This is a genomic window from Methylobacterium sp. J-092 (assembly GCF_022829325.1).
GTDB lineage: Bacteria > Pseudomonadota > Alphaproteobacteria > Rhizobiales > Beijerinckiaceae > Methylobacterium.
In genome coordinates, this window is sequence record NZ_JAKSXU010000108.1 from 1 (window position 1) to 57671 (window position 57671).

Genomic DNA, 57671 nt, shown 5'->3' on the forward strand with positions numbered 1-57671 from the left:
AGCTTCGGCTGGATCGCCCGCTGCCGCAGGTTGGCTCGCGACCACGAGGCTACCCCGTCCTCTGCGCTCGCCTTCTTCGTCCTCGCCGCAGCCATGATCCTCGTCAGACGGATCGCCCGAGCTTTATGAAACAGGGTCTGATACGAACCATGATAAGCGAGTGCTATTTTCTGTTCGTCTCGACTTACAGCACATACATCAGTGAGAAAACGCCCCTGATTTACATCATAGTTTAACGCCGTCATGATCACCGCATCATCGACATCCTGATATTCATTGATGCCGTGCGGCGTGTGACCAACATTGAAACCGTTCGCCATTGACGCAAAATTACTACTATTCTCATACTCCTTGTTATCTTGCCAACAAAATTCCGATGAACCGAACGACGCCGTTGCTGCATCCACGAACATCGGCCGCAATTCAGGCACTTCTACCTGTGATGATTTTGACCAATTCCTTTCCGACGCATAGTAAAAGTCGATGAGATACCCGTTTTCATGGCATCCATAGCGCATCGCATTCATAAGGGATTGGTCCAGAACGAATTTCACGCCCTTCTGATCAAACCACTTGAATAGTATGGTATCTTCCATCTTCGCGCCAAGAATCGTCACAGATTGAAATCCTTGGAAGACCGAAGGATTCAGCATCGAGAAGCTCACAAGCTCACGGTCGTCTTTGCTTCCGTTTAGGAGTCCGCAATAGCTCCTTCTATCAACGTACGTGGTGTATTTTCGATCGTAGATACGCTTAGCAAGAGGATTAATCATATTGTAGAAAGCGTCTCCCTTCACGTTGTCGGCAATCTTACGAATCACCGATAAGTTGCTCGCTTTCAATTGAGCGTAGATCGATCCAATATCATCAACCATGAGGGCATCAGTGAACTCATGGTGCGTTTGGGGTATCTTGATGCTCGCCGGGATGAACGCTTGAGGAACTTCATCGCAAAATAAATGGAAGCGTTCTCGTCGCTCGAAGTATGGCAGCATCATATAAGCAGCCCAAGTGACGATGATGACGTGCGGCTTGTCATACGGGTACTTTAAGTGCTGGGTAATATTAGCAACGACATGGTTTCCGCACGTTCTTTGATTAAACACCTCGACGTGTATATGCGGGTAACGCTTTGCTAGTTCCGCCTGAGTTTCGAAGGCGAGGTTCATGGTAGGCTGAATTAGAATGATGGTTTCCCCGGCTTGGACTAACTCGTTGAAGCGGCCAATCAGAGCATAGGTCTTCCCTGCACCGGTTGGCGCGGGACAATAGTTGATGATAGTCACTGATAACATCCGTCAGAAAATACTCTCTAAGACAGCACCTACGAATTGCGATCTAAGACGAGTTTTGTTATATGTATTATACCACATACGATAGTCAGCCTTTGGGAAGGCTGACTATCGTAGTGATGGCGAAAATAGGACATGGCCGTCGCCCAAGCCCTATCGCCGACTTTGTTATACGCAGTGCGGTAACGAATGAATGCTGGTCGAGTTGCGTCATCTGCCGCAATGGTGCGTTGTAGCTAAGTTTCAAGCTATCGGCTTACGGTACCGGGCTAGCACGCTTTCAGATACTTGTGGGATTACTCAGCTGCATTCACGTTTGTGAGCGCCAGCATGAAACGGAGACCTGTTACTTCTGAGTACCGTTTCAACAAGGCGATGCGTTACTATCATTGTATGCCCGAGCGGAGTCGTATCGCCCGCCTTCGCATCACCCTGGATGACACCGAGCCAACCATCTGGCGGACTGTCGAGGTGCTGCTTACCGCAAGCCTCGTGCTCCTTCATGAGGTAATCCAGGCAGCGATGCCCTTTCAGGACTATCACCTATTCCAGTTCCAAGAGGGAACGGTCCGCTACGCCATTCCAGACCCGGAATGGCCGGATGGGAGCACCCGCAGCGCAAAGACCACAAAGGTGGCGGCGCTCGTGGATCGGGGCACCATCGCCTTTGCCTGCATCTACGACTACGGGGACAACTGGCAGCACACCATCACGGTCGAAGAGGTTTGCCCGGCGGTCCTTGATGTCGCCTATCCGCGCTTCCTCGACGGTGAGAGGCGAGTACCACCTGAGGACGTCGGCGGAACGATGGGCTTCGAAGAGTTCCTCGAAGCCGTCACCAAGCCCCGGCATCGCGAGCGTAAGAGGATGCTCGAATGGTACGACGGTCCGTTCGATCCCGAGATGCTGGACCGGGAAACTATTGAAGCCGGTATGACGAAGTTGGTTCGCCGCCGCGGTATCGGGCAAGCAGCGTTCGCTAAAAGCCGGCCTGAACGGTCATGACGTTTTGACCAAGGCGAAGGAACAGCGAGCACGGAAAGCCTGCAACCGTAGCCAAATGAGCACGAGCGGTCACGGCATCACCAATTGGCATTCGCGCTTCGGCATTGCGTAGGTCAGCCTTAGCCGAGAAATCTACGCAAACTTCATCAATTTATAATGCGCCCCGCAAAGTTCTGAGGCAGCGTCTCCGATGCCGAGACCGCGAGTTTATTTCGGCCGCACCTTCGCCGGCACACCCAGTTCCGACATTCTGGCGAAGGTGCAAGCGTTGCCCTGACACGCTTCGCGATTTGGATTTGATGCTGCAACCCTCCGAAAGGATGAGGGCGATGGACCATCAAGTGCCAGATGGGTCAGCAGAAGATTGGGGCACCATCGCTTTCGTTATAGTTTTCATCATGTTGATATTTGAAGGCTGTTTTCTCCTTGCCTGCCTGTTATGGATAGACCTGTAGTAGACCACTTTTGCTGCCGACAAGTGCGAAGCGAATAGCCAACTGCATAAAATGCCTGAGCTTGTCGGTTTAATGTCAATTCGGAGGTAGCTATGATCCCTTATCGTGTGAGCGTGTTGGCGCTTGATGCCAACGACCGTCGAAGCCACGAGGTCAAACTCTTCGCGACCTATGCTGAGACCGACGACGATGCGTTGCACACTGTGTCAGATGTGATGCCTGATGGGTGGCGGGTAGATCGGATTGTCGGCCTGCTGTCTCGCGTCGAGGTTGAGCGGTTGCGTCTGTCTCACGGAGAGGTGCGAGAAGTTTCATCCTTCACGATCGGTGGCTTGTTCCTCCCGGAGGATACCGAGTACGCGAGCAACGGTGATACCTCGAATACAACTCACTAAGGCCGTGCCCGTCCCTCTGCATTAAGCCCCGCTGTGGCAACTCGGCAAACATAATTGTCTTCGCAAATGTAAGCATGCGGATTGCGAATCAAGGCATATTCCATCATGTATAGGGTAGATGATTGCTTAAGAAGACTGACAAAACTTCCGCATAGCAATTAATTTCATGCTATTATTCTCATAAATTAATAATTCTAGTACATTATTTTATCAATCCAATGCTTAAGGATCGACATTGGGGAGCCTAACCCGTAGTTTTTTGCAAGTGTGACCCTTTCGTGACCGAGGAGCTCATACTGAATCTCTAATGGACAGCCTACGGCACGCAGCCTGTCTTTAGCCCTGTGACGCAATGAATGGATCACCTTTGACTTGCTGCCAGTGCATTTCGAGCTATCATAGCTTATTCCAAGGTTCTTAAGGTGGTTGAGTATCCTATTTGATGCTGCTGCTGGTCGGCCTCGAAATATCGGTCCGTTGATGCAGTTGGATATGTGGGGTATCACCAGTTCCGGGATGGGTACGCGGCGTTTGCTCGAAGGTGTTTTTGTTCCAATCTTAACGTATCGTATACCTTCCTCTTCATGTTCTTCTGTAATTTGGAACGGTTCTCCAAGTCGCATTCCTGTGCAGGCTAACCATAGCCACAATGCTTGGTCGCGCTTGGATAGACGCAAGAGATTGGCTTTTACTTAGGCCATATCGGCGTTTGAGAGTGGGAGCCGCTCCAATGCATCTCGCTTCCGAGGAACAACTCCGACGAATGGGTTTCTATCGACCTTACCGTCTGCTAGCGCGATGTTGAACGCCGCACGTAAGCTGCTAATCTTCTTTTCAACTGTTGCGCTCTTGTGGGTTCGATCCAAAAGCTGTCTAGCGAATGCGCGGGCATCGTCTCGATTGTACTTACTGTAGTGCTTGTGTCCTATATGGCTAGTGAATTGCTCCCACGTTTTCCTGGCCTCTGACTGTATGCGACTGCTGACATTATTTTGTTCGGCCCATGTATCTATTATAGTCGATCCGGACGTTTCAGTTCTGTTTCCGGCGTTGACTGCCGCGAACAGCTTGTGTTCCTCTTTCGTCGCTGGCGGCTTCGTCAAGGTGATGATCAATTCATTATTACGGTTCTCTATTAAGTCGCCGATTTCGTCGTACACTTTGACGTGCGTTTGAGATGCTTCGATGTATGTTCCATTGTCGTAGTGTGTGCGTTGTCCAACAGGATATAGATATTCCTGCACGTAATTTCCTAGCTTCATTTGATTAGTTGTATGCAAAACTATTCTATGTTTTATAATTAGTTCGTTAGCTCTAATCAGAGCAAGTTCCTTATCGGTAGTTCCTAAGCTTCTTTCGAAGCTCTTATAGTGTCTATCGTTAATGACGGTGTTCTGTAGTCTTACATACCAGTTCTGAGAACCCTTACGTCGGAAGAGGTAGCGATCGACGCTCATACGAACTCCTAGCGGCAGTGCTTAGTGACACGGTTTAGAGGCATATATAGCGGCATATGGTGCGTTATGAAACAATGACTTAGATTGATCGCACTGGGGCGTAGAGCCCTATTACCGGGCGCTCGCCCGCGCGCTCGACGCGGCCTACCTCGACGGGCCGATCCCGCTCGGCATGGGCGCGCGCTTTCCCGACAGCCTCTCGCTCGGCATGGCGCCCCTGGTCCTCGGGGCCCCCGCCCCGGCGGTGCTGGCGCCGCGCGGGCGGCAGATCGCCGAGCTGCTCGCCGGGCGCAGCCCGCGCGGGCGGATGCCGGCGGTGACGAGCCCGACCCGCCTGCGCGCGGCCCTGTTCGCGGCGATTCCCGAGGCCATCGCCGGCTACGCGGTCGACGACCTCGAGGCGAAGGCGCCGGACTGGGCCTTCGGCAGCCGTCCCCTGGGGCCGGCCCTGGCGCTGGTCGCGCTCGTGGCGTATGCCGGCATCGTGGTGTTCGAGGCCCTGCCCCCGTTCCTCGCGATGATCCTGGTCGTGGCGGCGCAGACGCTGTTCCTGGTGATGGCGATCTTCCGCGTCGGCGCCGTGTTCGTCGGCGTCCCGACCGTCCCGCCGCCGATCGCCTCGCCCCTGAGCGACCGCGACCTGCCGACCTACACCGTCCTCGTGGCGCTCTATCGCGAGGCCCGCGTGGTGCCGCGGCTCGTCTCGGCGCTGGCCCGGCTCGACTATCCGGCGGCCAAGCTCGACCTGAAGTTCGTCGTCGAGGCCGACGATGCCGGCACCATCGCCGCACTGGCGGAGGTCCCCCTGCCCGCCCGCTTCGAGGTGATCGCGGTGCCCGACGGCCGGCCGCGGACGAAGCCGCGGGCGCTCAACGTCGCCCTGCCGCTCGCCCGCGGCGAGCTGCTCGTGGTCTACGACGCCGAGGACGTGCCCGATCCCGGCCAGCTCCGGCTCGCCGCCGAGATCTTCGCGCGGGCGCCCGCCCGCACCGCCTGCCTCCAGGGCCGGCTGGTGATCGACAACGCGGAGGATTCCTGGATCGCCCGGTGCTTCGCCATCGAGTATGCGGGCCTGTTCGACGTGCTCAATCCGGCGCTGGCGCAGTGGCGCCTGCCGATGCCGCTCGGCGGGACCTCGATGCACGTGCGCACCGAGGTGCTGCGCAAGCTGCACGGCTGGGACGCGCGCAACGTCACCGAGGATGCCGATCTCGGGATGCGGCTGGCCTGCGCCGGCTACGAGGTCGGCGACCTGCCGAGCGCGACGATCGAGGAGGCGCCGAACAACCTGCCGGCCTGGCTGCACCAACGCGTCCGCTGGATGAAGGGGTTCCTGCAGACCACCGTCACCTACGGCCGCCGCCCCGCCGAGACCTGCCGGCAGCTCGGGCGCCTCGACGCGCTCTGCGCCGTGACGCTGCTGCCCGGCGCCGTCGCCTCGGCCCTGGTCTATCCGATCTTCCTCGTCTGGGCGGGCGCCGACTTCCTGCTCCAGGAGATCCCGGCCGCGCCCGAGCCCTGGCCGAACCTGCCGCTCGCCGTCGCGATCACCCTGTTCCTGGCGGGATCCGCGGCCCTGGTCCTGCCGGCGGCGCTCGGCTGCATCCGCCGGGGCTGGTGGGACCTGCTGTGGTTCGTGCCCGGGATGCTGCTCTACTTCGCCCTGGTCAGCGTCGCCGCGTGGCTCGCGGTGATCGAGTTCGTCCGCGCGCCCTCGCGCTGGAACAAGACCGAGCACGGGCTGTCGCGCACCTCGCGCAGCGGCCTGCTGCGTCCGCGGCGCCCGGCGGCGTGAGGCCCACGCCGGATGCTCAGATCCGCCGCGCGAGCTCCGCCGCGGTCTCGTCGGCCGGGCGCATCAGGTTGAGCGCGCCGAGGAAGCGGTTCCTGCCGTCCATCACGTAGACCAGCGCGGTGTGCTCCATCGTGTAGTCGCCGTCCTTGCCCGGCACCTTGCGGCTGTAGGCACGATAGGCCTTCACGGCCGCCGCCACCTGCGCCGGGCTGCCGGTGAGCCCGGCGATCCGCGGATCGAAGCTCGACAGGTAGGCCTTGAGGCTCGCCGGCGTGTCCCGCTCGGGATCGACGGTGATGAAGGCGACCTTCATCGCCTTGGCCTTCGGCCCCAACGCCGCCAGCACGTCCGAGATCTGCTGCAGCGTGGTCGGGCAGATGTCGGGGCAGTGGGTGAAGCCGAAGAACACGAGGTGCGTGGCGCCCGCGAAGTCGGCCTCGGTGACGGCCTTGCCGTCCTGGTCGACCAGCGCGAACGGCCCGCCGACGCTCGAGGCCGCCACCTCCGTCCGCTCCGGCATCAGCGTGAACACGGCCGCCGCCGTGAGCCCGACGAAACCGAGCACGAAGGCGATGATGGGCAGGAGGGCGCGGCGCATGGAGGTGACCTTCTCGCGACGGCCGCTGGAACAGCATAGGCGGCCGCGGGAGGCAAGGTCGGGGCACCTCGGAGGCCCCCGGCGCTTTGCCTCAGGCCCGCGTTCCGTCGTGCGCCTCCCTGGCCTGGAACCCGGTTCGGCAAGTGCCCGCGCGACGCCCTCACGATGCGTCCGGCGTCACGATCGGGCTGGCCGCAGACGGGAAGCGGCCGGGTCTAGATCGCCATCTGCGCCTGCTCGAGGCAGTCCGCGACACTCTGTTCCTTGAGCGCGTCGCCCACCATCAGGATCGCCGGTCCTTCGAGCAGCGAAGCCTCGACCCGCTCCGCGAGATCGGCCGCCGTGCCCCGCAGCGCCGCCTGGTTGGGCCGCGTCGCGTTGAACACCAGCAGAGCGGGCGTCGCCGGTGCCAAGCCTTCGGCGACCGCGCGGTCCAGCAGCACCCGCAGGGTGCGCTTGGGCATGTAGACCACGGTGGTGACCGAAGGGTCGGCGAGCGCCCCCCAGTTCAGGTCGTCCGGCAGCGCGCCGCGGCGGTCGTGGCCGGTGACGTATTGCAGGCGGCGCGCCGCGTCGCGGTGGGTGAGCGAGACGCCGAGGGAGGCGGCCGCGCCCTGCGCCGCGCTGATCCCGGGCACCACGGCGACGGGGATGCCGGCCTGCCGGCAGGCCTCGATCTCCTCGCCGGCGCGGCCGAAGATCAGCGGGTCGCCGGACTTGAGGCGCACCACCTGCTTGCCGGACTTGGCGAGCGAGACCATCAGCGCGTTGATGTCGTCCTGGCGGCAGGAAGGGCCGTGGCCGGTCTTGCCGACCAGCATCGTGCGCGCCTCGCGGCGGGCGTAGTCCAGGATCTCGGGGGCGACGAGGTCGTCGTAGAGGATGACGTCGGCGTTGCGCAGGGCCCGCAGCGCCTTCAGCGTCAGCAGCTCGGCATCGCCCGGCCCGGCGCCGACCAGCGTCACCGCCCCGCCCTTCGGCGCGGCCTCGGTCTGCGCGAGCAGCCTGTCGAGGTCGGCCTGCGTCGGGGCCCGGTCGGGCTCGGCGAAGGCCAGGTCCGAGAAGCGCTCCCAGAACCCGCGGCGCTCGCTGAACCCGTGGAAGCGGGCGGTGACGCCCTCGCGCCAGTCCCGCGCCGCCGCGACCCAACGCGAAAACCCGCGCGGCAGCATCGCCTCGATGCGCGCCCGCACGGTCTGCCCGAAGACCGGCACCGCGCCTTCCGTCGAGATGCCCACCACCAGCGGCGAGCGGTTGACGATGGCGCCGAACTTCACGTCGCAGAGATGCGGCCGGTCGACGGCGTTGACGATGGCGCCGGTGCCGCGGGCGGCCGCGACGAAGGCGACGCACTCGGCCTCGTCCTCCATCGCGCCGATGCAGAAGGCCGAGCCCCACAGGTCGTCCGGCGTCCAGGCCCGCTCGTGCAGGGTCACGCTGCCGGCGACGATCTCGCCCGGAACGTTGCGCATCTCCTCGCTCGGCTCGGCGGCGTAGACGTCGACGTGGGCGCCGGCGGCGGCGAGCAGCTTCACCTTCCACGGCGCGCCGCCGTTCGAGCCGGCCAGCACCGCGCGCTTCCCCTGCAGCGGCACGAAGACGGGTAGGACGGCGAGGGGCTCGAGGCCGGCGCGGGTCTCGCGCGGCTGGCGGGGCGTGCTCATGAGGGTCGGCTTGGATCTCGGCAGGGTCACGGACGAACCTGATGCTACGCGGCGTCGCGCGCAAGCGCCTCCGGCAGCAGCTTGCGGATCTCAGGGATGCACGAGCCGCAATTCGTGCCGGCCTTGCAGGCCGCGCCCACCGCCTCGACGGAGCCCGCTCCGCCCGCGATGGTCGCCGTGATGACGTCGAGCCCGACCCCGTGGCAGGCGCAGACCACCGGCCCCGCCCCGGCGGTGGCGGCGCGGCCCGAGAGCAGGGCGCGGCGCTCGGCCGCGCCGGGCACCGCCTCCGCGAACAGGGCCTTGGCCGCCTCCCAGTCGGGCCGGCCCGCGTCGGGACCGAACGCGAGGCAGGCGAGGAGGCGCTCGCCGTCGTAGACCGCGCAGCGGTAGCGGCCGCGGGCGTGGTCGGCGTACTCGGCGAGCTCCAGCCCCTGGAACAAGCCGCGCATCAGCAGCATGGCCTCGCGCGACCCGTCCTGCGTGGCGAATTGCAGGCCCGCGCCGCCGGCGATCGTGGCGCGCGCCCACCACCATCCGGCGGGCGCCGCGACCGGGTCGCGGCTGAGCAGGAAGCCCCGCGAGCGGTAGGCGGCAGCCTGGATCGCCGCTGGCGTCGCCTTCAGCTCGGGCTGGCCCGAAAGCGGGTCGGGCACGCCGCGGACCAGCGCCCCGACGCGGGCCATCGAGGCGTTCGAATCGTTCCAGTGCATCGGCATGAACAGGTTGCCGGGCGCCACCGCCTCGGTGACGATCACCTCCAGCTCGGCGGCGCCGTGCGCGGTCGAGACCCGGGCGAGGCCGCCCTCGGTCAGGCCCGCGGCGGCGGCGTCGCGCGGATGCACCTGGACGAAGGGCACCGGGCGATGGGCCGAGAGCCGCTGGCTCTTCCCCGTCCGCGTCATCGTGTGCCAGTGGTCGCGCACCCGGCCGGTGTTGAGCACGAAGGGCATCGCCGCGCTCGTCGCCTGCGCCAGGGCCGGCGCCTGCACCGCGACGAAGCGGGCGCGCTTGTCGAAGGTGAAGAAGCGGCCGTCGGAAAAGAGCCGCGCCTTCGTGCCGCCGCGCTTCGTCAGCGGCCACTGCACCGGCAGGTTCGTCTCGTAGGCGGCGTCCCCGATGTCGGCGAGCGCGCCGATGTCGAAGTCGCGGGTGCCGTTGTTCTCGAACGCCGACAGCGCGGCGTGCTGGCGGAACACCGCCGCCGCCGAGGTGAAGCCGAAGGCGGCGCCGTGGCCGAGGCGGCGCCCGACGTCGGCGAGCACCGCCCAGTCCGGCCGTGCCTCGCCCGGCGCCTTGAGGAAGCGGCGCTGGCGCGTGATCCGGCGCTCGGAATTGGTGACCGTGCCGTCCTTCTCGCCCCAGGCCAGGGCCGGCAGCAGCACGGTCTTCCGGGCCGTGGCGCGGGCGGTGTCGGAATCGGCCATCACCTCGGAGACGACGAGCAGGTCGAGGCCCTTCAGGGCCTCCTTGATCGTGTCGGCCTGCGGCATCGAGACCAGCGGGTTGGTCCCCATCACCCAGAGCGCCTTGATCTTGCCGCGGGCGACCGCGTCGAACAGCGCCACCGCCTTCATCCCCTCGCCGGTGATGAGGTTCGGCGCGTTCCAGAAGCGGCGGACCTTGTCGACCTCCTCCGGCGCGAAGTGCATGTGGGCGGCCAGCATGTTGGCCAGCCCCCCGACCTCGCGCCCGCCCATGGCGTTGGGCTGGCCGGTCAGCGAGAACGGCCCCGCGCCCGGCTGCCCGATGCGCCCGGTGGCGAGGTGGCAGTTGATGATCGCGTTGCCCTTGTCGGTCCCCTGCGCCGACTGGTTCGCGCCCTGCGAGAAGGCGGTGACGACGCGCTGCGTGGCGGCGAACAGGTCGAAGAAGGCGGAGACGTCCGCCTCCGACAGGCCGGTCGCCGCCGCGGTGGCGGCCAGCGTCGGCGCGATCGACTGCGCCCGCTCGAGCGCGCCCTCGTAGCCGGAGGTGTGGTCGGTCACGAAGCGGGCGTCGCACGCGCCGATGCGGTCGAGATGCACCAGCAGGCCCGAGAACAGCGCGCTGTCGGTCCCGGGCCTGAGGCCGAGGAACAGGTCGGCCTCCTCCGCGGTCTCGGTCCGGCGCGGGTCGACCACCACGAGCTTGGTGCCGCGCGTCGTGCGCGCGTCCACCATCCGGCGGAACAGGATTGGGTGGCACCAGGCGGTGTTCGAGCCGACGAGCACGATGACGTCGGCCTCGTCGAGGTCCTCGTAGCAGCCCGGCACGGTGTCGGAGCCGAAGGCCCGGCGGTGGGCGGCGACCGCGCTCGACATGCACAGGCGCGAGTTGGTGTCGACGTGCGGCGTGCCGAGGAAGCCCTTCGCGAGCTTGTTGGCGACGTAGTAATCCTCGGTGAGCAGCTGCCCGGACAGGTAGAACGCGATCGCGTCCGGCCCGTGGGTCTCGGCCGTGCGGCGGAAGGCGCCGGCGACGGTGCCGAGCGCCGATTCCCACGACACCCGCGCGCCGTCGACGTGCGGGTGCAGCAGGCGGTTCTCCAGGCCCAGCGTCTCGCCGAGCGCCGAGCCCTTCGAGCACAGGCGGCCGAAATTGGCCGGGTGCGCGGTGTCCCCGGCGATCCCGGCGCCGCCCTTGCCGTCCGGCGTCGCGATCACCCCGCACCCGACGCCGCAATAGGGGCAGGTGGTCCGAACCGCCGCAGCCTGGTTCGCGCCCTGCTGGTTCGAGACCTGGGGCTCCGGCACGTGCACGGTCATGGCAGGGTCCTCGTATTCACGACGTCGGCCGGCGCCGGCGGAGGCAGCAAGAGTCGGGCCGGGCTCTGCCAGCGCCGCCCTTCCCGCGCGAGCGGGAGGGCGGCCCTGTCGGCTCAGTACACGTCGGCCTGGTAGCGCCCGGCCTTCTTCAGCGCGCCGAGATAGGCCACCGCCTCGTCGGGGGATTTGCCGCCGTGCTGGGCGGCGACGTCGATGATCGCGCGCTCCACGTCCTTGGCCATCCGCTTGGCGTCGCCGCAGACGTAGAAGTGGGCGCCCCCCTCCAGCCACTTCCACAAATCGGCGCCGTTCTCGCGCATGCGGTCCTGGACGTAGGTCTTCTCGGTGCCGTCGCGCGACCAGGCCAGCGACAGGCGCGTCAGCACCTTGTCGTCGCGCATCCGGGTGAGCTCGTCCTTGTAGAAGAAGTCGCTCGCCTGGCGCTGGTGGCCGTAGAACAGCCAGTTGCGCCCAGGCGCCTGCGTCGCGGCGCGCTCGCGCAGAAAGGCCCGGAACGGCGCGATGCCGGTGCCGGGGCCGCACATGATCACGTCGGTGGCGAGGTCCTTCGGCAGCCCGAAGCCGTGCGCCTTCTGCAGGTAGATCTTCGCCCGGGTCTGCTCGGGCATGCGCTCGCCGAGATGCGTCGAGGCGACGCCGAGCCGGAGGCGCGAGCGGTGGTTGTAGCGCACCGCGTCCACCGTCAGCGAGACCTTGCCCGCATCCATCTTCGGCGAGGACGAGATCGAGTAGAGCCGCGGCTGCAGCTCGTCGAGGGATTCGAGGAAGACCTCGGCGTCCGGGCGCGCGCCGGGAAACTTGTGCAGGGCGCCGAGCACGTCGAGATAGGCGGCGTCGCCGTCCGGGTCCTCGCCGGCCGAGAGCGCCTTGGCCTTCCGCCGGGCCTCGCCGGAGGTCAGCAGCGAGAGCAGCTGGTAGAGCCCGTCGGGGGCGGCGCCGAGCGAGTAGTCGGCGATCAGCCGGTCGCGCAGGGTCTTGCCGCCGATCACCCGCTCGGGGCGGGCGCCGAGCTCGGCGATCACCGCGTCGGCGAGCGCCGGCGCGTTGGCCGGGAACAGGCCGAGCGAATCGCCGGCCTCGTAGCTGATCGGCGTGTCCCTGAGGTCGAACTCGACGTGCCACGTCTCCTTCTCGCCGCCCGGCTCGTTGAGCCGGCGACGGCCGAGGAAGATCGCCTCCACCGGGTTCTCGCGGCAGAAGCCGAGGGGGCCGAGGTCGGCGGCCTTGTCCGCGGCCGCGGCCGCGGCCGGCGCGGCGGCGTCGCCCGTGCCGAACTCCTCGTCGAGCTTCTTCAGCATCCGGAGCGTCTCCTTGCCGCCGGGCTGGCAGAGGTTCAGACGCGCCTCGCTCTTGAGGAAGATGGCGTTGGCGTAGTCGGCGCAATTGTAGCCGCACTGGCCGCAATCCTGCTGCGCCATCGCCGCCATGAGCTTCTGCGGCTCGGGCCGGGCCTTGGCCATCTCCATGCGCTCGGTGATCGGCAGCGACGGGTCGTGCCAGGGCGCGTCGTCGTTGTCGGCGAGCTTGGGGCCGCCGGCCATGTCGCCGGGGGCCAGGGCGGTGGCGCCCTCGACCGCCGGGCCGAGGAGGGCGGCGAAGTAGCCCGACAGCCACGAGCGCTGGTCGGCGGAGAACGGGGCGTTCTCGGGGACGAGGACGAGGGGGGGAGAGACGTGCTCGCTCATGCGGCTGCCTTGAGGGCTGGCTGGTCTTCGGCAAGGTCGCGCAGGGCTTCCGGCCCGGTGCGCGCCGTGAAGGTCTGGAAGCTCTCGTCCGGCCCGGTGCGGCGGGCGAGGTAGGTGCGCAGCAGCGCCTCGACGCGGGACGGCGCGTCCTCCGCCTTGATCGCGGTCCAGATCTCGGTGCCGATCTTCGGGTTCTCGGCGAAGCCGCCGCCGACCACGACGTCGTAGCCCGGAACGGTGTCGCCCTCCTCCGAGACCACCACCTTGGCGCCGATCAGGCCGATGTCGCCGATGTAGTGCTGGGCGCAGCTGTGGTGGCAGCCGGTGACGTGCACGTTCACCGGCACGTCGAGCTCCGGCAGCGCGGCCTCGACGTGGTCGGCGATGATCATCGCGTCGCCCTTGGTGTCGGCGGCGGCGAACTTGCAGCCGTTCGAGCCGGTGCAGGCGACGAGCCCCGCACGGATGCCGGCGGCCTTCGTGGTGAGCCCGAGCGCCTGCACCCGCGCCTCCACCTCGGCGACCTTGGCGTCGGGCACGCCGGAGAACAGGAAGTTCTGCCAGACCGTCATGCGGATCTGCCCGTCGCCGCATTCCTGCGCGATCCGCGCGAGCGCGCGGACCTGGTCGCTCATGATCTTGCCGACCGGCAGGATCACGCCGACCCAGTTCAGCCCGGGCTGGACCTGCGCATGCACGCCGACATGGGCGAACCGGTCGGTGGTGCGGCGCGGCGCGACGTGGGCGGGGTCGACCCGGTCGAGCTTGCGCCCGAGCTTCTCCTCGACGGCGGCGAGGTACTTGTCGAAGCCCCAGGCGTCGAGGACGTACTTCATCCGCGCCTTGTTGCGGTTGGTCCGGTCGCCGTTCTCGATGAACACCCGGATGATCGCATCCGAGACCGCGTTGCAATCCTCCGGCCTCAGCACGATGCCGGTGTCGCGGGCGAGGTCCCGATGGCCGGAGATGCCGCCGAGCACCAGGCGCATCCACACGCCCGGCGCGACGCTCGCGCCCTCCAGCACCTCGATCGCCTGGAAGCCGATGTCGTTGGTCTCCTCCAGCACCGCGACGATGCCGCCGCCGTCGAAGGCGACGTTGAACTTGCGCGGCAGGCCGTAGAGCGACTGGTCGTTGATGATCCAGTTGTTCCAGGACTTGGCGAGCGGACGCGTGTCGAGGAGCTCCTGGGCGTCGATCCCGGCGGTGGGCGAGCCGGTGACGTTGCGGATGTTGTCGGCGCCCGCGCCGCGCGCCGTCAGCCCGATGTCGACGAGTCCGTCGAGGAAGGGCTGGGCGTGCTCGGGCGCGATGTGGCGCACCTGGAGGTTCGCCCGCGTGGTGACGTGGACGTAGCCGCCGCCATGCGCGTCGGCGAGGTCGGCGACGCCGGAAAACTGCCAATGGTGCAGGATGCCGTTGGGGATGCGCAGGCGCGCCATGAACGAGGTCTGGTTCGGGGCGACCCAGAACAGGCCGTGGTAGCGCCAGCGGAAGTTGTCCTCCGGCTTCGGGGCCTTGCCGGTGGCGGCCTCCACCTTCAGCCGGTTGTGGCCCTCGAACGGGTTCTCCGCGCGCTTCCACTTCTCCTGCTCGCAGAGCTTGCCGCCGGCCTTCACCGTGCGGTCCTGCGCCTTGATGTGGATCGCGTCCGGCCCGGTCGGCTCGGGCGGCGGACCGCCCTGGCCGAGGGCGAGGCCACCGGTGAGGCGGGCGGCGGCGACGCCCGAGGCGAAGCCTTCGAGGTAGCGTTGCTGTTCGGCGTTGAAGTCTTCAGCCATGGTCTGCCTCCTTCACGCTGCCAGATTCTTGGCGAGGGGTTCGGCCGGGGGCGCCGCGGGGCGCCCGAACATCAGGTCGTCGATCTGATCCCCGACCGGCGCGCCGGTGCGGATCAGGGTCTTGCACAGGCCCTGCTCGCCGATGTCGCCGACGAAGACCGCGCCGATCAGGCGGTCGCGCTCGACCAGGAGCTTGCGGTAGAGGCCGGCGCCCGGATCGCTCATCACGATCGCCTCCGCGGTGTCGGGCGTGTCGACCACGCCCGCGGAGAACACCGGCAGCCCCGAGACCTTGAGGCTCGTCGAGAGCGCCGTGCCGGAATACTGGGCCTCGAGCCCGGAGAGGTGGCGGCTCAGGGTCTCGGCATGCTCGTAGGCCGGCTCGACGAGGCCGTAGACCATGCCGCGATGCTCGGCGCATTCGCCGAGCGCGAAGATCCGCGGGTCCGAGGTGGTCATCCGGTCGTCGACCTTGATGCCGCGCCCGGTCTCGATCCCCGCGCCCTGCGCCAGGGCGAGGTTCGGGCGCACGCCCACCGACATGACGACGAGATCGGCCGGCAGCACCGTGCCGTCGGCCAGGATCAGGCGCTCGACGCGGCCGTCGCCCTCGACGCGGTCGGTGTCGGCGTTGAGCAGGACCTTGACGCCGCGGGCCTCCATCGCCCGGCGGACCAGGGCGGCCGCGGAATGATCGAGCTGCCGCTCCATCAGCCGGTCCATGACGTGGAGCAGGGTGGTGTCGACGCCGAGCCGCGCCAGCCCGACCGCCGCCTCGAGCCCGAGCAGGCCGCCGCCGATGACGATGGCCTTGGCGTGCTGGACCGCCGCCTTCCGGATCGCCGACACGTCCGCCAGGTCGCGGAACGTGATGATGCCGGGCAGGTCCATCCCGGGCTTGGGCAGGCGGATCGGCACGGAGCCGACCGCGAGCACCAGCTTGTCGAACGGCAGGACGTGGGTCTCGCCGACCACGACCAGCGCGTTCTCGCGGTCGACCTGCGTGGCGGGGGCGCCGGTGATCAGGCGGATGCCGTGGCTCTCGTACCAGTCGAGCCCGCGGAAGGCGCAGGCCGCCTCGTCGACCTCGCCGCCGAGGAGCGAGGACAGCAGCACCCGGTTGTAGGCGGCCACCGGCTCGGCGCCGACCACGGTGACGTCGTAGCGGCCGGGCGACCCTTCGGTCAGCCGCTCGAGAAACCGCAGCGAGGCCATGCCGTTGCCGATCACGACGAGCCTCTCGCGCGGGATCTCCGCGGCTGGAACCTGATCCGTCTGGGCTGTGAGCATCGGTGGAAGGGTCTCGTCCTCGATTGCGCCGGGCACGTCCGCCACGAAAAAAGCCGCCGCCGATCGACCTCCCGGCAAGCGTCGCCGCCCGCGAGGAGACATCGGTTCAGCGGCCTCGCTGACGGTGCTGCCCGTCGTCGTTGACGGGTCGGATCACCTCAGCAGGTTCCGTGCCAGTTCGGCGGGACGAGGCTCGCGCGCTCTGCCGGGCCCGGCCGAGCGGTCGGTGCCCGGTTTCGCGCGGAGGGTGTGCGCTGCACAAAGATGAGGCGAATGAAGCCCGATCGGGCAGGGGCCCACGATGCACCCTCGACTCGACCGCGCAGCGTCGCGGGCCCGTCGAACGCGGGAAGGACGCTCGGCGGGGGGGCGAGAGCGTCCAGGAGGCTTGTGCCCGGCGGGTCGGCTAGATGAGGGTCGAGAGGGCTGCCATCAGGCCGACGACGGGGACGGCGCCGATGAGGAGGGCCCACCGCCAGGGGGGCGCTGCCCGCGCCCGCCGGTTGTCGTTCATCGCCCGGGGCGCGCGGCCCCGGTGCCGGACATAGGCCGAGAGGTCCACGCGTCCGCGCGAGGCGGGAATGGACGAGGCGGTGTCGAGCTTGCGGCAACCTGGCATGGCATGACGATAACGACGTCGCGGCCTCCGCGTTCCGTTTCCTCGCAGGCGATTCCGTCGGATGCGGGCGTCCCGCAGGTCTCAGGCGGGGGATAGTCCGGCCGCCGCGTAGAGATCCGGGCGGTAGACCGCCTCCGCGGCGGGCAGGAGGTCGTCGAGCGGCCCCTGCCCGGCCGCCTTCATCTGCGCCAGCACCCAGCCGGCATGCGCGGCGCGCGGCTCCTGCGCCGCCGCGTCGAGGCGCAGGTAGTCGGGGGCCTCGCGCTGCAGACCCGTCCCGTCGAGGACGATCGTGCCCTCGAGGGTGCGGGCGATCAAGGCGGGATCGAGGTTGAGATAGGCCCGCCGCGCGAGCCGGTGGGCGAGCTCGGAGCGGTTCGCCGGGTCCGCGCACCAGCGCCCTGCCCTGGCGACGGCCCGCACCAGGGGCGGGATCGCGCCGTCGAGCCGCGGCGCGACCGCGAGGACCTTCTCGGGCGCGTCCGGCGCCACCTCGCAGCCGAGCGCGGCGATGCGCCCGAGGCCGGCCGCGACCGCGACCGCGTTCCAGGGCGCGCCGGCGCAGAAGCCGTCGACGATCCCGCGCGCCAGCGCCTCGACGCTGTGCTGGGGCGGCACCGCCACCAGCCGGACGGCGGCCGGGTCGAGGCCGCCGGCCTCGGCGAACAGCCGGAGCTGATAGGTGTGCGAGGAGAACGGGTGGACGGTGCCGAGCGTCAGCGGCTTGCCGGCCTGCCTCCGCGCGCGCGCGACCTGGGCGAAGGCGCGGGCGACATCGGCGAGGCGCTCGCTCTCGGGCGCCATCGCCGCCCAGAGGCTGCCGGACAGGGTGATCGCGTTGCCGTTCAGGCTGAGCGACAGCGGCACGATCAGGTCGGAGGGCGGCCCCGACAGCCCGAGCGCGCTCGCCAGCGCCAGCGGCGCCAGGATGTGCGCGGCGTCGAGGTAGCCGAGCGCCAGCCGGTCGCGCAGCGTCGCCCAGGACGGCTCGGCGGTGAGGTCGAGATCGAGCCCTTCGGCGCGGGCGAAGCCCATCTCGTGGGCGGCGATCACGGGGGCCGCGTCGCAGAGGGGCACGTAGCCCAGGTGCAGTCTCATCTGCGAAGTCTCATCGCGCCCTCATCCGAGCAGGTCGGCCGCGGTGACGATCGCCCGCGCGATGTCGGCGATCTTCCGCTTCTCGTTCATCGCCTTCTTTCGCAGCTGCTTGTAGGCCTCGTCCTCGGACAGGCCCTTCATGCTCATGAGGATGCCCTTGGCGCGCTCGATCAGCTTGCGGTCGGCGAGCTCGCCCCGCGCCTCCGACAGCTCCCGCTGCAGCCGCGAGAACGCGTTGAAGCGCAGGATCGCGATGTCGAGGATCGGCTTGATCCGCTCGGGCCGCAGGCCGTCGACGACGTAGGCCGAGATCCCGGCATCGACCGCCGCCTGCATCATCGTGGCGTCCGAGCGGTCGACGAACATCGCCACCGGCCGCTCGACGTGGCGCGCGACCCCCGACATCTGCTCCAGGATGTCGCGGCTCGGGCTCTCCAGGTGGATCACCACCACGTCGGGGGCGAGCGCGGCGACGCGCTCCATCAGGTCGGCGGTGTCGGCCATCACCACGACGCGGCCGATCCCGGCGGCGCGCAGGCCCTCCTCCAGGATCGCGGCACGCGCCCGGCTCGGATCGATCACGGCGACGGTGAGGCTGGTTTCGGTCATCGGGGCCCGGCGTTGGGCGGCAAACGGGGCAGCAAGTCGGAGCGTGGCCGCGACGCATGCCGCCGGCCGTGTCGCAAGGCAAGCGGCGTGCCCCGTTCCGGCGGAAGCGCCGCGCCGAGGCGCTCGCCCCGCGGCCCTGATCGCGCCGCGCAACCGAGCGGAAAGGAAACGGTCCAGCTTCCGCCGCAAATGCAGGGCACCTCTGTGGCCGTCGCGACGGTGCGGAGGTTCGAAGGATCGGATGTCGAAGCCAGACCCCTTCGCGGCCCTCGACGGTGGCGGTTCCGGCCGCCTCTCCCTCCCCTTCCTCCCGACCCTGGTGACGGCGCTCGTTCTCGGCGCGGGCTCGCTGATCTGCCGCGAGCCGGCTCCGACGCCGCCCGCTCCGGTTCCGGCGGCCTCGGTCGCGCCCCACGCCTTCCATGCGGCGGCTCCGGTCGAGGCCGCCCTGCCCCGGTTGCCGGCCGCCATCGCCTTCGCGCAGGTGCCGCCGAGCTTCGTCCTGCCGGAGATCCGCACCGCGGCCGCGCCGCATCCGGTCGCCCGGGTGGCGACCGCCGCGCCGCTCCGGCGCGCCTGCACCGCCCCGCGCTGCGCGGAGGGGCCGCCGCGCCGGCCCGACCCGTTCTCCGAGATCGTCCGGCCCGCGCCCGTCGAGGCGCAGGCGCAGGCCCGCGACGGCCTGCTGCCGGACCTCGCCCTCCCCTTCGCCCCGGCCGCGCGCGTCGTCGGGGATGCCGCCGCCTACCTGCGCAGCGGGGCCTCGTCGCTCGGCAGCTCGGTCGCGCTCCTGGTCGACCGCCTGAACTGAGGCGGCCCGGCATCCCGCGCGATGCTGCAGTGCGGCCGCCCGACCGGGGCCGCGATCCGACCCGCACCGCCCCCACCATCGGATTTCCCGGGCGCGCCCTGGACCGCATCGCGTCGCCGACCTAGGTGCAGTGCATCGGACGGCTGCTGTCGCCGGCCGCGACGGACCCGCTTCATGGCCGCACGCATCGAGGATTACGCGCTCATCGGCGACGGCCGCACCGCCGCGCTGATCAGCCGGCAGGGCAGCGTCGACTGGCTGTGCTGGCCGCGCTTCGATGCCTCCGCCCTGTTCGCCTCCCTCCTCGGCACCGAGGAGCACGGATTCTGGCGCCTCGCGCCGCAGGCCGGGCATGTCGAGACCACCTGGGCCTACCGCGAAGGCAGCCTCGTGCTGGAGACCCACCACAAGACCCGCGAGGGCGAGGTCCGGGTCATCGACTACATGCCCGCCGGCGACGGATCGCACCTGATCCGTCTCGTCGAGGGGCTGCACGGACGCGTCGCGATGCGCATGGATCTCGCGATGCGCTTCGATTACGGCTCGGCCGTGCCGTGGGTGTCGCACAACGAGCTCGGCGACCTCCGGGCGATCTCGGGCCCGCACAAGGCGGTCCTGCGCACCAAGGCGCATCTCAGGGGCCATGGGCAGACCACGGTCTCGGAGTTCACGGTCCATGCCGGCGAGTCGGTCGCCTTCACCCTGAGCTACGGCGCCAGCCACGAGGACGACCCGCCCCCGATCGAGCCGCGCAAGGTGCTGGCCGCCACCGACCAGTTCTGGCGGGACTGGTCCGACCGCTGCGCGAAGGGCACGCCCTGGGACGCGATGCTGAAGCGCTCGCTCCTGACGCTGAAGGCGCTGATCTACATGCCGACCGGCGGCATCGTGGCCGCGCCCACGACCTCTCTGCCGGAGTCGCTCGGCGGCGTCCGCAACTGGGACTACCGGTTCTGCTGGCTGCGCGACTCGACCTTCACCCTGATGGCGCTGATGGATGGCGGCTTCCTCGAGGAGGCGCGGGCGTGGCGCGACTGGCTGCAGCGCGCGGTGGCCGGGAATCCGGAGCAGGCACACATCCTCTACGGCATCGCCGGCGAGCGGCTGCTGCCCGAGATCGAGCTCGACTGGCTGCCCGGCTACGAGGGCTCGAAGCCTGTCCGGGTCGGCAACGCCGCGGTGTCGCAGTTCCAGCTCGACGTCTACGGCGAGCTGTTCGACGCGCTCTATCAGGCGCGGATGCGCGGCATGCCGACCGACAAGGACGGCTGGCGCGTGGGCCTGGCGATCATCGCGCATCTGGAGAAGGTCTGGAGCGAGCCGGACGAGGGCATCTGGGAGGTGCGCGGCGGCCGCAAGCACTTCGTCCATTCGAAGGTCATGGCCTGGGTCGCCTTCGACCGCGCGATCCGCAGCCACGCTGGCCAGCCCGGCGCCCCCGACGCACCGGTCGCGCGCTGGAAGGCGATCCGCGACCGGATCCACGCGGAGGTGTGCGAGAAGGGGTTCGACCCGGAGCTCAACAGCTTCGTGCAGTATTACGGCTCGAAGCAGCTCGATGCGAGCCTGCTGCTGATCGCCCATATGGGCTTCCTGCCCCAGGACGACCCGCGCGTGGTCGGTACCGTCGAGGCGATCGGCCGGGACCTGATGCGCGACGGCTTCATCCTGCGCTACGACACGCAAGGGCAGACCACGGACGGGCTGCCCGGCAACGAGGGCGCGTTCCTGCCCTGCACGTTCTGGTACGCCGACAACCTGATCGGCCTCGGCCGCCGCGCGGAAGCCCGCGCGCTGATCGAGCGCCTGATCGGCATCTGCAACGACCTCGGGCTCGTGTCCGAGGAGTACGACGGGAAGGCCCAGCGGCTGGTGGGCAACTTCCCTCAGGCGTTCACGCATGTTGCGCTCGTGAACACCATCCTCAATTACAGCCGGGCCGAAGGGCCTGCGAAGGAGCGGGGCGGCGCCGACGATTCGGATGCGCCCGCCGGCCGCGGGCCGGGCGCGCAAGTTTCGCGTGAGCACGATCCGCGCGCGGTCGCGAGCAGTCTCGCGCCGCAGTGACGACAACGGGAAAGACGACACCATGAGCGGAGCAGACACCGCGCCCAAGACGGCGCTTTCCGAGATCGACAAGCTCTCGATCGACACGATCCGCACGCTGGCGATCGATGCGGTGCAGAAGGCGAATTCGGGACATGCCGGCGCGCCGATGGCGCTGGCGCCGGTCGCCTACACCCTGTGGAACCGCTACCTGCGCTACGATCCGGCGCATCCGCACTGGCCGAACCGCGACCGCTTCGTGCTGTCCTGCGGACACGCCTCGATGCTGCTCTATTCGCTGCTGCACCTCGCCAACGTGGCCGAGACCGACGGCGGCAACGCGCCGGCCGTGACGCTCGACGACATCAAGTCCTTCCGCCAGCTCGACAGCCGCACCCCCGGCCACCCGGAATACCACTTCACCACCGGCGTCGAGACCACCACCGGGCCGCTCGGCCAGGGCGTGGCGAACTCCGTCGGCATGGCGATGGGCGGCCGCTACCTCGGCGAGCACCTGAACAAGCCCGACCTGCCGCTGTTCGACTACAACGTCTACGCGATCTGCTCGGACGGGGACCTGATGGAGGGCGTCGCCTCCGAGGCCGCCTCGATCGCCGGGCACCTGCGCCTGTCGAACCTTTGCTGGATCTACGACAACAACACCATCACCATCGAGGGCCACACCGAGCTGGCCTTCGGCGAGGAGGTCGCCACCCGGTTCCTCGCCTACGGCTGGCAGGTGCTGCGGGTCGCCGACGCCAACGACGTGCACGCGATCTCGGCCGCGATCGAGACCTTCCTGCAGTCGAGCGACCGGCCGACCATCATCGTCGTCAACTCGATCATCGGCTTCGGAGCGCCCAAGAAGCAGAACACCGCGAAGGCCCACTCGGACGCGCTCGGCGAGGACGAGGTCAAGGGCGCCAAGCGCGCCTACGGCTGGCCGGAGGACGCGCAGTTCCTGGTGCCGGACGGGGTGCAGCAGAACTTCGCCGACAACATCGGCAAGCGCGGGGCCGAGCTCTACGACCAGTGGCAGGGCTTCCTGACGGCGGCCAAGGAGGCCGACGCCGAGCACGCGGAATCGCTCGACGCCTTCTTCGAGGGCCGCCTGCCCGAGGGCTGGGACCGGGACATCCCGGTCTTCGAGCCCGATGCCAAGGGGCTCGCGACCCGCGAATCCTCCGGCAAGGTGCTGAACGCCATCGCCCAGCACGTGCCGTTCATGCTCGGCGGCTCGGCCGACCTCGCGCCGTCGAACAAGTCGAACCTCACCTTCGAGGGGGCGGGCTCGCTCACCCCGTTCGAGCCGGGCGGCCGCAACATCCACTTCGGCGTGCGCGAGCACGCCATGGGCTCGATCGTGAACGGGCTCGGGCTCTCCGGCCTCCGGGCCTACGGCGCGACCTTCCTGGTCTTCGTCGACTACATGCGCCCGGCGGTGCGGCTCGCCTCGCTGATGGAGCTGCCGGTCTTCCACATCTTCACCCACGACTCGATCGGCGTGGGCGAGGACGGGCCGACCCACCAGCCGGTGGAGCAGCTCCTGAGCCTGCGCTGCATCCCCGGGCTCGTGACGCTGCGCCCGGCCGACGCCAACGAGGTGGCCGAAGCCTACCGCGTGATCTTCTCGCTGAAGGACCAGCCGGCGGTGCTGGCCCTCTCGCGCCAGCCGCTGCCGACGATCGACCGCACCAAGTTCGCCAGCGCGTCGGGCGTCGCCAAGGGCGGCTACGTGCTCGCGGGCGGCGACGCCACGCCGGAGGTGATCCTGATCGGCTCGGGCTCCGAGGTGCAGCTCTGCATGCAGGCCTACGAGAGCCTGGTCGCGGAGGGGGTGACGGCGCGCGTCGTCTCGATGCCGTCCTGGGACCTGTTCGAGCGCCAGGACGAGGCCTATCGCGAGAGCGTGCTGCCGCCGGCCGTGCTGGCCCGCGTCGCCGTGGAGCAGGGCTCGGCGATCGGCTGGGACCGCTACGCGGGCTCGGCCGGCACGATCATCGGCATGCACACCTTCGGCTCCTCGGCGCCGATCAAAGACCTGCAGGCCAAGTTCGGCTTCACCCCGGAGAAGGTGCTGCTGGCCGCCCGCGACCAGATCGCCAAGCACCGGGGCGCGCGCAAGCCCTAGCGGCCGCGACCCGGGTCTGCGTTCCGTGCCGGAGCCAAGACCCGGGTCGTGTGTTTGATCCCCAGAACTCATCGACCAAGACATACCGACCAAGACAGACCCGCCGAGGCCGGCCGACCAGGCCCGGCCGGCATCGACGACGTGAAGACCGACGATCTGCGAGGCATCGACATGAACGCGCTCAAGGCCCTGCACACCGAACAGGATCAGGCGGTCTGGCTCGACTTCGTCGCCCGCGGCTTCATCGCCAAGGGCGAGCTCAAGGCGCTGGTCGAGAACGACGGCCTGCGCGGCGTCACCTCCAACCCGTCGATCTTCGAGAAGGCCATCGGCCATTCCGACGAGTACGATGCCAGCCTCAAGGGCGTGATGGAGCAGGGCGACAGCCGCGTCATCGACCTCTACGAGGGCCTGGCCATCGCCGACATCCAGGCGGCGGCCGACGTGCTGCGCCCGGTCTACGAGGCGTCCGACGGCGCCGACGGCTACGTCAGCCTCGAGGTGTCGCCCTACCTCGCCCTACAGACCGAGGAGACGCTGGAGGAGGCCCGCAGGCTCCACAAGGCGGTCGGCCGCGACAACCTGATGGTGAAGGTGCCGGCGACGCCGGAGGGCATCCCGGCGATCCGCCAGCTCACGGCGGAGGGCATCTCGATCAACGTCACCCTGCTGTTCTCGCAGGGCGAGTACGAGAAGGTCGCCCGCGCCTTCGTCGAAGGGCTCGCGGAGCATGCCCGCAACGGCGGCGACGTCTCGCGGATCGCCAGCGTCGCGAGCTTCTTCATCAGCCGCATCGACGTGCTCGTCGACAAGCTGCTGGACGAGAAGATCGCGGCGGCCAACGACCCCGACCAGAAGGCCGCCCTGGAGCACCTCAAGGGCAAGGTCGCGATCGCCAACGCCAAGCTCGCCTACCAGCGCTACAAGGCGGTGTTCGGGGAGGCTGCGTGGACGGCACTCGCCGAGAAGGGCGCCAAGGCGCAGCGGCTGCTCTGGGCCTCGACCGGCACCAAGAACAAGGCCTACCGCGACGTGCTCTACGTCGAGGAGCTGATCGGCCCGAACACCGTCAACACCATGCCGCCGGCGACCATGGACGCGTTCCGCGACCACGGCGAGGTCCGCAACGCGATCGAGGAGGACGTGGCCGGGGCGGAGGCCGTGATGGCGCGCCTTTCCGAGGCCGGCATCGACATCGACGCGGTGGCCCGGCAGCTGGTCGAGGAGGGCGTGCAGCTGTTCATCGACGCCGCCGACAAGCTGCTCGGCGCGGTCGCCGGCAAGCGCGTGGCGCTGCTCGGCCACCGGCTCGACGGCCAGAGCCTCAAGCTCGGCGACGCGCTCGCGACCGAGACCGGCAAGGCGGTCGAGGCCTGGCGCGCGAGCGGCGCGATCCGCCGGCTCTGGGCGCACGACACCACGGTCTGGTCGGGCGCCGACGAGGACAAGTGGCTCGGCTGGCTCCGCATCGTCGAGGACGAGCTGGAGCGCGCCGACGCCTACGCCGCGCTCTCGGCCTGGGTGCGGAGCCGGGCGTTCAGCGACGTCGTGGTGCTCGGCATGGGCGGGTCGAGCCTCGGCCCGGAAGTGCTCGGCCTGACCTACGGCAACCGCGACGGCTTCCCCAAGCTCTCGATCCTCGACTCGACCCATCCCGACGAGGTCCGTGCGCTCGAGGCCACCCTCGACCTGCCGCGCACGCTGTTCATCGTCGCCTCCAAATCCGGCTCGACGCTGGAGCCGAACGTCTTCCGCGACTACTTCCTGGCGCGGATGAAGGCGGTCGTCGGCGACCGCGCCGGCGCGCATTTCCTCGCGGTCACCGATCCCGGCTCGGCCATGGAGAAGGCGGCCGAGGCCGACGGCTTCCGGCAGATCTTCCATGGCGTGCCGCAGATCGGCGGGCGCTACTCGGTGCTCTCGGCCTTCGGGCTGGTGCCGGCGGCCTGCATCGGCATCGACGTGAAGGATTTCCTGGAGCGGGCGCGGATCATGGTGCGCTCCTGCGGCCCGGCCGTGCCGCCGACCGAGAACCCCGGGGTGCTCCTCGGCGCCGCGATGGGCACCGCGGGGCTGGCCGGCCGCGACAAGGTGACGATCGTCGCCTCGCCGGCGATCGCGAGCTTCGGCGGCTGGGCCGAGCAGCTCATCGCGGAATCTACGGGCAAGCAGGGCAAGGGCCTGATCCCGATCGACGGCGAGCCCGTCGACGTGCCGGCCGCCTACGGCCACGACCGCGTCTTCGTCTACCTGCGCCTCGACGGCCATGCCGACGAGCGCCAGGACGAGACCCTGCGCGGCCTGGAGCGCGACGGTCATCCGGTGGTGCGCATCACCCTCGACACGGTGGAGCAGCTGCCGCAGGAGTTCTTCCGCTTCGAGATGGCGACCGCGGTGGCCGGTGCCCTGCTCGGCATCAACCCGTTCGACCAGCCCGACGTCGAGGCGAGCAAGATCGAGACGAAGAAGTTGTTCGAGGCCGCCGAGGCGAGCGGCGCGCTGCCGCCCGAGACGCCGGTGTTCGAGGACGAGACCATCGCCCTCTACGCCGACCCGGCCAATGCCGGCGCGCTGCCGGCGGCGACGGACGGCCTCGAGGCCGGGCTCAAGGCGCAGGTCGCCCGGCTCAAGGCCGGCGACTACCTGGCGCTGCTCGCCTACGTGCCCCGCAACGCGGCGAACCACGCCACGCTGCAGCAGGCCCGCCTCGCGATCCGCGACGCGAAGCACGTGGCGACCTGCCTCGAGTTCGGGCCGCGCTTCCTGCACTCGACGGGGCAGGCCTACAAGGGCGGCCCCGACAGCGGCGTGTTCGTGCAGATCACCGCTGATCCGACCGAGGATCTCGCGATTCCGGGGCGCAAGCTCGGCTTCGGCACGGTGGTCGCGGCGCAGGCGCGCGGCGACCTGTCGGTGCTGTCCGAGCGCGGGCGCCGCGCCTTGCGGATCCACATCAAGGGCGGCGACGTCCCGGCGGGCCTCAAGCGGATCGCCGCGGCCCTGACCGCCGCCGCGGGCTGAGCGACCCGACGCACGATCGCGCCCGGCTCCGCCACGCGGGCGCCGCCGGGCATGAGGGGCCCGACCCCGATAGAGTCTCAAACGGAGTGCCAAACCAATGCAGCTCGGCATGATCGGCCTCGGCCGGATGGGTGGCAACATCGTCCGGCGCCTCCTGCGCGACGGGCACACCGCGGTGGTCTTCGACCAGAACCCGGAGGCGGTGAAGGCTTTGGTCGAGGCCGGCGCGGTCGGCGCCGACAGCCTGGAGGACTTCGTCGGCAAGCTCGACGTTCCGCGGGCCGCCTGGGTGATGCTGCCGGCCGGCGCCATCACGGAGGGAACCGTCAAGGCCCTGTCCGGCCTGATGCAGGCCGACGACGTGATCATCGACGGCGGCAACTCGTTCTACGGCGACGACGTGCGCCGCGCCGGCGAGCTCAAGGGCAAGGGCATCCACTACGTCGACGTCGGCACCTCGGGCGGCGTCTGGGGGCTGGAGCGCGGCTACTGCATGATGATCGGCGGCGACACCGCCGCCGTCGGCAGGCTCGATCCGATCTTCGCGACGCTGGCGCCCGGCATCGGCGACATCCCGCGGACGCCGGGCCGCGAGGGGCGCGACCCCCGCGCCGAGCAGGGCTACATCCATGCCGGCCCGAGCGGGGCGGGCCACTTCGTCAAGATGATCCACAACGGCATCGAGTACGGGCTGATGCAGGCCTATGCCGAGGGCTTCGACATCCTCAAGCACGCCGACAGCGAGAACCTGCCGCCCGAGCGCCGGTTCGACCTCAACCTCGGCGACATCGCCGAGGTCTGGCGCCGCGGCAGCGTGGTCTCGTCCTGGCTCCTCGACCTGACGGCGAACGCGCTGGCGACCGACGAGAAGCTCGACGACTATTCCGGCTACGTGGAGGATTCCGGCGAGGGGCGCTGGACGATCAATGCGGCGATCGAGGAATCCGTCCCGGCCACCGTGCTCTCGAACGCCCTCTACCGCCGCTTCCGCTCGCGCGAGGACGCCTCCTACGCCGACAAGATGCTGTCGGCGATGCGCAAGGGCTTCGGCGGGCACCAGGAGCCCAAGAAGTCATGACGGCCGCGCTGCCGCCCGATGCCGTGGTCCTGCCCGATGCCGACGCCGTGGCCCACGAGGCGGCGGAGCGCCTGATCGCCGCCTGCGAGGCCTCCCGATCCGAGCGGATCGCGATCGCCTTGTCCGGCGGCTCGACGCCGAAGCGGCTCTATGCGCTGCTGGCCGGCCCGGACCATGTCGGCCGCGTGCCGTGGGACCGGGTCCACTGGTTCTTCGGCGACGACCGGGCGGTGCCGTGGGACCACGCCGACAGCAACGTCCGCATGGTCCGCGAGGCCTTCGGCCACGGCACGGCGGTGCCGGCGGCGCACCTGCACTTCATCCCGACCGACGCGGGGCCCGAGGCCGCGGCCGAGACCTACGCGCGCACGCTCCTGGAATTCTACGGCGCCGACCGGCTCGATCCGGCCCGCCCGCTGTTCGACTGCGTCCTGCTCGGGCTCGGCGAGGACGGACACACCGCCTCGCTGTTCCCGGGCAAGCCGGCCCTGTCCGAGACGGCCAGGCTCGTCGCCCCCGTGCCCGAGGCCGGGCTCGCGCCCTTCGTGCCCCGCGTGACGCTGACCTATCCGGCGCTCGCGTCCTCCGCCCTGGTCCTGTTCCTGGTGAGCGGCGAGAGCAAGCGCGCGGCGCTCCGGCGGCTCGCCGCGGGCGAGGATCTCCCGGCCGGGCGGGTGACGAGCCAGGGCCGGATCGCCTGGCTGCTCGATGCGGCCGCGGCCGCGTGACGGGACCGCCCCCGCGGGCCGCCGGCCCCTGACCGGCGGCCCGCGGGGATCGGCTCAGCGATGCCGGCGGTGACGGCGCATCATCGGCCTGCGTGCCGTCATGCTGCCCATGCGCGCGGTCCGATGCTGGCCGGCGAAGGTGCTGTTGCCGGTCGCCGCCGCGTTGCGGTCGAGGCCGTCGCCGGCGGCGGCGTGGCCCGGCAGGCTCGATCCTGCCAGGAGGCCGAGGGCCAGCGTCGCGCCGAGGAGGAGGGTCTTCATGTCGGGATGGCTTTCTCGAGGATGCGATCGTCGTGCCCGAACGGGCTTCGGGCAGGCGGGTATCCATCCGCTCAAGGCATCGTGACCGACGGCACCGGGGGAGATCCGAGGCGGGCGCCTCGCCCACGAAGTCCCGCGGCGGCGATGCACCTGCGGCCATGGCGTCGGGGGGCGGTGCTCTGCTAGGTCAGGCGTCTTCGGGACGGGCGAGAGGGACGCTATGATCGACGGGGTGCGGATTCTGGTCCTGGCGGCGCTCGCCGGCGTCGCCGTCGCGGGGCCGGCCACGGCGCAGGGCGCCAAGCCCGCCTTCGTGTTCACCGGCATCCCCGACCAGGACGAGAGCCGCCTGGTCGAGCGCTTCGGCAAGGTCGCGGCCTACCTCGAAGGCAAGCTCGGCGTGCCGGTGACCTACATCCCGGTGAAGAACTATCCGGCGGCCGTCACCGCCTTCACCAACGGGCAGGTGCAGCTCGCCTGGTTCGGCGGCTTCACCGGCGTGCAGGCCCGCAAGGCCGTGCCGGGCTCGCAGGCGATCGCGCAAGGGGCCGAGGATGCCGCCTTCAAGACCTACCTCATCGCCAACGCGAAGACCGGCCTTGCGAAGGCGGCCGACTTCCCGACGGCCATCGCCGGCAAGAGCTTCACCTTCGGCTCGCGCGCCTCGACCTCGGGGCGGCTGATGCCGGAATACTTCATCCGGCAGGCCTTTCCCGGCAAGACCCCGGAGCAGGTCTTCCCGACGGTGGGCTTCTCGGGCGATCACAGCCGGACGATCCAGCTCGTCCAGTCGGGGGCCTTCGCCGTCGGCGCGGTCGACTACTCGGTCTGGGATCTCGACACCAAGGCCGGCAAGGTCGACCCCAAGGCGGTCTCGGTGATCTGGGAGAGCCCGACCTTCCCCGACTACCAGTGGACGGTCCGCGGCGACGTCGACGCGATCTACGGCGAAGGCTTCACCGCGCGGCTGAAGGCGGCGCTCGTCGGCATCACCGATCCGGCGATCCTCGCGCCGTTCGGCCGCTCGAAGTTCATCCCCGTCGACAACGCGGCCTACGCGCCGCTGATCGCGGTGGGCCGGTCGACCGGCCTGCTCGACTGACCCGACGATGGCCGAACCTGCGATCCGGCTGACGAACGCGAGCGCCGCCTACGACGGGCGCGCGGTGCTCTCCGGCATCGACCTGACGGTCCGCGCGGGCGAGCGGGTCGCGCTGATGGGGCGTTCCGGCGCCGGCAAGTCGACGCTGATCGGCCTGATCCAGGCGCAGGCCCCGGAGCGGGTCGCCCTGGTGCCGCAGGCGGCCGCGCTCGTGCGGACGCTGTCGGTGTTCCACAACGTCTACATGGGCCGGCTCGACCGCCGCTCGACCCTGCACAACCTGCGCACCCTGGCCTTCCCCGCCGCCGCCGACCTCGCCGAGATCCGTGCCGTGCTGGCCCGCGTCGGGCTGGCGGAGAAGATCCGCGACAAGGCCGGCGCGCTGTCGGGCGGGCAGCAGCAGCGGGTCTCGGTCGCCCGCGCGCTCTACAACGGCCGGCCGATCCTGGTCGGCGACGAGCCGGTCTCGGCGCTGGACCGGATGCAGGGCGCCGCGGTGCTCGCCGAGATGGCCCGCAGCCACGAGACCCTGGTGGTGGCCCTCCACGACGTCGCGCTGGCGCTCGCCCACACCGACCGGATCGTGGTGCTGGATGCCGGCCGCATCGTCCTGGACGCGCCGGCCCGCACCCTCGACGCCGCCGCGCTGAGCCCCTTCTACCAGGCGGCGGCGTGATCGGGCGGCAGCGCTCCGCCCCGGGCTACGCCGCCGTCAGCCGCTGGTTCGCGGCCGCGGCGCTCGCCGCGCTGTTTCTCGCCGACCTGCACGTCACCAGCCTGAACCCCTGGGCCGATCTCCAGCGCCTGCTGGCCGGGCTGATCCGGCCGGACCTGCTCTCGGTGGAGGGCTGGAGCGTCGTCTACACCGTCGCCTTCGCGGTGCTCGGCGTGACGTGTGGGGCCGGCACCGGGTTCCTGCTGGCGATTCCCTTCGCGCGGTTCCGCAGCATCCGCCTCCTCTGCGCCGGGCTCCGCGCCGTGCACGAGCTGTTCTGGGCGCTGCTGCTGATGCAGGTGTTCGGGCTCTCGGCCACCACCGGCATCCTCGCCATCGCCCTGCCCTACGCGGGCATCTGCGCGAAGGTCTATTCGGAGATCATCGAGGAGGCCGACCTCTCGGCCCTGCGGGTGCTGCCCGAGGGCACGGGCAGCGTCTCCGCCTTCCTCTACGCCCGCCTGCCGGAGGTCGCCGGGTCCTTCCGGCACTACACGCTCTACCGCTTCGAATGCGCCATGCGCTCGACCCTGGTGCTCGGCTTCATCGGCCTGCCGACCATGGGGTTCTATCTCGAATCCGCCTTCCGGCAGGGGCGCTACGCCGAGGCCGGCGCGCTGCTCCTGGTGTTCTACGCGCTGATCGGCTCGCGCCGGCTCTGGGTGCGGGTGGGGTCCGTGCCGGTGCTGATCGCGGCGAGCGCGCTGGCGCTGCCGGCCACGATCGGCACCACGAACGTCGGCGCCAGCCTCCTCCGCTTCCTCACCCACGACGTCGTCCCCGCGCCCCTGCGCGGCGCCAGCCTTCTCGATCCCGAAACCCTGCCCCGCCTCTGGGCCTGGTTCGTGCCGATCCTGACCGGGCAGATCCTCCCCGGCGCGGTGCAGACGCTGGTGCTGGCGCAGATCGCCCTCGTCGCCACCGCCCTCGGCGCGCTCGTGCTGTTCCCGCTGGTGTCGCGCCGGTTCTCCGGCCGGTTCGGGTCGCCCGCGGGGCGCGTGCTCCTCGTGGTGCTGCGCTCGACGCCGGAATACATGCTCGCCTACGTGCTGCTGCAGATGCTCGGCCCCTCGATGCTGCCGGCGATCCTCGCGCTGTCGATCCACAACGCCGGCATCGTCGGCTATCTGATGGGCCGCCACGCCGACGCGCTGCCCTACCGGGCGGACGCGCCGCGCGGCCTGAACCTCTACGCCTACGAGACCGTGCCGCGGCTCTACGGGCAGTTCCTCGCCTACCTGCTCTACCGCTGGGAGCTGATCCTGCGCGAGAGCGCGATCTTCGGCATCCTCGGCGTCGCGACGCTCGGCTACTACGTCGACGCCGCGATCTCGGAATTGCGCCTCGACGTCGCCGTGGTGCTGATCGCCGCCACCGCCGCGATGACGGTCGCGGTCGACGCCGCGTCGCGGGCGCTGCGGACGGCGTTGCGCATCAACACCCTGCCGACGCGGCTCGCCGACCCGGTGACGGGCCCCCCGCCGGCGCCCGCCCGGGCCTGAGATCGGATGCCAACCATGCTCAACTGCGCGATCCTCGACGACTACCAGGGCGTCGCCACCACGCTGGCGGACTGGTCTCCCGTCCGGGACCGGGTCGCGCTGCGGACCTTCCGCGCGGGCTTCGCGACGCAGGACGCGCTGGTCGAGGCCATCGCCGAGTGCGAGATCGTAGTGATGATGCGCGAGCGCACGCCGTTCCCGGCCGCCCTGCTCGCGCGCCTGCCGAAGCTGAAGCTCCTGGTCACGTCCGGCATGCGCAACGCGAGCATCGACCTCGCGGCGGCCAAGGCACGCGGCATCACCGTCTGCGGCACGGCGAGCGGTTCCGAGCCGCCGGTGGAGCTGACCTGGGCGCTGATCCTGGGCCTCGCCCGCCGCGTCGTGCCGGAGGCGAACGCGCTCCGGGCCGGCGGCTGGCAGACGAGCGTGGGCGCGGATCTCGCCGGCCGCCGCCTCGGCATCCTGGGGCTCGGCAAGATCGGGACCCGCGTCGCCCGCATCGGCCAGGCCTTCGGCATGGCGGTCTCGGCTTGGAGCCCGAACCTCACGGCGGAGCGGGCGGCGGAGGCCGGCGTCGCGCTCGCGGCTTCCAAGGCGGACCTGCTGGCCGGGAGCGACGTGGTCTCGGTCCACCTGGTGCTGGGCGAGCGCACCCGCGGGCTCGTCGACGCCGCGGCGCTGGCGCTGATGCAACCCCACGCCCTGCTGATCAACACCGCGCGGGCGGGCCTCGTCGACGGGCCGGCGCTGCAGGCCGCGCTCCGGGACGGGCGGATCGGCGGGGCCGGCCTCGACGTGTTCGAGACCGAGCCGCTGCCGGCGGACTCGCCCTGGCGCAGCCTGCCGAACCTGCTGGCCCTGCCCCATCTCGGCTACGTCAGCGAGGCCAACTACCGCACCTACTTCACCGAGGCGGTGGCCGACATCCAAGGGTTTCTCGACGGCGCGCCGGTGCGGGTGATCGGGTGACGGTCGCGTTCGTCGCCGGATCGCCCGCGGGTCCCTTCTCCCAGGGGGAGAAGGACAGGATGAGGGGCGTGCGTCGTCCGGAGAGGCTGCACCTCTCACGCCGGTTCTCGCGTTCCAGTCTGTCGGATTCGCCCCTTCCGCACCGATGAGCGGACGGGGCAAAGCTTCCCACCCCGAGCGCTTGCGGGTCGAGGCATGGGACCCCTACGGAGAGGTCACGCCCCTCATCCCACCCTTCTCCCCCTGGGAGAAGGCGCCACGGAGCGCTGCCCCGGGCTCACCCCTTCACCAGCGGGCAGCCCCCCTCGGCCAGCGGGCGGAACACCTCGTTGCCGGGGTTGACCGCCAGGACGTTGTAGAGGTCCCACTCGCCCTTGGAGTCGGCGGGCTTCTTGACCTCGAACAGGTACATGTCGTGGATCTTGCGCCCGTCAGCGCGGATCGTGCCCTTGCCGAAGAGCGGGTCGTCGGTCGGCATGTCCTTCATCTTGGCGACGACGGCGGCGCCGTCCTTCGCCGAATGGAGCGCGGCCACCGCCTTCAAGTAGTGCAGGAAGCCGCCGTAGACGCCGGCCTGGTAGGCGGTGGGCTTGCGGCCGCCGTCGCGCTTCGCGAAGCGCTCGGAGAAGGCGCGGGTCCGGTCGTTGAGGTCCCAGTAGAACGCCTCGGTGAGCGTCAGCCCCTGGGCGATCGTGGTCCCGAGGGCGTGGATGTCGGTCGAGGAGATCAGCAGCGCGGCCAGCGCCTGCCCGCTCTCGCGGATGCCGAACTCGTGCGCCTGCTTGATCGCGTTGGCGGCATCGCCCCCGGCATTGGCGAGCCCGATCACCTTGGCCCCCGACCCCTGCGCCTGGATCAGGAACGACGAGAAGTCGGCGGTCGGGAACGGCGTCTTGACGGTGCCGAGCACCGTGCCGCCGTTCTTGAGCACCACCGCGCGGGTGTCGCGCTCCAGCGCGAGGCCGAAGGCGTAGTCGGCGGCGAGGAAGAACCAGGTGTCGCCGCCGCGCTTCAGCATCGCCTTGCCGTTGCTGGTCGCGAGCGCCACCGTGTCGTAGGTCCAGTGCACGGTGTTGGGGGTGCATTGCGCACCGGTTAGGTCCGGCGTGCCGCCGCCGGAATTCACGAAGACCTTGTTCTTCTCGCGGGTGATCGCGTTGACGGCCAGCGCCACCGAGGAGGTCGGCACGTCGAACACCGCGTCGACCCCGTCGCGATCGTACCATTGCCGGGTCAGCGCGGCGCCGATGTCGGGCTTGTTCTGGTGGTCGGCGGAGACGATCTCGACGGTCAGCCCGTGCTCGGCCGGCTTGAAGTCCTCGAGCGCCAGGCGCGCGGCGATCACCGCGCCCTCGCCGGTGGAGTCGGAATAGACCCCCGAGCGGTCGTTGAGCACGCCGATCTTGACGGGCGCGAGGTCCGCCGGGGCGGTCTTCTCCTGTGCGAGCGCCGCGTGCGCGCCGACGAGGCAGGCGGCCGCGGTGACGAGGTGGCGGATCATGGCGTCTCTCCCGAGGGACGCCGCCGGCAGCGTTCATCGCCGCTCGGCCTTCGCGTCCGGACGCCATTGAGCGCGAAAGGCGCCCGCCTGTCAGCCGTCCGTCGTGCCGGATCGGGCCGGCTGTAACCGGGGTGCGCGCGGGCCGGAGGCCTCAGCCGGCCGCCAGCCCCGGGACCGGCACGCCGAACGCCTGCGCCAGCAGGACCGCGTTGAGGCAGAGCACGAGGGCCGCGCCCGCCACCGCCGCGACCTGCGTCGCCCGCCGGTTGGCGAAGGCGCCCATCAGGTCCGGGCGGCGGGTGAACAGCACCAGCGCGATCATCGGCACCGGCAGCGCCAGCGACAGCACCACCTGCGAGAGCACCAGCGCGCGGGTCGGGTCGACGCCGATCCCGATCACGACGAAGGCCGGCACCATCGTCGCCAGCCGCCGCACGATCAGCGGCACGCGCCAGCCCAGGAAGCCCTGCATCACCATCTGCCCGGCCATCGTGCCGACCACCGAGGACGAGACGCCGGACGCGATCAGCGAGACCAGGAACGCGCCCGCGGCCGCCGGGCCGAGCAGCGGCGTCAGCGTCCTGTAGGCCTGGTCGATCTCGGCGACCTCGCTGTGGCCGAGGTGGAAGGCGGCCGCCGCCATGATCACCATGGCGATGTTGACCAGGCCGGCGAGCGCCAGCGCCACCACCACCTCGCGGTTCGAGTAGCGCAGGAGCAGGCGCCGGTCGGCGTCGTTGCGGACCCCGCCGCGTCCCTGCGTCAGCCCCGAATGCAGGAACAGCGCGTGCGGCATCACCGTGGCGCCGATGATGCCGACTGCGATGGTCAGCGCCTCGGCGTCCGGGATCCGCGGCGTCGTCAGCCCCCTGGCCGCGTCGGCCCAGGCGATCGGCGCGATGAACAGCTCGATCGCGTAGCAGAGGCCGATGGTCGCCACCATCGCGCCGATGACGATCTCCATCCAGCGGAATCCGCCGCGCTCGAGCAGCAGGATCGCGTAGGTGACGACGGCCGTGACCACCATGCCGGCGAACAGCGGCATCCCGGTGAGCAGGGCCAGGCCGATCGCGCCGCCGAGGAATTCCGCGAGGTCGGTGGCCATCGCGGCGAGCTCGCTCACCGCCCACATCGCGAGCCGCACCGGCCTCGGGAACTCGTCGCGGCAGAGCTCGGCGAGGTTGCGGCCGGTGACGATGCCGAGCTTGGCCGAGAGCGCCTGGAACAGCATCGCCACGAGGTTGGCGGCGAGCACCACCCAGAGCAGGCCGTAGCCGTACTTGGCGCCGGCCTGGATGTTCGTCGCGAAGTTGCCGGGGTCCATGTAGGCGATCGACGCCATCACGGCCGGCCCGGTGAACAGCAGGAAGCGGCCGCGCCCGACGGCCCGCCCGTCGAGCACGTCGCGGATGCGCCGCTCCGTGCGCAGGCTCAGGCTGTCGCGCTGCGGTGCGGTCCGGCCGCCGGCCGGCGTGTCCGCGATGGGTTGGTCCATGAACGTCGCCGCGATCCTGCCCGGCCCCGTGCCGCGCGCTTTATAGCATGAGCTATAAAGATGTGCTCGGGCTCAAGGTCAAGATCGAATCTTGCGCGCGCCCGGGGCTCCCCTTCCGCGCCGCTTTTGCTAAACAGGCTGCCTGCGCCGCAGCCGCCCGGCCTATGGGTGTGATCGCAGGCTTCGGGCGCGAAACCGCAAAGCGTTTCCGCGCGACCTGCCCAAGGGGGGAGAGAGCCGGCACCATGCAGGATCCGCCACGATCCGAGCCCGCGCTCATCGACCCGGAGGTCCATGTCGAGAGCTTCCGGCAGGCCCGCGAGGCCCGGCGCTCCGAGCTCGTCGAGGACTACGTCGAGCTGATCGCCGACCTGATCGGCGACGGCGGCGAGGCGCGCCAGGTCGACATCGCCGCCCGCCTCGGCGTGGCGCAGCCGACCGTCGCCAAGATGCTGAAGCGGCTGGCCGAGGACGGCCTCGTGCAGCAGCGCCCCTATCGCGGCGTGTTCCTCACCGAGGCCGGACGGGCGCTCGCGAGCCAGGCGCGCGAGCGCCACCGCATCGTCGAGCGCTTCCTGTGCGCCCTCGGGGTCAGCCCCGAGACCGCGCGGCGCGACGCCGAGGGCATCGAGCACCATGTCAGCGGCGAGACCCTGGAGGCGTTCCGGCGCTTCTGCGAAGGCCGGCCCGACGCGTGACGCTCGGCGCCTTCGACCCGGGTCGGAGGCATCCGCCGCAGCGGCGGCCCACGTTCGCGCCTGCGGCCGAGCCTCGTCGCCCCCGAAGGCGGATCTCACCCGAACAGGTCGACGGTGGTGAAGCCGCGGGCTTCCAGGCGCTCGGCGAGCACGCGCCGGTGGCAGCGCTCGGGGTCGCGCTCGAAGCAGAGCAGGCAGGTCGGCGCGGCCTCGGCCATCCCGGCGAGCGCATCGAGGGCGAGGCCGCCGTCGGCGGTGTCGAGCACGGCCTCGCAGTAGATCCTGCGCATCAGCGCCGCGTCGTGGCCGCGGGCCGCCTCGCGCCCGGCCTTCGGCGTGCCGAGGCTGCGCAGGTGGGCGTAGGCGAGGCCCGCCTCCTCGATCCCGGCCTTGAGCGCCCCCTTCGAGAACCCGCGCTTGCGCGAGTTGGCGACCGCCCGCACGTCCGCGAGCAGGCCGCATCCGGCCTCGCGGAGGGCGGCGGTCAGGCGCTCCGGATCGAGCCCTTCGTAACCTATGGTGAATAGAACCTTACCCAACCCGAGCCCTCCGAAGAAGCGAGGCGGCAGCGTGACTTAACCCGCGGCGCGCGGGCCAGCGCGGACGCGCTCCACGCGGTCATGTGTCTCGTCCGACACGGGTTCCGGAATTCCGCCGCATTGACGGCAAAAGTCTGTTAACCGCCCCGGGGCCATCGAATAGCTCTGTTGTGGCGCTTCACCAGATGGCGGGCCGGGCATCGATGTCGCTGAGGAATGCTCGTCCTGTGGATCTCGCCTCGACCTCGGCCGGCCTGCGCGCGGTCGCCAAGCGCATCCTGGCGGCGACGCTTCTGGCGAGCCTCGCGGCTTGCGCCTCCAACAACGACTTCTACCCGACGAACGGCGACGCGAAGCCCCATCCGGGCGTCGCGCGGGCCAAGAGCCATCCGATCCAGGGCATCGACATCTCGAAGTGGCAGGGACCGGTCGACTGGGCCTCGGTGCGCGCCGCCGGCACCCAGTTCGCCTTCATCAAGGCGACGGAGGGCGGCGACCACGTCGACGACCGCTTCCGCGCAAACTGGGACGCCGCCGGCCAGGCGGGCGTGCCGCGCGGCGCCTACCACTTCGTGTTCTGGTGCCGCTCGGCCAAGGAGCAGATGGACTGGTTCAAGAAGAACGTCCCCAACGACCCGACCGCCCTGCCCCCGGTGCTGGACGTGGAGTGGAACGGCCATTCGCAGACCTGCCCGAAGAAGCTGCCGAAGGCGCAGGCCCTGGCGATGACGACCTACATGCTCGAGGAGATGGAGCGGTACACCGGCAAGCGGCCGATCATCTACACCGACATCACCTTTCACAAGGACGTGCTCGAGGGCGAGCTGCCGGATTACCCGCATTGGCTGCGCTCGACCGCAGCCGAGCCCGAGCAGCGCTTCGCCAACCGCAAGTGGATGCTGTGGCAGTTCACCTCGACCGGCCGCGTGCCGGGGGTGCGCGGCGACGTCGACCGCAACGCCTTCTACGGGACGCCGGCCGAGTGGGCCTCGTTCCTCTCGACCGATTGCGACCCACGCGAGCACCGCCGCCTCTCCGAGCAGGGCCTCTGCACCGGCAAGTAGAAAGCCGGCCGGCACCCCTCTGAAAGCGCTTCCCGCCGACGCGCGATCGCGCCGGCGCAGCCGCGCGCAAATGTCGAAAAATCATCGAATTCGCGCATCTTCTGTCCACTAATGGACGGACTGCGGCCGGGTCGCTCCTGTAGGTTGTGACGATCCGCCCTCCACCGTCGAATCGCATGTCGGTCGCGTCTTCCTCCCCGTTCGACGGCAACCGCCTGCTCGAGAGCCTGCGCGGCGCCGACCGCGCCCTGCTGGCGCCGCATCTCGAGCCGGCCGCCTACGAGAAGCGCGACGTGCTCTTCGCCACCGGCGCCGAGGTCGGCGCGATCACGTTTCCCTGCCGGCAGACGGTCGTGACCCTGCTGATCGCGATGCAGGACGGCCGCAGCGCCGAGACCGCCACGATCGGCTGCGAGGGCGCCGTCGGCGGCGCGGTCAGCGACGGCCGGGTTCCCGCCTCCACCAGCGCGGTCGTGCAGGTCGGCGGACCGGCCCTGCGCCTGGATGCGGCGCGCCTGCAGGAGGCCAAGCGCCGCTCGGCGAGCCTGCGCGCCCTGTTCACCCGCTACGCCGACTGCCTGCTGGCGCAGGTGCTGCAATCGGTGGCCTGCAACGCCCTGCACCCGATCGAGGCGCGCTGCCTGCGCTGGCTGCTGACCCTCCAGGACCGGATCGACGGCGACGTGCTGCCCGTGACCCATGAGCAGCTCGCCGCGATGCTCGGGGTCCAGCGCACCTATCTCACCCGCATCCTCAGCACGCTGCAGGCGCAGGGCCTGCTGCGCGTCGGGCGCGGCCGCATCACGATCCTCGACCGCACCGCGATGGTGGACGCCGCCTGCGAGTGCCACGGCGTCGTCCGCCGCCACTACGACACCGTGCTCGGCAGCATCCACGCCGTCGGCGGCGCGTCGGAGCGCGCGGCGGCGACCGACCGCGACGAGGGCGGAAGGAGGCGGGATGCGGCGCGCTGAACCCCGCTTCCCCATCCCACGGCCCGAGGCCGCCGCGGCGTGCGGATCGCCGCGGACGCCGCGGTGAGCGCCCCGTCCACCCTTCCCGACCGACCGGTGCGGGCCGCGCCCCGCGCAGATTCCGGAGCGCATCCGGCCAAGACCGGCTTCGACGACACCGTGCTGCTCGCGCGTGCGCTCCTCGGTGCGCCGGCCTCCTTCCTCGGCCTCGTCGACGGCGACGGCTTGGCGGTGGCGGCACGCCTCGGGATCGCCGCGCCCGACGGGCGGGCGCTGGCACGGCTGCTCTCGCGAGGGGGGCTCGATCGGGGCGGAGGCGTCCGCCAGGGACAAGTCCTCCCCCACGGCGACATCTTCCGAGACGACCTCTGCGTCCTGCCCGACCTCCGCGTCCTCGCCGACCGGGGCGCGGGGCCCGGTGGAGGCGCGCTGCCGTTCGGCTTCCTCGCGGCGCTCCGCCTCGTCTCGCGCGACGGCGTCCCGCTCGGGACGCTCTGCGTCCTCGACACCCTGCCGCGCGCCGGCCTCGCGCCCGGCCAGGAGGCGGCCTTCCGGGCGCTCGGGCGCCGCACGGTCGGCCTGCTGGAGAGCCGCGCCGCCCTCGACCGTCGGGAGGCGCGCCTCGCCCGGCAGCGCCAAGCCCTCGCGGCGCGCGCCGCCACCACCGTCCGCCTCGGCGAGAGCGCGCTGCTGATGCGGCTGGCGATCGAGGCGACCGAGATCGGGATCTGGGACTACGACCCGCTCGCCGACCGCCTCGATTGCGATGCCCACGCCCGCCGGCTGCTCGGGCTCGACGCGGCACAGCCGGCGAACCTGGCGCGGACCTTCCTGCGGGCGATCCACCCGGACGACCGGATGCGGGCCGCCGCCGACCTGCGCACCGCCCTCGACCCGGAGGGCGACGGGCGGTTCGGCGGCGACTACCGGCTGGCGCGGCCCGACGATGCGCCCTTCTGGGTCGCGATCTGCGGCCGTCCGGTGCTCGCCGGCGGCCGGGCCAACCGGATCGTCGGGAGCGTCCGGGACGTCACCGCGCGCAAGGTCGCAGACCTCGCCTCGGAGGCCGTCCGCGAGCGCTACCGCCTGATCGCGCGGGCGACCAGCGACGCGATCCGCGACTGGGATCTCGTCGCCGACACGGTCACGTGGAACGAGGCGCTCCAGACCGCCTACGGCTGGGCTCCGGACGGCGAGGCCGCCACCGGGGCATGGTGGCTGGCGCAGGTCCACCCGGCCGACCGCGACCGGGTCGAGGCGGCGCTCGGCACCGCGATCCGGGGCGGGAGCGACGCCTGGAGCCTCGAATACCGCTTCCTGCGCGCCGACGGACGCCACGCCGACGTGCTCGACCGCGGCTACGTGATCCGCGACGCGGACGGCACGCCGGTGCGCATGGTCGGCGCGATGCTCGACCTGAGCGAGCGCAACCGCGCCGAGGCCGATGTCCGCGCGATCTTCGAGGGCGCCAACGTCGGCATCGTCCAGCTCGATCCGCACAGCCTGGAGGTGCTGAGCGTCAACGCCAAGCTCTGCGCCATCTGGGGCGCGCCGGCCGCCGCCATCGTCGGCCGGTCGGTGGCGCTGTGGACCCCGCAGGAGGATGCGGCCGAGCGCGACACCCTGCACCGGCGCCTCGCCGCCGGCGAGGTCCTGCGCGAGACCCTGGAGAAGCGCTACCGCCGTGCCGACGGCCGCATCATCTGGGCCCGGGTCAACCTCGTGTCGCAGGCGCTGGGCGACCGGCTCCAGACCACCGCGATGATCGAGGACATCACGCTGGAGCGCACCACCGAAGCGCGCCACCGTGCGCTCATCGCGCTGGGCGACGCGCTGCGCGACGCCTCGGGCCGGACCGAGGCGATCGGTGCCGCCGCCGCGATCCTCGGCGCGACGCTTCCGGCGACGCGGGCGGGCTACGGCGCCGTCGATGTCGCGGGCGGCGTGTTCCAGGTCGAGGCCGCCTGGACCGCGGCGGACGCCGACCCGGCCGGCCCTCCGCCGCCCTGCCCGCTCGCCGCCTTCCCCGAGACCCTGGCGCGCCTGGCCTCGGGCCTGCCGCAGGCGATCCCCGATATCGCCGATCCGGCGCTGACCGGCGATGCCGCGGCCTATGCCGGCATGGGCGCGCGGGCCGCGATCAACGTCCCGCTGACGCGGCTCGGCCGGCTCGCCGGGGTGCTGTTCGTCCACGACCGCGCGCCGCGCGCCTGGGCCGCCGGCGAGATCGCCTTCGTGCGCGAGGTCGCCGAGCGGCTCTGGGGCACGCTCGGGCGCATCCAGGCCGAGGACCAGCAGGCGCTCCGTAACCGCGAGCTCAGCCACCGCCTCAAGAACACCCTCGCGATGGTCCAGGCCATCGCGTCGCAGACCCTGCGCAACGCCCCCGATTTCGAGAGCGCCAAGGAGGCGCTCGCCGCCCGGCTGATCGCCCTGGGCAAGGCGCACGACATCCTCCTGACGGGCGCGCGCGAGAGCGCCGGCATCGCCGCGGTGATCGCCGGGGCGCTGGCGATCCACGACGACGGCCAGGCCGGGCGCCTCGCCCTCGACGGGCCGGAGATCGAGGTCGGCCCGAAGGCGGCGCTGTCGCTGGCGCTGATGATGCACGAGCTCGCCACCAACGCGGCCAAGTACGGCGCGCTCTCGGTGCCCGGCGGCCGCGTGGCCGTGACGTGGTCGCTCGATGCCGACGCCATGGTGCGGATGCTGTGGACCGAGCGCGGCGGTCCCAAGGTCGCGCCGCCGACGCGGAAGGGCTTCGGGTCGCGGCTGATCGAGCGCGGGCTCGCGGGCGCGGTCGGGGGCGCGGTCGGCCTCGCCTACGAGCCCGACGGGGTCGTCTGCCGCGTCGAGGCGCCGCTGTCGGGCTTCCAGGCCGTGGAGTAGGCCGCGCCCGGGTCGGCGCGGGATGAGACCGCCCCGCCAAAGCGTCTCTTACGGTATCCGTCGTCCGATCCCACATCCTCCGAGATGTTCTTCCGCCGCGCCCGAAGCGACAGCTTGTGCGACCTGCCCGGTCTGGAGACCGCGCGACTGTCGATCGACGTGCTGATTCCGGGCGATGCGGAGGCGCTGCGGAGCCTCACCGACGACCCGGCGATCACCGGCGCCGTCGATTTCCTGCCCGCGCCCTTCACGCTCGAGGATGCCCGCAGGCTCATCGCCTCGGGACGCCGCCGCGAGGACCGGTTCTTCGGCGCCCGGACGCGCGAGGGCCGAACCCTGGTCGGGGTGGTCGGGACGCACCTGCGCGGAACCGAGGCGGTCGAGATCGGCTACTGGGTCGGCGGCGCCGCCCGGGGGCGCGGCCTCGCCACGGAAGCGGTGTCGGGCATCCTGGGATCGCTGTCGCTGCGCTTTCCGGCCCGCACGATCGTTGCCGAGTGCCGTCCCGGCAACGTCGCCTCCTGGGGGCTCCTGACCAAGCTCGGGTTCCGCGACACCGGCGAGGAGGGGCACCGCCCGGGCCGGCGGCTGATGGCGCGGCGGGCGATCTGAGGAGGGCTCGCGCGTTCCGACGCCCGCCCGCCAGACCTCGGCAAGGCGGGAACGATTTCGATCGTCTGGGCAAATTTACCGGGTTCACGTGCAGATTAGGACCATGATAACCGATCTATAGGAACATGCTCCACGGACTTGAGGTGGGGCGCGGGCATGGACAGCGCGGAAAACGGCTTCGTCGACGCGCGCGAAACCGTGCGCGAACGCGTCGGCGGCTGGGCGGTCCGCCGTCGCATCGCGCAGGCCGGGCCGACCCTGCTTCTCGTCGTCGGCGCCCTGCTCCTGCCGAACGCGCTGGCCATCCTGGCAAGCCTCTGGATCGGCATTCCGGCACGATCCGCTCCGATCGCGGCCTACGTCGTCGTGATCCTGGTCGGCATCCGGCTGCCGCCCCTTGCCGTGGTGCCGCTCTACCTCACGGTCGTGGCCTTCGACCTGCTGATGATCGTCTCGGAGATCTTTTTCCTCGACATCGGATCCATCCATCACAACCTCGATGCCCTGACGCATGTCCGGTTGCTGAGCTCGCCGCTCTATGCGGGGCTCACGGCGGCCCTGACGACATTCGTCGCGGCCGGCCTGTGGTTCCTCGTGCGCTACAGGGCACCCATGGTCCGAGGCAACAGGATCGTCCTCGCCCTGGCGGTGTCGGGATTCCTGTTCGCCGACATCGCGATCAACAGCTCGGCCAGCCTTTCTCTCGGCCCGGCCGCCGCCATCGGTCAGCCCTTCCAATCCGCGGTCCAGGCGTCGGGCTTCGCCGCCCTGACGGCGCCGTCGCCGCAGAAGCCGAACGTCCTTCTCGTGCTCGTCGAGAGCCTGGGCGTCCTGCGCGACCCGCGCCAGAGGGAGGTGCTGTTCTCCGCCTTCGACGACGCGGCCTTGAGGGAGGCCTTCAGCATCACGACCGGCACGACGAGCTTCTTCGGGGCGACCTCGTACGGGGAGATGCGCGAGCTCTGCCATTCGCGCTCGGCCTACACCGTTCTCCTCGACGGGCACGGACCGACCTGCCTTCCGGCCCAGCTCGCCGCGCGAGGCTACCGCACCGTCTCGGTCCACGGGTTCACGAGCGCCTTCTACGATCGGTCGTCCTGGTACCCGAAGGTGGGCTTCGTCCGAAGCGTGTTCCAGGACACTGCGACCACGGCCTACACGCGGCACTGCGGCGGCGCGTTCGTCGGCCCCTGCGACGTCGACATCGCCGAAACCATCGACGACCGGCTGTCGAAGGCGACGCAGCCGCTGTTCGTGTACTGGGTCACGCTCAATTCCCATGTCCCGGTCAGGCCCGGGGAGGCGACGCCGCGCCACGACTGCAAGACCGGTGGGCCCTTCGGCGATCCGGAGGTCTGCGCGATGGCCGAGATCTGGGAGGACCTGTTCGCGGCGGTCTCGCGTCTCGCGATCCGCAATCCGGGTACGGAGATCCTCCTGGTCGGCGATCATGCCCCCCCGCTCTGGCGCCGGGCGGCCCGCGTCCGCTTCGAGCCGGACCGGGTTCCCTGGATCCGGCTCGCGCCGCGCCATCCGGCCACGCCCGTCCTGTACCGGACGGCATCCCCGCAATAGCTTCCGACCGGCGGATCGCCGCGCGGCTCACCGGGCCGCGGCGGGCATCCCGGCCGGCATCGCCCCGCGCCCGCGATAGATCACCAGCGTCGCGACCAGTCCCAGGGCGCCGCCGAGCGACATCCACAGGCCGGGCGCGGCCTTGTCGCCGGTCGCCGCGATTAGCCACGTGGCGACGAGCGGCGTCATGCCGCCGAACAGGGCGGTCGCCAGCGAGTAGGCGAGCGAGAAGCCGGCGGTGCGGACCTCGACCGGAACGACCTCGGTCAGCGCCACCACCATCGCGCCGTTGTAGCTGCCGTAGAGGAACGAGAACCACAGCAGCACGGCGAGCATCGCCCCGAAGCTGATGTGACCCACGAGCCAGGTCAGCGCCGGGTAGGCGGTGAGCAGGGTCAGCGCCGAGAACGCGATCAGGAGCGGCTTGCGGCCGATCCGGTCGGACAGCGCCCCCATCACCGGGAGCCAGAACAGGTTCGAGACCGCGACGCAGAAGGTCACGAGCAGGCTGTCGGTGTCGGTGAGCTTGAGGACGCTCTTGCCGAAGGTCGGCGTGTAGACGGTGATCGTGTAGAACGCGATCGTGGTCATCGCGACCATCAGCATGCCGAGCAGCACGATCCGCCAGTTCGTCGCGAGCGTCCGGAAGATCTCGGCCGCCTCCGGCCGATGCTTGCGCTCGGCGAAGGCCTTGGTCTCCTCCAGCGAGTTGCGGATGTAGAACAGGAACGGCACCAGCGCGCAGCCGATGAGGAACGGCACCCGCCAGCCCCATTCCGACATCTCCTCCGGCACCAGCGCGTGGCTCAGCCCGTAGCCGATCGCGGCGGCGGCCATGATCGCCACCTGCTGGCTGCCCGATTGCCAGGACACGTAGAAGCCCTTGCGGCCGGGCGTCGCCATCTCCGACAGGTAGACCGAGACGCCGCCGAGCTCGACGCCCGCCGAGAAGCCCTGGAGCAGCCGGCCGATCAGGACGAGGGCCGGGGCGAGCAGGCCGATGGTGGCGTAGGCCGGCACGAAGGCGATCAGCACCGTGCCGGCGGCCATGATCGCCAGGGTGGTGATCAGCCCCTTGCGGCGCCCCACCCGGTCGACGTAGGCGCCGAGCAGCACGGCGCCGAGCGGCCGCATCAGGAAGCCGGCACCGAACGTCATGAAGGTCAGCATCAGGGAGGCGAACTCGTCGCCGGCCGGGAAGAACGCCTTCGCGATGTGGGTCGCGTAGAAGCCGAACAGGAAGAAGTCGAACATCTCCAGGAAGTTGCCGCTGGTGACGCGGAGCACCGCCCCGACCGTCGACCCGGAGGATTTTTCGTAAGGTCCCGCCACGGCTGCGCCTCGTCCCGCGATCCGGCCTGCGCCGTCCGCGCCACTGTTCGCCGGGACGGGCGCGGGCTCAAGTCGCGATGTCGCCGATCGGGGGACTTTTTCGCGCGCTTGAACGTGGGGGCGCTACTCGGCCGCCGCGGCCTGGGGCGTCGTGCCGGCGATCCAGGCCGACAGGTCGGCGCGCGCCCGGTCGGTCAGGGCTTGGCGCTTGAGCATCGCCTTCTCCGGCCCGCGCAGGCGCTTGCCGGTCTCGTTGCGCGGCATCGCGGCGAGCGGCGGGAACAGGCCGAAATTGACGTTCATCGGCTGGAACGAGCGCGGCTTGCCCGGCTCCTTGGCCGTCTCCTCGGGCGCGTCGTCGAGGATGTGGCCGCCGGTGATGTGGGCGATCAGCGCGCCGAGCGCGGTCGTCTGCGGCAGGGGCTCGAGCGCCCCGCCCCGGCTCTCCGCCACCGCGAAGCGCCCGGCCATCAGGCCGATCGCCGCGCTCTCGACATAGCCTTCGCAGCCGGTGATCTGGCCGGCGAAGCGCAGCGACGGGCGCACCTTCAGGCGCAGGGTCGCGTCGAGCAGGCGCGGGCTGTCGAGGTAGGTGTTGCGGTGGAGGCCGCCGAGGCGGGCGAACTCCGCGTTCTCGAGGCCGGGGATGGTGCGGAAGACGCGGACCTGCTCGGAATAGGTCAGCTTCGTCTGGAAGCCGACCATGTTGTAGAGCGTGCCGAGCGCGTTGTCCTGGCGCAGCTGCACGATCGCGCAGGCCTTCACCTGGGGATCGTGCGGGTTGGTGAGGCCGACGGGCTTCATCGGGCCGTGGCGCAGGGTCTCGGGGCCGCGCTCGGCCATCACCTCGATCGGCAGGCAGCCGTCGAAGTACGGCGTCGAGGCCTCCCACTCCTTGAAGCCGATCTTCTCGCCGCCGACGAGCGCCGCGATGAAGGCGTCGTACTGCGTTCGGTCCATCGGGCAGTTGATGTAGTCGGCCCCCGTGCCGCCGGGCCCGACCTTGTCGTAGCGCGACTGGAACCACGCCTTGCTCATGTCGATCGAGTCGCGGTGGACGATCGGGGCGATAGCGTCGAAGAAGGCGAGCGCGTCGGCACCGGTGATGGTGCGGATCGCCTCGGCGAGGGCGGGGGCGGTGAGCGGCCCGGTGGCGACGATGCACGGCCCCCAGCTCTCCGGCGGCAGCCCGGCGACCTCTTCCCGCACGATGGTGACGTTGGGATGCGCTTCGAGCGCGGCGGTGACGGCGGCGGAGAACCCCTCGCGGTCGACCGCGAGCGCGCCGCCGGCCGGGACCTGATGCCGGTCGGCCGCCCGCAGGATCAGCGATCCGAGCGTCCGCATCTCCTGGTGCAGGAGGCCGACGGCATTGCCGTTCGGGTCGTCGGAGCGGAAGGAGTTGGAGCAGACGAGCTCGGCGAGGCCCTCGCCGTGATGGGCCTCGGTGCCGCGCACCGGCCGCATCTCGTGCAGCACCGCGTGGTGGCCGGCTTCGGCGATCTGCCAGGCGGCTTCCGAGCCTGCGAGGCCGCCGCCGACGATGTGGATGGGCGCGCTTGCTTGGGACATGCCCCTGCAGATACCGGAACGAGCCGGCCCGAGGCAACGGGCCGGCGCACGTCCGGGAGCTTCAGCCGCGGGCGATGGGGGTTCAGCCGCGGGCGATGGCGGTTCAGCCGCGGGCGATGCCCTGGATCTCGAAGCGGTTGATGCCGAGGTCGGCGAGGTCGCGGTCGGACAGGCGCGACAGCTCGGTGATGGTCTCACGGTAACGGAGATAGGCGCGGAAACGGTTGAGGACGCTACGGGCGGCGGACATGACATTGACCTTTGTTCAGGCAGGCGGTGACGACCGCTTGGGCACCGCCTGCCTCTTGTTGGTGCAATGCACTTATAAGCTTGCTGCGCCGCAGCGGCAGGCCGACATTCGTTAGCCAGCCATGCGAGCCCGGCATGCAGCGCACAACGATTTGGCAAGGTTTTGGAAAGCCTGTTTTCGAGGCCTTCGCGCGCCCCGGATCGCGTTCGCAGTTCAGGAGGCCAACGGCGTCCGATCGGCTTGGGCAACGTGCAAGCGATGACCTTGCGTCGTCTGCGCGCCGGCACCGTCGCGCATCGATCCGATCGCCGAACACTGTGGATCCGCGTGCGGCATCGTGCATATGACAACGCCGCATCGGCCGAAAGGCGCGATGCGGCGTTGTCATATGCGCGGGGCCCGGCCCGACGGCCGGGCCCGGTCTCAGTAGAACGGGCGCGGCCCGTAATAGGCCGGGCGGCCGTAGAACGGGCGCGGCGGGCCGTAGGCGTAGGGGCCGTAGACCGGCCGCCGCCAGTACGGGCGCGGGCCCCAGTTCGGCCGGCACACGCCCCACGGATTGGGATGGAAGCCGGGGCCGCAGCCGCCGGCGACGGTCTCGATCAGGGCGCCGCCGGGCAGCGGCGCCAGCGGCATGGCCTGGGCGGCGGGTGCGAGGAGCAGGGCTCCCGCCAGGCCGGCTGCCGTCGCCAGGCCGGCCCCACCAAAAGTCTTCACGTGCGTCATGACGCGATCTCCTTCGATGTCCGGCCAGGGAGGGAATGGCCGGGCAGCGAGAAAACTACGGCGTACCGGATGAATTTCCACTGACGGCCGTGTTGTGCTGCGTACAGCCAGGCTTCGGCCCGGGCGGGGCGGTCAGTGCAGAGGGGCGGTACAGGGACGGTCAGTGCAGGGGCGGGCTCATGAGGAAGCGCTCGCGGTCGCCCGAGACCAGGGTCGGCTTCAGGGCGCGGCCGTCGCGGCGGATCGTCAGCGGCACCCGCACGCCCGCTTCGCCCAGCGCCCAGACGCTGCGGAAGAAGTCGGCGAGATCCGCCACCGGCTCGCCCGCCACCGCCTCGATCACGTCGCCCGCGCGCAGGTCCGCCGCCTCGGCCGGGCCGTTGTCGGCGAGCCCCATCACCACGACGCCGTCCTCGCTCTCGGTGGCGTAGAGGCCGAGCCAGGGGCGGGCCGGACGGTTGGCGCGCCCGCGCGAGGTCAGGTCGTCGAGGATCGGCGGCAGCAGGTCGATCGGCACCACCATGTTGATCGCCCGCGGGCCCGACGTGCCGCCCTGCTGGAGCTGGAGCGAGCCGATCCCGAGGAGGTCGCCCTCCGGGCCGATCAGCGCGGTCCCGCCCCAGTTCGGATGCGAGGGGGCGGTGAACAGCGCCTCGTCCAGGACGTATTCCCAGTAGCCGGCGAATTCCTGCCGGGCGACGATCTGCGCGGCGACGCAGCGCTGGCGCCCGCCGGCGCCGGCCACCACCGCCCGGTCGCCGATCTTCAGGCTGCCGGAGGTGCCGAGCTTGAGCGCCGGCACGCCCAGCGGCCCGAGCGCCTGGACGAGGCCGAAGCCGGTGGCGGCATCGAACCCCATGACGTGGCCGGGCACGGAGCGGCCGTCGTTGGTGGTGAGCCACACGCTCTCCGCCTCGGTGACGAGGTATCCGATGGTGAGCACGAGGCCGTCCTCGCCGATGACCACGCCGTTGCCCGCCCGCTCGGTGCCGAGCGTCTCGGCGGTGAAGGCCTCGGCCGGCACGCGGGCGGAGAGCTGGACCATCGCCGTGAGGGCGCGGTCGAGGTCGTAGCCGTAATCGCCGGGCTTCGGCTGCGTCGAAGCCGGGATCTTCCAATCACCCTGCGAGGCCATGCCGCGTCGGTCCTTCGAGATGTCTGCGCTCCGGTAAGGTGCCGGAGGGTCGGTGGTCCGAGGGGCGCGAGCCGCGTGCCCCATCCGGGAGATAGGACGCGCCGACCGGTCGCGACACCCCGGCAGGGCGACGCGGCGGCGCGGCGCGAGAGGGCGGCGCGGCGCGAGGCCGTGCCGGCGAGCCGCAACGTCCGCGGGAAAGGTCGGTCCGAGCCATCGTCGCCCCGCATCGCCCCCGCGATGCATCCCTAGGGAGAACCGCAGCAATCGGGGCGCCGCGTCTTCTCATCACCGCAGAATGCGCTAACCCTTGCCGCAACGGTCCCGATCGTTCGCCTGTCCGGCGCGAGGACCTGCCGATGGGACGGGGGACGATCCTTGGGCGACCGATCCTTGGGCGACGACGCGACCCTGCAGCGGATCCTGCGCGCGATCGCCGGTGGCGACAAGGGCGCCCTGCGCTCGCTCTACGACCTGACATCACCGAAACTTTACGGGGTGATCCTGCGTATCCAGCGGGATCGGAGCGTGGCCGAGGATGTGCTTCAGGACGTCTATCTCCGCGTCTGGCAGGCGGCAGGCTCCTACGCTCCGGAATCCGGGCGGCCGATGACCTGGCTCTGCGCCATCGCGCGCAACCGGGCCATCGACGGGATCCGCCGCAAGGGCGAGGTCCAGGGACCGGTGCGCGAGGACGGCGAGGACTGGGTGGAACGTCTCATCGACCCGCACGACACCGAGGCGGCGATCGTCGGACGCGGCGCGCTCGCGGCCTGCCTCGCGCGCCTCGACGAGGCGCAGCGCGCCTGCGTCGTGCTCGCCTATTGCGAGGGCTGGTCGCGCGAGGAGCTGGCCCAGCACTACGACCGGCCCGTCAACACCATCAAGACCTGGCTGCACCGCTCGCTCGGCGCCCTCAAGGGCTGCCTGGAGGAGCAGGCGTGAGCGCCGGGCCCGAGACCGAGCGCGACCTGCGCGCCGCCGAGTACGTGCTCGGCTCGCTCTCGCCCGACGAGCGCGCGGCGTTCGAGCTGGAGCGCGTCGTCGATCCCGCCACCGCGCGCGCGGTGGCGGCGTGGGAGCGGCGGCTCGGGCCGCTGGCCCTCGCCGTTCCGGCCGAGATGCCGCCCGACCATGTCTGGCCCAGGATCGCCGGCGCGCTGACGGGGGCGGACGCGATCCCGGCCCCCGCGCCCCTGGCTTCCGCGCCCCCTGCCCCCGCGCCGACGGCCGCCAACGACGACCGCGCGATCCGCCTCGTCAGGCAGGTGCGGCGCTGGCGCCTCGTGGCGGCGGGGACGGGGCTGCTCGCGGCGGGGCTCGCGCTGTTCGTCGCGGTCGGCGGCCGGCGGGACGAGCCGGCGCCGGGCACGCGCTACCTCGCCGTGGTGCAGAGCGGCGGCGCGCTGCCCGCCCTCGTGCTGCGGATCGACACGGCGACGGGCACCGCCGAGGTGCGCCCGGTGGGCGCCGAGACCCCGTCCGGCAAGAGCCTCGAGCTCTGGTACATCGGCTCCGGGGCGTCCCCCAAGGCGATCGGCCTCGTCGGCGCCTCGGCGACCCGGATCGCCCTGCCGGCGGAGACCGCGGCGAGCGGGCTCATCGCCGTGACGGTGGAGCCGCCGGGCGGATCGCCGAACGGCGCCCCGACGGGGCCGGTGGTCTATTCCGGCACGCTGATCCGCGAGTGAGGCGGGCATCCGCGTGACCCGGCCCCGATGACCGAGGTCGGAACGAGGAACACCTCGGACCTCGCGGCCCGGGGTGTTCCTCGTCGTGCCGCGCGCCGGCGCCTCGGCCGGAGCGCGGCGGTCGCGATCAGGGCTGCAGCACGCCGTTGATGACGTGGATGACGCCGTTCGACTGCATCACGTTGGCGATGGTGACGGTGGCGGTGTTGCCCTTGGCATCGGTCACGTAGACCTTCTTGCCCTTGGACGTGACCACCAGGGGATCGCCCTCGACGGTCTTGAGCTGGGCCTCGCCGCCGCCCTTCTTGACCTCGGCCATCAGCTCCTTGGCGGTGTAGACGCCCGGGACGACGTGGTAGGTCAGGATCTTGGTGAGCGTGGCCTTGTTCTCGGGCTTCACCAGCGTCTCCACCGTGCCGGCCGGGAGGCGGGCGAAGGCGGCGTTGGTCGGGGCGAACACGGTGAACGGGCCCGGGCCCGACAGGGTGTCGACGAGGCCGGCGGCCTTCACCGCGGCCACGAGCGTGGTGTGATCCTTGGAGTTGACCGCGTTCTCGACGATCGTCTTGTTGGCATACATCGGCGCGCCGCCGACCATCGGGTTCTTGGCGAAGGCCGCGACCGGCGCGGCGCCGAGGGCGAGCGCGAGGGCGAAGGTGGCGAAGCGGGAGGCGTGATGCTGCGTCATGGGGTATCCTGACCGTTCGTAGGGCCCCGGTGCGCGGGGCTACGGGCGGCCTTACGGAGCCTCGCACGGAAAGGTTTCGGGCGGGATCGATTCCGGTCGCGCACCGGGCGCGGCGTCGTCCGAAACGTAGAAAAACCGCCCGGTCCTCGCGGACCGGGCGGTTTCTGCTTCGACCTCGGTCGGCGGCGGATCCTGCCGGACCCGCCGCGTCTCCCGGCCTCAGTACTTGCGCATCAGGGGCACCGGCGCGGCGGCGGCGGCCTGCGCCGTGTAGAGCGGCGCAATGATGCGGAACCAGCCGCGGGTCTCGTCGGCGAAGGCGCCGACGCCGCGATCGGCGACCGTACGCGTCACGAACACCTGAGCCTTGAACGCGCCGAAGTCGTAACCGACGAGGCCACCGGCCGCGAACGTGCCCTGACGCTGATAGGCCGCAAAGGCTGCGCCGCGGTTCCGGTTGATCGGAAGGTCGGTGAAGCCGTAGGCCACGGCGCCGATCTCGAACTTGCCGAAGGTCTTGGTCGCCGTCAGGTCGAGGTAGAGGCCGTCGGCGTTCACGATCGGGCCCAGTGCCGCAAACTGACCGCCGAAGCGGGCCGCGTCGTCGACGTAGAAGATGTGCGTCAGGGCCGCGGTCAGGTTGTAGCCGTCGCCGGTGTACGAGATCGCGCCGGTGTTGCGGATCGAGGTGGAGGCGTTCTGCGGCAGCACCGGGGTGCAGCCGGCGGTCAGCGTGCCGTTGCAGAGCGAGCCGCGGTCGCCGACGCCGATGTAGGCGCCGACGAGGTAGGCGGTGCTGATCTTGTTGCCGAGATCCCAGGCGAAGATGTTGCCGATGAAGGGGTTGTAGAAGTAGCTCTGGTCCTGGTTCGGGACGCCGGCCGCGTTGTTCGTGCCCACGAACACCGACGGGACCGCGATCACCGGCATGATGCTCGCGCCGAGGACCTTGAAGCCGGTCGACCAGACCAGGATCGGCACGTTGACGCCGACGTCCGGGCTGTTGCGCGCGTCGCCGCGGCCGGTGCTGAAGGTGTTGATCGCGTAGACGCCTTCCGGCAGCGGGCCGTAGGCGAGACCGACCTGCTCGCCGGGCTGCGTGGACGGCGTCGCCTGAACGCTGGTGTTCATGCCGACGGTGAGGGCGACCGCACCTGCGGCAAGCCAGGTCTTCATCATTTTCTCGTTCCTTCCCAAGGATTTCCGAACTTCGTCCCGCCGCCTCTGCACTACCTTGCCGGTCTGCCGTCTGCGCGGCTCCCGTGCGAGATGTGCCAAGCGCCCCCTACGAAGCCGGCCCGTGTCTCAACGCTGATAACTATTCTACAGAGCGCTTGGGAAAGACAGTGGAATGCCTCGGATCTGGACAGCGAGAGCCGAACCGTTGCCCAAATGCCTCAACCTTGCTGCGGTGCGGCGGCCGAGCGACGGTCGCAGAAATTGCATTCGGAGAAGCCGGATTCGGCAGAATAGCGCATCCGTTTCAGGCTCTTGTCGGGGGAAGCGTAGCGGGAGGATTCGGCAAGCCCGGCGGGACCGATCGCCATCCCGGGGGGACGTCCCGGCCCGCGCCGGCGGGCTCCGAAAGTCCCGATCGGACGGTCGGGCCGTGCCCGGACGGGCGGATCGGCCGCGAGACAGGCCGAATCGGACGCCGACGCGGCGCGACCGCTCGGCAGATCTTGCCGAGCGGATGTCCCCATCGCCGGGAGGCGGAAGGGCGCGGCGCGCCTACTCCGCGGCGGGCCGCGCCACCGCCGCCCGCGAAGCGGCCGGCTTCGCCGCGGGGCGGCGGGCGAGCACGTCGCGCAGGAAGCGCCCGGTATGGCTCGCCGTCGACGCGGCGATCTGCTCGGGCGTCCCCTGGGCGACGACCACGCCGCCGCCGTCGCCGCCCTCCGGGCCCATGTCGATCACCCAGTCGGCGGTCTTGATGACCTCGAGGTTGTGCTCGATCACCACCACCGTGTTGCCCTGGTCGACGAGCTCGTGGAGCACCTCCATCAGCTTGGCGACGTCGTGGAAGTGCAGGCCGGTGGTCGGCTCGTCGAGGATGTAGAGGGTGCGGCCGGTCGAGCGCTTCGACAGCTCCTTCGAGAGCTTGACCCGCTGCGCCTCGCCGCCCGACAGCGTCGTTGCCTGCTGCCCGACGCTGACGTAGTCGAGCCCGACGCGCTTGAGCGTCTCCATCTTCTCGCGGATCGTCGGCACCGCCTTGAACAGGTCGGCGGCCTCCTCGACGGTCATGTCGAGCACGTCGGCGATGGACTTGGCGCGGTACTTCACCTCCAGCGTCTCGCGGTCGTAGCGCTTGCCCTTGCACACGTCGCAGGTGACGTAGACGTCGGGCAGGAAGTGCATCTCGATCTTGATGACGCCGTCGCCCGAGCACGCCTCGCAGCGGCCGCCCCGGACGTTGAACGAGAACCGTCCCGGCTGGTAGCCGCGGGCCTTGGCCTCGGGCAGGCCGGCGAACCAGTCGCGGATCGGGGTGAAGGCGCCGGTATAGGTCGCCGGGTTCGAGCGCGGGGTCCGCCCGATCGGCGACTGGTCGATGTCGATGACCTTGTCGAGGTGCTCCAGCCCTTCGAGCCGGTCGAAGGGCGCCGGATGCTCCAGCGCGCCGTTCAGGCGCTTGGCCACCGCCTTGTAGAGCGTATCGATGATCAGCGTGGACTTGCCGCCGCCCGAGACGCCGGTGACGCAGGTGAAGGTGCCGAGCGGGATCTCGATGTCGACGTTCTTGAGGTTGTTGCCGCGGGCGCCGAACACCCCGAGCTTGCCCTTGCGCCCCTTCCGCCGCGCGGCCGGGGTCCGCACCGACTTCTCGCCGGTCAGGTACTTGGCGGTCAGCGAGTCGGGATGGGCCAGCACCTCCGCGGGCGTGCCCTGCGCGATGATCCGGCCGCCGTGGATGCCGGCGCCCGGCCCGACGTCGACCACGTAGTCGGCCTGGAGGATCGCGTCCTCGTCGTGCTCGACCACGATCACCGAGTTTCCGAGGTCGCGCAGGCGCTTCAGCGTGCCGAGCAGGCGCTCGTTGTCGCGCTGGTGCAGGCCGATCGACGGCTCGTCCAGCACGTAGAGCACGCCGGTGAGCCCCGAGCCGATCTGCGAGGCGAGGCGGATGCGCTGGCTCTCGCCGCCGGACAAGGTCCCCGAGCCGCGGGCCAGCGTCAGGTATTCGAGGCCGACGTCGACCAGGAACGACAGCCGGTCGCGGATCTCCTTCAGGATCCGCACCGCGATCTCGTTCTGCTTCTGCGTCAGCTTCTTCGGCAGCGCCGAGAACCAGCGGTGCGCCTCGCTGACCGAGAGCGCGGTGACCGCGCCGATATCCTCCATCGCGACCTTGACGGCGAGCGCCTCGATCTTCAGCCGCTTGCCGCCGCAGGCGGCGCACGGGGTCTCGCTCATGAAGCGCGAGATCTCGTCGCGCGCGGCGTCGCTCTCGGTCTCCTTGTAGCGGCGCTCGAGGTTGGGGATCACGCCCTCGAACGGCTTGTTGACGGCGTACTTGCGCATGCCGTCGTCGTAGTCGAAGCGGATCGACTGCTTGCCGGAGCCGTAGAGGATGATCGCGCGCGCCGCCTCGGGAAGCCGCGACCAGGCCAGGTCGGTCTTGAAGCCGTAATGCCGGGCGAGCGCGTCGAGCGTCTGCCCGTAATAGGGCGAGGTCGACTTCGCCCACGGGCCGATGGCGCCGCGCTTGAGGCTCAGGGCCTCGTCGGAGATCACCAGCTCGGCGTCGATCCGCATCTCGTGGCCGATGCCGCCGCAGGTCGGGCAGGCGCCGAACGGGTTGTTGAACGAGAACAGCCTGGGCTCGATCTCCGCGATGGTGAACCCCGAGACCGGGCAGGCGAAGCGCGACGAGAGGGTGATCTTCTCCCGGGTCTCGCCCTCCGGCACGTCGGCGAACTCGATGTCGGCGATGCCGTCGGCGAGCTCGAGCGCCGTCTCGAAGGAATCGGCGAGCCGGCTCGCGATGTCGGCCCGCACCACGATCCGGTCCACCACCACGTCGATGTCGTGCTTGAGCTTCTTGTCGAGCTTCGGCACGTCGTCGATCGGGTAGTACTCGCCGTCGATCCGCAGGCGCTGGAAGCCTTTCTTCTGGAACTCGGCGATCTCCTTGCGGTACTCGCCCTTGCGGCCGCGGACCACGGGCGCGAGCAGGTAGAGCCGGCTCTTCTCGGGCAGCGCCAGGACGCGGTCGACCATCTGCTGCACGGTCTGGCTCTCGATCGGCAGGCCGGTGGCCGGCGAGTACGGGATGCCGACGCGGGCCCAGAGCAGGCGCATGTAGTCGTAGATCTCGGTGACGGTCCCCACCGTGGAGCGCGGGTTCTTCGAGGTGGTCTTCTGCTCGATCGAGATCGCCGGCGAGAGCCCGTCGATCTGGTCGACGTCGGGCTTGGACATCATCTCCAGGAACTGGCGCGCATAGGCCGAGAGCGACTCGACGTAGCGGCGCTGGCCCTCGGCGTAGATCGTGTCGAAGGCGAGCGACGACTTGCCGGAGCCCGAGAGCCCGGTGAACACCACGAGCTTGTCGCGCGGGATCGTCAGGTCGACGTTCTTCAGGTTGTGCTCGCGGGCGCCGCGCACCGAGATCACCCGCCGGTCGCGCTCCGCCGGCGTCTCCCGGTCGAACAGGCGCTCGAGCTTCGCGTCGACACCGGCCTCGGCCTCGACCGCCCGCGCGGCCGGGCTCGCCTTCGCGGGCTTCCTGGCGGGCGGCGCTTTCGCGGCGGGCGTCTTGGCAGCAGGCGTCTTATCGGCAGCAGGCGTCTTGTTGCCAGCAGGCGTCTTGGCGGCGACGGCTTTGGCCATGGCGGGGGCGGTCTTTCGAGGCGTCGACACGGGCGGGATCCGGCGATCGCGAAAGCGACCGCCGCGCCGGGTCATGTCGTCCGTCCGAAGCCTTCGGCAAGGTGCGGCGGGCGGGACGCAGGCCCGGCATGCTCGCGTGTCTGCTAGAACGAAACGCGTACGTGGGCAACTCGGCCCTTGTTCCGCGACGCGTCCGGCCCTGCGGCCGCCCGCATCTTTTCGCTGCGCCGGCCCCGTTCGGGGGGCGGCCGACGACCAGGATCACCGCGCGCCCGTGCCGGGCGCGCGGCTCCGGCGGGATTACTGCATCGCCTTCATCGCCGCCTCGGACGAGGAGGCCTTCGGGTTGGCCTTGCAGTAGGCGCGCATCTTCGCGTCCATCGCGGCCGCCTGCGGGTCGGCGGCGATCATCGCCTTGTCGGCGGCGCTCATCGAGGCCTGCGCCTGCGCGTCGGCCTTGAGATAGTCGGCGCAGGACATGTCGCCGGTCTGGGCCCGGGCGGCGGCGAGGCCGGCGATCAGCAGGCTCGCGGCGAGGATGGTACGGATCATGATGGCCTCCCAAGGGTACGCCCGGCGTCGTCGCGGCCGACCCGCCGCGCGCGCTCTCGGCGCCTCGTGATAGGGCGGCGCCGGGCGCGGCGTCTTGATCGGGCGTCCGGAATGCATGCCGCCGCGTCCCGCTCCGTCGGCGGGATCGCGGATCTTCGCGCAGGTCCGGAAGTCGTGCCCGGGGGTCGCCCCGACGACGCGTCCGCATCGCCCGCCGATGTCCTGGTGTCCGGGTCCGCGAATACGCTGCCGACGGGCTCCCGCCGTTGAAGATCGCGCCCGCGACGATCGAACAGCGCATCGACCTGTGATGGCAACAGCGTCTTTACCCGTTGTAGCGCAGTCGTCCGTATCGACGCGGTGCGAAGACTTGGGATGCGTGGGCGAATGAAGACCGGTGTTCCGATGTCCTTGCGGGGACGCATCGTGGCGGTGGCGCTGGCGCCCTGCCTCGCCTTCGCTGCGGTGGCCGGTGTCGCGATCTCCGACCGGATGGCGCAGCGCGCCGAGATGGTCCAGGTCGAGGACCTTGTCGGCCTCGCCTCGCGGATCAGCGCCTTCGCGCACGAGGGCCAGCGCGAGCGCGGCGCCTCCAGCCTGTTCCTCGCCTCGAAGGGATCGCAGTTCAAGGCGGAGCTGGTCGCGCAGCGCGCCCGCACCGACGCCG

46 protein-coding genes and 2 pseudogenes (1 of these 48 running past the window's edge) are annotated in these 57671 nt (G+C 70.3%); 23 read left to right on the forward strand and 25 right to left on the reverse strand.

Features of this window, described 5'->3' with window-relative positions; all coding sequences use genetic code 11:
* Positions 1-129: pseudogene (locus tag MKK60_RS11785) on the forward strand (IS5/IS1182 family transposase); the annotation flags it as partial.
* A 929-nt stretch (positions 130-1058) separates the two neighbouring features.
* On the opposite strand, the pseudogene MKK60_RS28680 reads toward MKK60_RS11785, so the two are convergent.
* Positions 1059-1295, reverse strand: a pseudogene (locus tag MKK60_RS28680) (hypothetical protein); the annotation flags it as partial.
* 327 nt (positions 1296-1622) lie between these two features.
* Between MKK60_RS28680 and MKK60_RS11790 the strand changes: the two are divergent.
* Positions 1623-2297 (forward strand): plasmid pRiA4b ORF-3 family protein, encoded by a 675-nt coding sequence (locus MKK60_RS11790; RefSeq protein ID WP_243985948.1) that lies wholly within the window; start codon positions 1623-1625, stop codon positions 2295-2297.
* A 547-nt stretch (positions 2298-2844) separates the two neighbouring features.
* On the forward strand, positions 2845-3147 hold the full coding sequence (locus tag MKK60_RS11795; RefSeq protein WP_243985949.1) for a hypothetical protein: 303 nt from the start codon (positions 2845-2847) through the stop codon (positions 3145-3147).
* A 194-nt stretch (positions 3148-3341) separates the two neighbouring features.
* Here the strand turns inward: MKK60_RS11795 and MKK60_RS28685 are convergent, their stop codons facing one another.
* Entirely contained in the window at positions 3342-3824 is a 483-nt protein-coding gene (locus MKK60_RS28685) for a tyrosine-type recombinase/integrase (RefSeq protein WP_409567391.1), read from the reverse strand.
* Positions 3825-3839: 15 nt separating this feature from the next.
* A complete protein-coding gene (locus MKK60_RS11800; RefSeq protein WP_243985950.1) occupies positions 3840-4604 on the reverse strand; it encodes a hypothetical protein in 765 nt (254 codons plus the stop codon).
* A 172-nt stretch (positions 4605-4776) separates the two neighbouring features.
* On the opposite strand from MKK60_RS11800, the gene MKK60_RS11805 reads away from it, so the two are divergent.
* Positions 4777-6399, forward strand: a complete 1623-nt coding sequence (locus tag MKK60_RS11805; RefSeq protein ID WP_243985957.1) for a glycosyltransferase — start codon at positions 4777-4779, stop codon at positions 6397-6399.
* A gap of 16 nt (positions 6400-6415) precedes the next feature.
* On the opposite strand, the gene MKK60_RS11810 is transcribed toward MKK60_RS11805, so the two are convergent.
* From MKK60_RS11810 to MKK60_RS11845, 8 genes are all read right to left on the reverse strand, one after another.
* Positions 6416-6997 carry an SCO family protein gene (locus tag MKK60_RS11810; protein WP_147843809.1) on the reverse strand — a complete coding sequence of 194 codons (582 nt, stop codon included), beginning with the start codon at positions 6995-6997 and terminating at the stop codon, positions 6416-6418.
* Positions 6998-7212: 215 nt separating this feature from the next.
* The gene (gene cysG / locus MKK60_RS11815) at positions 7213-8661 is read right to left on the reverse strand and encodes a siroheme synthase CysG (RefSeq protein ID WP_243985961.1); all 1449 of its coding nucleotides are present in this window, start codon (positions 8659-8661) and stop codon (positions 7213-7215) included.
* 44 nt (positions 8662-8705) lie between these two features.
* Complete coding sequence (locus MKK60_RS11820; RefSeq protein WP_243985963.1) at positions 8706-11408, reverse strand: nitrate reductase; 2703 nt, start codon at positions 11406-11408, stop codon at positions 8706-8708.
* A gap of 113 nt (positions 11409-11521) precedes the next feature.
* The gene (locus MKK60_RS11825; protein WP_243933155.1) at positions 11522-13114 is read right to left on the reverse strand and encodes a sulfite reductase subunit alpha; all 1593 of its coding nucleotides are present in this window, start codon (positions 13112-13114) and stop codon (positions 11522-11524) included.
* Entirely contained in the window at positions 13111-14895 is a 1785-nt protein-coding gene (locus MKK60_RS11830) for a NirA family protein (protein ID WP_147844307.1), read from the reverse strand. The genes MKK60_RS11825 and MKK60_RS11830 overlap by 4 nt, the downstream gene beginning before the upstream one ends.
* Positions 14896-14907: 12 nt before the next feature.
* Entirely contained in the window at positions 14908-16185 is a 1278-nt protein-coding gene (locus tag MKK60_RS11835; RefSeq protein WP_243985971.1) for an NAD(P)/FAD-dependent oxidoreductase, read from the reverse strand.
* Between the two features lie 700 nt (positions 16186-16885).
* Positions 16886-17902, reverse strand: coding sequence for a CmpA/NrtA family ABC transporter substrate-binding protein (locus tag MKK60_RS11840; RefSeq protein WP_243985973.1), 1017 nt, complete (start codon positions 17900-17902; stop codon positions 16886-16888).
* Between the two features lie 21 nt (positions 17903-17923).
* Entirely contained in the window at positions 17924-18511 is a 588-nt protein-coding gene (locus tag MKK60_RS11845) for an ANTAR domain-containing response regulator (RefSeq protein ID WP_147729847.1), read from the reverse strand.
* Between the two features lie 241 nt (positions 18512-18752).
* Here MKK60_RS11845 and MKK60_RS11850 point away from each other — a divergent pair, with 241 nt between their 5' ends.
* The 6 genes from MKK60_RS11850 to pgl all read left to right on the forward strand — a co-directional run bounded on the left by MKK60_RS11850 (position 18753) and on the right by pgl (position 28326).
* Entirely contained in the window at positions 18753-19322 is a 570-nt protein-coding gene (locus tag MKK60_RS11850; protein WP_243948842.1) for a hypothetical protein, read from the forward strand.
* Positions 19323-19496: 174 nt separating this feature from the next.
* Entirely contained in the window at positions 19497-21389 is a 1893-nt protein-coding gene (locus MKK60_RS11855) for a glycoside hydrolase family 15 protein (protein ID WP_147841742.1), read from the forward strand.
* A 22-nt stretch (positions 21390-21411) separates the two neighbouring features.
* Positions 21412-23499, forward strand: a complete 2088-nt coding sequence (tkt, locus tag MKK60_RS11860) for a transketolase (RefSeq protein ID WP_147858703.1) — start codon at positions 21412-21414, stop codon at positions 23497-23499.
* 171 nt (positions 23500-23670) lie between these two features.
* The gene (locus MKK60_RS11865) at positions 23671-26520 is read left to right on the forward strand and encodes a bifunctional transaldolase/phosoglucose isomerase (RefSeq protein WP_243986088.1); all 2850 of its coding nucleotides are present in this window, start codon (positions 23671-23673) and stop codon (positions 26518-26520) included.
* A gap of 97 nt (positions 26521-26617) precedes the next feature.
* The gene (gnd, locus tag MKK60_RS11870; protein WP_243985980.1) at positions 26618-27598 is read left to right on the forward strand and encodes a phosphogluconate dehydrogenase (NAD(+)-dependent, decarboxylating); all 981 of its coding nucleotides are present in this window, start codon (positions 26618-26620) and stop codon (positions 27596-27598) included.
* Positions 27595-28326: a 6-phosphogluconolactonase gene (gene pgl / locus MKK60_RS11875; protein ID WP_147841739.1), complete on the forward strand. Its 732-nt coding sequence runs from the start codon at positions 27595-27597 to the stop codon at positions 28324-28326. The genes gnd and pgl overlap by 4 nt, the downstream gene beginning before the upstream one ends.
* Positions 28327-28380: 54 nt before the next feature.
* On the opposite strand, the gene MKK60_RS11880 is transcribed toward pgl, so the two are convergent.
* Complete coding sequence (locus MKK60_RS11880; protein WP_147841738.1) at positions 28381-28587, reverse strand: hypothetical protein; 207 nt, start codon at positions 28585-28587, stop codon at positions 28381-28383.
* Between the two features lie 232 nt (positions 28588-28819).
* On the opposite strand from MKK60_RS11880, the gene MKK60_RS11885 reads away from it, so the two are divergent.
* The 4 genes from MKK60_RS11885 to MKK60_RS11900 are packed head-to-tail and all read left to right on the forward strand — an operon-like array spanning position 28820 to position 32875.
* Entirely contained in the window at positions 28820-29689 is an 870-nt protein-coding gene (locus tag MKK60_RS11885) for a putative selenate ABC transporter substrate-binding protein (RefSeq protein ID WP_243985982.1), read from the forward strand.
* Between the two features lie 7 nt (positions 29690-29696).
* On the forward strand, positions 29697-30365 hold the full coding sequence (locus MKK60_RS11890; protein ID WP_243933172.1) for an ATP-binding cassette domain-containing protein: 669 nt from the start codon (positions 29697-29699) through the stop codon (positions 30363-30365).
* Positions 30362-31906, forward strand: coding sequence for a PhnE/PtxC family ABC transporter permease (locus tag MKK60_RS11895; RefSeq protein ID WP_243985984.1), 1545 nt, complete (start codon positions 30362-30364; stop codon positions 31904-31906). Before MKK60_RS11890 ends, MKK60_RS11895 begins: the two co-directional genes overlap by 4 nt.
* 15 nt (positions 31907-31921) lie before the next feature.
* Complete coding sequence (locus MKK60_RS11900) at positions 31922-32875, forward strand: D-2-hydroxyacid dehydrogenase family protein (protein WP_409567393.1); 954 nt, start codon at positions 31922-31924, stop codon at positions 32873-32875.
* A gap of 277 nt (positions 32876-33152) precedes the next feature.
* Here MKK60_RS11900 and MKK60_RS11905 read toward each other — a convergent pair whose 3' ends face one another.
* Both MKK60_RS11905 and MKK60_RS11910 read right to left on the reverse strand, forming a co-directional pair.
* Positions 33153-34376 carry an ABC transporter substrate-binding protein gene (locus MKK60_RS11905; RefSeq protein WP_243985988.1) on the reverse strand — a complete coding sequence of 408 codons (1224 nt, stop codon included), beginning with the start codon at positions 34374-34376 and terminating at the stop codon, positions 33153-33155.
* 151 nt (positions 34377-34527) lie between these two features.
* Positions 34528-35871 (reverse strand): Nramp family divalent metal transporter, encoded by a 1344-nt coding sequence (locus MKK60_RS11910; RefSeq protein ID WP_243985990.1) that lies wholly within the window; start codon positions 35869-35871, stop codon positions 34528-34530.
* Positions 35872-36116: 245 nt separating this feature from the next.
* Between MKK60_RS11910 and mntR the strand changes: the two genes are divergently transcribed.
* The gene (gene mntR, locus MKK60_RS11915) at positions 36117-36569 is read left to right on the forward strand and encodes a manganese-binding transcriptional regulator MntR (RefSeq protein ID WP_147727183.1); all 453 of its coding nucleotides are present in this window, start codon (positions 36117-36119) and stop codon (positions 36567-36569) included.
* Positions 36570-36664: 95 nt separating this feature from the next.
* Here mntR and MKK60_RS11920 read toward each other — a convergent pair whose 3' ends face one another.
* The gene (locus MKK60_RS11920; protein ID WP_147841730.1) at positions 36665-37108 is read right to left on the reverse strand and encodes a DUF488 family protein; all 444 of its coding nucleotides are present in this window, start codon (positions 37106-37108) and stop codon (positions 36665-36667) included.
* 203 nt (positions 37109-37311) lie between these two features.
* Here MKK60_RS11920 and MKK60_RS11925 point away from each other — a divergent pair, with 203 nt between their 5' ends.
* From MKK60_RS11925 to MKK60_RS11945, 5 genes are all read left to right on the forward strand, one after another.
* Positions 37312-38172, forward strand: coding sequence for a glycoside hydrolase family 25 protein (locus tag MKK60_RS11925; protein ID WP_243933174.1), 861 nt, complete (start codon positions 37312-37314; stop codon positions 38170-38172).
* A gap of 176 nt (positions 38173-38348) precedes the next feature.
* Complete coding sequence (locus tag MKK60_RS11930; protein ID WP_243985992.1) at positions 38349-39146, forward strand: Crp/Fnr family transcriptional regulator; 798 nt, start codon at positions 38349-38351, stop codon at positions 39144-39146.
* A gap of 63 nt (positions 39147-39209) precedes the next feature.
* Positions 39210-42035 carry a PAS domain-containing protein gene (locus MKK60_RS11935; protein WP_243986001.1) on the forward strand — a complete coding sequence of 942 codons (2826 nt, stop codon included), beginning with the start codon at positions 39210-39212 and terminating at the stop codon, positions 42033-42035.
* A gap of 84 nt (positions 42036-42119) precedes the next feature.
* Complete coding sequence (locus MKK60_RS11940) at positions 42120-42647, forward strand: GNAT family N-acetyltransferase (RefSeq protein WP_147727647.1); 528 nt, start codon at positions 42120-42122, stop codon at positions 42645-42647.
* A gap of 156 nt (positions 42648-42803) precedes the next feature.
* Positions 42804-44222, forward strand: a complete 1419-nt coding sequence (locus MKK60_RS11945) for a sulfatase-like hydrolase/transferase (RefSeq protein ID WP_243986005.1) — start codon at positions 42804-42806, stop codon at positions 44220-44222.
* Positions 44223-44249: 27 nt separating this feature from the next.
* Here the strand turns inward: MKK60_RS11945 and MKK60_RS11950 are convergent, their stop codons facing one another.
* From MKK60_RS11950 to MKK60_RS11970, 5 genes are all read right to left on the reverse strand, one after another.
* On the reverse strand, positions 44250-45554 hold the full coding sequence (locus tag MKK60_RS11950) for an MFS transporter (RefSeq protein WP_243986007.1): 1305 nt from the start codon (positions 45552-45554) through the stop codon (positions 44250-44252).
* Positions 45555-45677: 123 nt separating this feature from the next.
* Positions 45678-47126 carry a methylenetetrahydrofolate--tRNA-(uracil(54)-C(5))-methyltransferase (FADH(2)-oxidizing) TrmFO gene (gene trmFO, locus MKK60_RS11955; protein ID WP_147860005.1) on the reverse strand — a complete coding sequence of 483 codons (1449 nt, stop codon included), beginning with the start codon at positions 47124-47126 and terminating at the stop codon, positions 45678-45680.
* A gap of 103 nt (positions 47127-47229) precedes the next feature.
* A complete protein-coding gene (locus MKK60_RS11960) occupies positions 47230-47376 on the reverse strand; it encodes a DUF1127 domain-containing protein (protein WP_147727651.1) in 147 nt (48 codons plus the stop codon).
* A gap of 423 nt (positions 47377-47799) precedes the next feature.
* Positions 47800-48102 (reverse strand): GCG_CRPN prefix-to-repeats domain-containing protein, encoded by a 303-nt coding sequence (locus MKK60_RS11965; protein WP_243933182.1) that lies wholly within the window; start codon positions 48100-48102, stop codon positions 47800-47802.
* Positions 48103-48262: 160 nt separating this feature from the next.
* A complete protein-coding gene (locus MKK60_RS11970; RefSeq protein WP_147727653.1) occupies positions 48263-49237 on the reverse strand; it encodes a S1C family serine protease in 975 nt (324 codons plus the stop codon).
* Positions 49238-49630: 393 nt separating this feature from the next.
* Here MKK60_RS11970 and MKK60_RS11975 point away from each other — a divergent pair, with 393 nt between their 5' ends.
* Both MKK60_RS11975 and MKK60_RS11980 read left to right on the forward strand, forming a co-directional pair.
* Positions 49631-50182, forward strand: a complete 552-nt coding sequence (locus MKK60_RS11975) for a sigma-70 family RNA polymerase sigma factor (protein WP_147729996.1) — start codon at positions 49631-49633, stop codon at positions 50180-50182.
* Positions 50179-50928, forward strand: a complete 750-nt coding sequence (locus MKK60_RS11980) for an anti-sigma factor domain-containing protein (RefSeq protein ID WP_405043022.1) — start codon at positions 50179-50181, stop codon at positions 50926-50928. Before MKK60_RS11975 ends, MKK60_RS11980 begins: the two co-directional genes overlap by 4 nt.
* A gap of 127 nt (positions 50929-51055) precedes the next feature.
* On the opposite strand, the gene MKK60_RS11985 is transcribed toward MKK60_RS11980, so the two are convergent.
* The 5 genes from MKK60_RS11985 to MKK60_RS12005 all read right to left on the reverse strand — a co-directional run bounded on the left by MKK60_RS11985 (position 51056) and on the right by MKK60_RS12005 (position 57004).
* Entirely contained in the window at positions 51056-51616 is a 561-nt protein-coding gene (locus MKK60_RS11985) for a fasciclin domain-containing protein (protein WP_147729405.1), read from the reverse strand.
* A 219-nt stretch (positions 51617-51835) separates the two neighbouring features.
* Complete coding sequence (locus MKK60_RS11990) at positions 51836-52795, reverse strand: transporter (protein ID WP_147729404.1); 960 nt, start codon at positions 52793-52795, stop codon at positions 51836-51838.
* Between the two features lie 218 nt (positions 52796-53013).
* Positions 53014-53163 carry a hypothetical protein gene (locus MKK60_RS11995; RefSeq protein ID WP_243948827.1) on the reverse strand — a complete coding sequence of 50 codons (150 nt, stop codon included), beginning with the start codon at positions 53161-53163 and terminating at the stop codon, positions 53014-53016.
* A gap of 184 nt (positions 53164-53347) precedes the next feature.
* On the reverse strand, positions 53348-56452 hold the full coding sequence (gene uvrA, locus MKK60_RS12000; RefSeq protein ID WP_243986015.1) for an excinuclease ABC subunit UvrA: 3105 nt from the start codon (positions 56450-56452) through the stop codon (positions 53348-53350).
* 300 nt (positions 56453-56752) lie between these two features.
* Positions 56753-57004, reverse strand: coding sequence for a hypothetical protein (locus MKK60_RS12005; protein WP_147728850.1), 252 nt, complete (start codon positions 57002-57004; stop codon positions 56753-56755).
* Positions 57005-57409: 405 nt separating this feature from the next.
* Between MKK60_RS12005 and MKK60_RS12010 the strand changes: the two genes are divergently transcribed.
* Positions 57410-57671 carry the 5' portion of a methyl-accepting chemotaxis protein gene (locus MKK60_RS12010; RefSeq protein WP_409567392.1) on the forward strand. It continues 1772 nt past the right edge of the window, so the window shows 262 of its 2034 coding nt (coding positions 1-262); the start codon lies at positions 57410-57412; its stop codon lies off the right edge, out of view.

What these genes read in the sequence shown, in the direction of transcription:
- MKK60_RS11790 (WP_243985948.1), top strand. Translation starts at nt 1,623, where the DNA reads ATGAAACGGAGACCTGTTACTTCTGAGTACCGTTTCAACAAGGCGATG.
- MKK60_RS11795 (WP_243985949.1), top strand. Translation starts at nt 2,845, where the DNA reads ATGATCCCTTATCGTGTGAGCGTGTTGGCGCTTGATGCCAACGACCGT.
- MKK60_RS11800 (WP_243985950.1), bottom strand. Translation starts at nt 4,604, where the DNA reads ATGAGCGTCGATCGCTACCTCTTCCGACGTAAGGGTTCTCAGAACTGG.
- MKK60_RS11805 (WP_243985957.1), top strand. Translation starts at nt 4,777, where the DNA reads ATGGGCGCGCGCTTTCCCGACAGCCTCTCGCTCGGCATGGCGCCCCTG.
- MKK60_RS11810 (WP_147843809.1), bottom strand. Translation starts at nt 6,997, where the DNA reads ATGCGCCGCGCCCTCCTGCCCATCATCGCCTTCGTGCTCGGTTTCGTC.
- cysG (WP_243985961.1), bottom strand. Translation starts at nt 8,661, where the DNA reads ATGAGCACGCCCCGCCAGCCGCGCGAGACCCGCGCCGGCCTCGAGCCC.
- MKK60_RS11820 (WP_243985963.1), bottom strand. Translation starts at nt 11,408, where the DNA reads ATGACCGTGCACGTGCCGGAGCCCCAGGTCTCGAACCAGCAGGGCGCG.
- MKK60_RS11825 (WP_243933155.1), bottom strand. Translation starts at nt 13,114, where the DNA reads ATGAGCGAGCACGTCTCTCCCCCCCTCGTCCTCGTCCCCGAGAACGCC.
- MKK60_RS11830 (WP_147844307.1), bottom strand. Translation starts at nt 14,895, where the DNA reads ATGGCTGAAGACTTCAACGCCGAACAGCAACGCTACCTCGAAGGCTTC.
- MKK60_RS11835 (WP_243985971.1), bottom strand. Translation starts at nt 16,185, where the DNA reads ATGCTCACAGCCCAGACGGATCAGGTTCCAGCCGCGGAGATCCCGCGC.
- MKK60_RS11840 (WP_243985973.1), bottom strand. Translation starts at nt 17,902, where the DNA reads ATGAGACTGCACCTGGGCTACGTGCCCCTCTGCGACGCGGCCCCCGTG.
- MKK60_RS11845 (WP_147729847.1), bottom strand. Translation starts at nt 18,511, where the DNA reads ATGACCGAAACCAGCCTCACCGTCGCCGTGATCGATCCGAGCCGGGCG.
- MKK60_RS11850 (WP_243948842.1), top strand. Translation starts at nt 18,753, where the DNA reads ATGTCGAAGCCAGACCCCTTCGCGGCCCTCGACGGTGGCGGTTCCGGC.
- MKK60_RS11855 (WP_147841742.1), top strand. Translation starts at nt 19,497, where the DNA reads ATGGCCGCACGCATCGAGGATTACGCGCTCATCGGCGACGGCCGCACC.
- tkt (WP_147858703.1), top strand. Translation starts at nt 21,412, where the DNA reads ATGAGCGGAGCAGACACCGCGCCCAAGACGGCGCTTTCCGAGATCGAC.
- MKK60_RS11865 (WP_243986088.1), top strand. Translation starts at nt 23,671, where the DNA reads ATGAACGCGCTCAAGGCCCTGCACACCGAACAGGATCAGGCGGTCTGG.
- gnd (WP_243985980.1), top strand. Translation starts at nt 26,618, where the DNA reads ATGCAGCTCGGCATGATCGGCCTCGGCCGGATGGGTGGCAACATCGTC.
- pgl (WP_147841739.1), top strand. Translation starts at nt 27,595, where the DNA reads ATGACGGCCGCGCTGCCGCCCGATGCCGTGGTCCTGCCCGATGCCGAC.
- MKK60_RS11880 (WP_147841738.1), bottom strand. Translation starts at nt 28,587, where the DNA reads ATGAAGACCCTCCTCCTCGGCGCGACGCTGGCCCTCGGCCTCCTGGCA.
- MKK60_RS11890 (WP_243933172.1), top strand. Translation starts at nt 29,697, where the DNA reads ATGGCCGAACCTGCGATCCGGCTGACGAACGCGAGCGCCGCCTACGAC.
- MKK60_RS11900 (WP_409567393.1), top strand. Translation starts at nt 31,922, where the DNA reads ATGCTCAACTGCGCGATCCTCGACGACTACCAGGGCGTCGCCACCACG.
- MKK60_RS11905 (WP_243985988.1), bottom strand. Translation starts at nt 34,376, where the DNA reads ATGATCCGCCACCTCGTCACCGCGGCCGCCTGCCTCGTCGGCGCGCAC.
- MKK60_RS11910 (WP_243985990.1), bottom strand. Translation starts at nt 35,871, where the DNA reads ATGGACCAACCCATCGCGGACACGCCGGCCGGCGGCCGGACCGCACCG.
- mntR (WP_147727183.1), top strand. Translation starts at nt 36,117, where the DNA reads ATGCAGGATCCGCCACGATCCGAGCCCGCGCTCATCGACCCGGAGGTC.
- MKK60_RS11925 (WP_243933174.1), top strand. Translation starts at nt 37,312, where the DNA reads ATGTCGCTGAGGAATGCTCGTCCTGTGGATCTCGCCTCGACCTCGGCC.
- MKK60_RS11930 (WP_243985992.1), top strand. Translation starts at nt 38,349, where the DNA reads ATGTCGGTCGCGTCTTCCTCCCCGTTCGACGGCAACCGCCTGCTCGAG.
- MKK60_RS11940 (WP_147727647.1), top strand. Translation starts at nt 42,120, where the DNA reads ATGTTCTTCCGCCGCGCCCGAAGCGACAGCTTGTGCGACCTGCCCGGT.
- MKK60_RS11945 (WP_243986005.1), top strand. Translation starts at nt 42,804, where the DNA reads ATGGACAGCGCGGAAAACGGCTTCGTCGACGCGCGCGAAACCGTGCGC.
- trmFO (WP_147860005.1), bottom strand. Translation starts at nt 47,126, where the DNA reads ATGTCCCAAGCAAGCGCGCCCATCCACATCGTCGGCGGCGGCCTCGCA.
- MKK60_RS11960 (WP_147727651.1), bottom strand. Translation starts at nt 47,376, where the DNA reads ATGTCCGCCGCCCGTAGCGTCCTCAACCGTTTCCGCGCCTATCTCCGT.
- MKK60_RS11965 (WP_243933182.1), bottom strand. Translation starts at nt 48,102, where the DNA reads ATGACGCACGTGAAGACTTTTGGTGGGGCCGGCCTGGCGACGGCAGCC.
- MKK60_RS11970 (WP_147727653.1), bottom strand. Translation starts at nt 49,237, where the DNA reads ATGGCCTCGCAGGGTGATTGGAAGATCCCGGCTTCGACGCAGCCGAAG.
- MKK60_RS11985 (WP_147729405.1), bottom strand. Translation starts at nt 51,616, where the DNA reads ATGACGCAGCATCACGCCTCCCGCTTCGCCACCTTCGCCCTCGCGCTC.
- MKK60_RS11990 (WP_147729404.1), bottom strand. Translation starts at nt 52,795, where the DNA reads ATGATGAAGACCTGGCTTGCCGCAGGTGCGGTCGCCCTCACCGTCGGC.
- MKK60_RS11995 (WP_243948827.1), bottom strand. Translation starts at nt 53,163, where the DNA reads ATGGCGATCGGTCCCGCCGGGCTTGCCGAATCCTCCCGCTACGCTTCC.
- uvrA (WP_243986015.1), bottom strand. Translation starts at nt 56,452, where the DNA reads ATGGCCAAAGCCGTCGCCGCCAAGACGCCTGCTGGCAACAAGACGCCT.
- MKK60_RS12005 (WP_147728850.1), bottom strand. Translation starts at nt 57,004, where the DNA reads ATGATCCGTACCATCCTCGCCGCGAGCCTGCTGATCGCCGGCCTCGCC.